Here is a 56,566-nt window from a genome sequence, read left to right as displayed (position 1 = left end):
GCCCATCATGCTGGCGCCATTCGCCGAGCAGACGCTGAAGTTGCAACTGCCCGCGGACGCCAGCCAGATGATGCTGGGCAATGTGGATGACTATGGCGGCCTGCGCATGAGCCGATATCGCTGCGCGGCGGGCAAATGCGTGTTCGAGGAGCGGGTGAATGAATAAGGCATGCGGTGGACCCGCGCGACCGTTATCGCCGGTTCGCGCGAAAGCGGACCATCAAAAACCTTCCGAAGCAGAATTTCGCCATGGAATCGGGCAAAGCATGCGCGCCGTCCCACCCTGAGACAAGGCTTCCCTTTTGTTCACGGCTCCTCGCCTTTTTACAGAGGCCAGCTTTCCACCCACGTACGGGAACAAGAGCCGGCCGCCGTCATGGCGGCCTGCAGCGCGAGGAAAACAGCGCGCCAGTGGCGACGCGCTCGGGATGACAGGCGGGCCAGGCCAGGACCTAATCGACGCATGGATTTCCTCGCGCGAGCCACGGCATGAGCGTCAGGCCAACCCGCCCCCCATCATCCGTCCGCCCTGTTGGCCGCGATGGCCAAGCGTTGCTCCATCCTTGCCAGCGCCGACAGCGCCGCCACGATTTCGCGGGGCAGCGCCGAACCGGGCAGGCACATGTCGGCGTCCGCCAACAACAATTTGCTGCGCTCGGCCGAACCGGGCCGGTCGGTCACGATGGCAATGACGCCCGACAATTGCGGACAATGCGGTACCGCGAAAAACCGCTGCAGCCACAACGAACGCCCCTCCACCAGCAAATAGTGCCGGCCCGGCGCGCCGCTGCGCGCATACAGGCTGGCCTGGGTATCGGCATACAGGCTGAGGGAGGCGATCGACTCGCGCAGGTTGTCCGCGAGCCGCGCCGCGCGATCGATGTATTGCGCATGTATGTGCAGATGATGCAGAAAGGCGAAATGGGGCACGGCACGGAATGGATGAACAGGGCGTTGCATTCTAGAAAGCGCCGGCAGGCCAATGAATCAGACAGTTCCTAAAAACGGGCAAGCACCCGAACGCCGCACGTGCCGATCGAGATTCGGAAACGTCTGATACCCAACCCACGGCTGGACTTCTCTAATGGCGGATTGCCTGCCGCCGACGCCGGCCGCCCCGGCGCCGCGCCCGGCCGCGCGCGTGGCGGAAAACTGCGAGCCTTGGAGAATCAACCATGCTGTCCTATCGCGTCTTGATCGTCGATGACCAGCTATTGCAGCGCGAGTACCTGAGAAGCCTGTTTCTCCAGGCCGGCGTCGCGCACGTCGAAACCGCCGAGAACGGCTGTCATGCCCTGCGCCTGCTGGAACAGCAGCGCTACGATCTGGTGTTGAGCGATCTGCTCATGCCCGAGCTGGATGGCGTGCAACTGATCCAGCGCCTGTCCGCCTACGAGGCGCCCCCCCTGCTGGCGGTGATCAGTTCGTCCCCCAAGCGCCTGATCGCGGGCGCCAGCCTGGTGGCCAAGACGCTGGGCATGCGCGTTATCGACCAACTGTCCAAGCCGGCGCAGCCGCAGGCCATCATCGCGCTGGTCGCCAAGCTGAAGGCCGCGTCGCGCCTGAAGGCCGAATCGTTGGTATCGGGGCAATCGTTCGACCGTGCCGCGCTGCAACATGCGTTGCGCTCCGGCGAGGTCCGGGCCTGGTTCCAGCCCAAGATGCGCATCGCCGACGGTTCGGTCACCGCCGCCGAGGCGCTGGTGCGATGGGTCCGGCCCGATGGCAGTGTGTTGCTGCCAGGCCAATTCCTGCCCGCGCTGATACTGGACGAGCTGGAAGACGACCTGCTATTGTCGATGCTCGCGCAGACTATCGCGGCGCAGCACGCCTGGCAGCAGCACGACTTCCGGGTGGAGGTGTCCGTGAACCTGCCTACGCACCTGCTGCAGGACGCGGCCCTGCCGGATCGCCTCTACGACCACGTCATGCGCCTGGGCGGCAACCCGCAGGACATCTGCTTTGAACTGACCGAGGGTACGACCACGGATGCGATAAGCGATTATTATGCCGGCGCGTGCCGCCTGCGCATGAAGGGGTTCGGCCTGGCCCAGGACGATTCGGGCCAGGGCTACAGCTCGGTGTTCAACCTGGTGTCCACCCCCTTCACCGAACTAAAGATCGACCGCTCGTTGATCAGCCGCTGCGTGGCCGACGATGGCGCGCAGGCCGCGGTCGAGAGCATCGTGTCGCTGGGGCGGCGGCTCTCGCTCAATGTGGTGGCCGAAGGCGTCGAGACCTGGGAACAACTCGCGCTGCTCAAGAAAATGCAGTGCGATACCGCGCAGGGATTCCTGATCTCGCGCGCTTTGACGCCGGAATTGCTGCTGGCGTTCCTGAAGCGGAATCCGGCGCTTGCGCCGTGACACGCAAGATGCCCCGACACAGCCGCATTGCCTCCATCGGCGACCTGGCCCGCGTATCGCTGCGAGTGCAGGCGCTGTTCATCGTGACGCTGAGCCTGGCCATCGTCATGGTGATTCTGTGCTACTGGGTAGTAACCAGCCTGGTCAGCCTGGCCAGCAATGACGCCCGAGCCCATTTCCGCCAGTTGGCGCTGAACCTGCATGGCCAGGAATCGTTCCTGGCGCGCGCCACGCACAACGAGGCCACGCGGCTCGGCCTGGCGGTGCCCTCCGGCAGCCCGGCTTCGTTCGAACTGATCGACAGCGACGACATCACCAATACCTACGAAGGCCAGCGCGAGAGCCTGGCGATGCCGTACATCATCAAGGTCGGCCGCGCCCAGACGCCGGCGGGCGGCGACCACAGTCGCCGACTGCAGACCGCCGCCGCCGCGCTCTCGTCGCTGTTCGGCACCTATCGCAACGCCTGGCAGCAGCCTGGCATGCAAGCGTTCCTGCTGGACCTGAACAGCGTGACCAGCATTTCAGTGCCCTGCTCCGAAGATTCCATGACCGACGACGTGCACCGCTGGTGGCGCTGTCCGCTGTCGGCGAACCGCATCCGTGAACTGCTCTACACGCAGACGCCGCGCCCCAGCCCGGACGGCGCGCAATGGCTGGAGGTGAATCTGCCGGGCGCCGGCGAGGGCCGTATCGGCTATGTCGTCTATGCGCCGATCGAACTGCCGGACGCTCTGTGGATACCGGAAACGCCAAAGCGCCAACTGGTGCTCGCGACATTCACCGAAATGCGCGATGTGCTGGCCCAGGACTCCGACTACGGCCGGGTCTACTTTCAGCATCTCGCCATCGCGCCGGGCTTGACTCCCCCGCACGCGCCGTCCCAGGAGCATGGCGCCCTGGAGACCGTCCAGAGCGACGTGCGTTTCGCCCTGGATGGCGTCTACATCCAGACCTGGTGCGAGGACGGCTGGCACGGCACCTACCTGGTGCCCTACCAGCAGTTTTTCCAGGCAGCCGGATGGCAATTGACCTCTTTCGGCCTGTTGATCCTGCTGTGCGTGGGCGGCAGCCCGGCGCTGTACCGGCGCCATCGCAACCTGATCGTGCGGCCGGCCCAGGCCAGCCACCAGCGGGTCGTGGAAAGCGAATCCTTCAACCGCGCGGTGATCGACGCCGCGCGCGTGGCGGTGTGCGCCCTGCGCTTGTCCGATCACCAGATCGTCGCCAAGAATCAGCTGGCCGACGCCTGGCTGGGCGACGCCGACACCATCCGGCGGCTGACGCTGGCCGCCCACGACGCGGCCGGCGCGGGCAACGCCGAGGACGTCCAGATCAATGGCCGCCATCTCAGCGTCAGCGCGTCGCGGGTGACGTATCAGGGCGACGAGGTGATCCTGGCCACCTTCAGCGACATCAGCGACCACAAGCGGGTTCAGGAAGCGCTGGCACAGGCCAAGCGCGCCGCCGATGACGCCAACGCCGGCAAGACCGTATTCCTGGCCACCATGAGTCATGAGATCCGCACGCCGCTGTATGGCACGCTGGGCACGGTCGAGCTGCTGGGCCTGACACAGCTGACCAATCTGCAGCGCGCCTACCTGCGCACCATCCAGAGTTCATCGGCCGGCCTGCTCAATGTGATCAACGACATTCTGGACGTGTCCAAGATCGAGTCGCGCCAGATGACGCTCAAAGACAATCGGCTGGATCCGGCGGCGCTGACCGAAGAGACCCTGCAGGCCTACGCCGCCACCGCGGATGCCAAGGGCCTGCAGTTCTTCGCGACCATCGCCACCAACGTGCCGGTATCGGCCCATGGCGATGCCCTGCGCATCCGCCAGGTGCTGAACAATCTCATCAGCAACGCCATCAAGTTCACCGAAGCCGGCTGGGTCCGCGTCGACCTGACGGTGGCGGACCAGGGCGAAGGCCAGGCCATGATGGAATGGCGCATCGCCGATACGGGGCTGGGCATTGCGGCGGACCAGCAGCCCATGCTGTTCCAACCCTTCTACCAGGCCTACGGCACGGGGCACGCCGCGCCCGGCACCGGATTGGGGCTGTATATCTGCCACAGCCTGTGCGAACTGATGCAAGGCAGCATCACACTGGACAGCAGCCCGGGGCGCGGCAGCACCTTCATCTTCCGCCTGCCCTTGCGCATCGACGCTGATGCGACGCGCCTGGCCGGCGTCGAGATAGCCCCCGCCCCGCCCGTGTGGGTGCGCGCGCCAATGGCCGACCTGGCGCAGGACACCTGCGCCTGGCTGGCCCTGGCCGGCGCCAGCGCCCGGGCCATCCAGGGCGGCGCCCTGCCCGCCAAGCGCGATGGCATCCTGGTGGAACTGCTGCCGGAGCGGCTGCCGCCGATCGAATGGAATGGCGCGCGCGTGTCCTGCATCCCGGACGGTCCGGACAAGCCGCAATGGAGTCTGTCGGAAATCCACGTAACCAGCCATATGCGCCACAGCATCGTCGAAGCGGTCGCCATGGCGCAACACGGCCGGTCGCTTGCTTCCGACGACGCCGATGCCGATGCCGACGACGCCGACGGCACTGACACCCGGGCCGCGGCGGAATACCGGCCTGACGCCGGCCTGCGCCGCCTTGGCCTGCGGGTGCTGGTGGCCGAGGACAACCCCGTCAACCGTACCCTGCTGGTGCGGCAGCTGGAGGAATTGGGCTGCGAAGTCACGCTGTGCGTTGACGGCGTCGAAACCCTGGCGCGCTGGAACGCCGACGAATTCGATGTGCTGATCACGGACATGAACATGCCGCTGATGAACGGTTACGAGCTGGTGCGCGCCCTGCGCGCGCGCAGCACCAATGCGCCGATCATCGGCCTGACCGCCAATGCGCTGCAGGCGCAGCGGGAGGCGGGCCTGGCGGCCGGCCTGAATGCCTGGATCGTCAAGCCGGTGGACCTGCGCACATTGCACGATGCGCTCAGCACCGCCTGCGCGCGCATCATCAGCGCCAAGTTCACCGTGCCCCCCCAGGCCAGCCTGGAACGCGAAAAGTCCAAGGAGTTCTACGAAACGCAGTTGCGGGCGGCCTTCAATACCACCATGCGCGAGGACATGGCGTCGATGCGGGAGGCGCTGGCCGCCCGCAACCCGGCCGCCGCCGTATCCACGCTGCACCGCATGCGCGGCTCGCTGGTGGTGGTCAATGCGGACGAGACGGCGCGCTTCTGTGGCGTGCTGGAACAGAAGATCGCCGCGGAAGGCCTGACGCCAGTACTGGAAAACGCCGTCCGGAGCACACTGGCGCAGCTGACCGAAAAGTTCAAGGAGCTATGATCCTCCCGAGCCGGACCAGACCGGCGGCCAGATGGCCGCGCGCCTCAAACAAGGAGCGATAAACAATGACACGAATCCTGCTGGCCGATGATCACCAGGTGGTGATCCTGGGCGTGCGCAATGTCCTGGAACGCGCGCCCCATTATCAGATCGTGGGCGAAGCGACCAACGCCGCCGAGCTGATCCGCAAGACCCGCGAGCTTGCGCCGGACGTCATCGTGACGGACTACAACATGCCTTCCGACGACGGCTATGGCGACGGCCTGGCGTTGGTGCAGTACCTGCGCCGCAACTTTCCGGCGGTGCGCATCCTGATTCATACGATGATCACCTCGCCAGTGATCGTCGCCAGCCTGTACGAAGAAGGCGTCAGCGGCGTGGTGTTCAAAAGCCGGGACCTGGCGGAGATTCTTACCGCGCTGGGCGCGCTGGAGCGCCACCAGGTGTATCGCAGCGGGCCGCAACCCGTGTCCGGCAATGGGCTGCGCGGCGAGGCCCAGGACGCGGCGGCGCGCATTGCGCGCCTGTCGCCCAAGGAGCTGGAGGTGCTGCGGCATTTCCTGGCAGGCACATCGGTGGGCGAGATCGCGCGCATCATGAATCGCAGCGTCAAGACGACCAGCACGCACAAGATCGCGGCCATGCGCAAACTTGAAGTGGAGACCGACCACGAACTGGTCATGTTCGGCGTCAATCACGACCTCTTCAAATGACGCGGCAGTGCTGTCGTCGGGCGCTGACGGTCATTCGCACCGGATGCGCCCGCATCATCACGATGGAGCTTTAGTATGTCTTGTGATTTGCCCCGCCGCGCGTTCCTCGGCCTTGCCCTGGCGGCAACGGCCGCCTCCCTGCCGCTGGCCACGGCCCGCGCCAGCACGCCAGTCCGGCTGACCGTCATGGCCTACGGCGTGGACGCGTTCGACGATAAGTACCAGCGGACCGTCATTCGCCCGTTCCAAGCGCAATATCCCAACATCCAGGTGAGCTACTACGCGGTGCGCGATTCGCGCAACGCCCTGTCGGTTCTGCGGTCGCAGCGCCTTTCGCCGCAGATCGACGTGGTGATCCTGGACCCGCCGAACGCGCGCCTGGCGCAGCGCGAGAAGTTGATCGAACCGATGGATCCAAAGCTGGTGCCCAATGCCGCCGACCTCGGCGCGTTGGGCCGGGAGCTGGGCTTCTGGGCGCTGCCTGCCATGTACGACTCGATGACGCTGGTGTATGCCAAGTCGGCCTTTACCCAACCGCCCAAGAGCTGGCGGGAACTGTGGGATCCGAAGTATGCCGGCAAGGTCGCCATCGCCACCAGCCCGGCCGTCAACGGCAGCATGATCGCCATGACGATGCTGGCCAACCGCCTGGCTGGCGCGCCAGATGGCGGCGGCAACTTCGATGCCGGCTTCGCCTATCTCGAAAAACTCCGCCCCAACGTGGGGACGTGGAACCCCCGGCCCAACCAGTACTGGCTGGTGGGGCAGAACCAGATGCTGCTGGCCGTTGGGTGGAACTCGCGCAGCCAGAGCCAGCTGGATTCACAGCCGGGCTATGCATCCACCGTGCCCGCGGAAGGCACGATCGCGGTGCCGATCCTGATCGCGCGTGTCGCCGACCGCCCCAATGCCCAGGCCGCCCAGGCCTTCATCAATTATTCGCTGGGGCCACAGGCGCAACAGGCTTTCTCGGAAGCGATGTATTACGCGCCGTCTAACCGCAAGGCCAGGATCGGCGAGGCGGCCCGCGCGCGCATTCCTCTGTTGTCCACGGGCACGGCGGCCAAGCTGATTCCGGTGGACTGGGCCGGATTCACGCCGCAGCATTTTGCCGCGATGCGCGAGGCGTGGCTGACGCGCATCATGCAGGCGCCGCGCCCGGGAAATTAGCCCCTCGCGACGCGGTTTCAAGGGATTACCAGAACTGTCTGATAGTGCACTGCGGTATCGGGTTGCTACCTTAGATTCCGTGACGAACGCGCCTGGATATGACGGCCAGCGCAGGCGGACACGACCTTCGACCCGTACCCCATTTTGGCTTTCAGACAGATATGAAACACCACACCAGCAAGCTTTTCGCCGCCCTCGTGGCCTGCGCCGCCAGCACCGGCGCCCTGGCCCAGACCGCGCCCGCCGCCGCGCCCAGCTTCAAGATCAGCGTCACCGGCACGATTGCCCCGGGCAGTTGCACGCCGAGTTCCGGCGACCTGACCTTCGACATGAAAAGCATCAACCCGAAGTCGTTGAACAACGACAAGGTCTCGATGCTCAGCGGCATCACCAACAAGGTCAAGATCACCTGCACCGCCGACACCGCGATCGCGCTGAACGTGACCGGCTACACCAAGGCCTCCAAGGCATACGGCGCCAACATGGAGAACCACCCGGCCGGCACGTCGACCTACGAAGACTCGCTGTATGACCTGGTCAACCCGGCCGACGGCAACAGCCGCGTCGGTGTCTACGCCATGCAGTTCCGCAACTTCGTGTACACCGGCGGCGGCACCGGCGCCGTCGCCAGCAAGGCCGAAATCATCAAGAGCGACGACAAGAACTCGTGGAGCAACAACACTTCCAATCTGAACGGCTGGAACACGGCGCAGCTCAAGAAAGACGGCAGCAATTACGTGTCCTTCGCCGACCCCAAGGCCAATACCACGCCGGTGCTGGCCAGCACCTTCGAAGGCGAGCTGATGCTGGCCCCGCTCATCCTGGCCAAGAAGGACCTGAAGCTGACCGGCGACCTCAAGTTCGAAGGCGGCGCGACCATCACGCTGAACTACCTCTGATCCACGCGTCAGGCGTGACGCACGCTTCGATATACCGAGAGCCACAATGAAACACTCCCACACCCGCAAGATCCTGTTCGCGGTGCTGGCTTGCGCCGGCGGCGCGGCGGCATCGGCGCAGAACGCCCCGACCGCGGCCTCCGCGCCGTCGACACTGAACGTCGCCGTCGGCGGCGTCATCTCTCCGGGAAGCTGCACCCCGACGTCCGGCGCGATCGCCTTCGATATGAAGAAGATCAATCCGGCTTCGCTCAAGGACAAGGCGGAGACGCCGTTGGCGCCTATCGTCCAACCGTTGTCGATCAAGTGCGATGGCGGCGACGCCGCGGTCGCCTTGTCCGTCGCCGGCACGGTCAAAGCGCCCACGCCGTCCGACGCCGCCCTCGAGCACAAGGCCACCGGCATCCAGGCGGAAGCCAAGAAGGGCTACATCTATGACCTGGTCGATGCGGCCACCTCGACCACCCGCATCGGCCGTTACGTGTTCCAGTTCCGCAACTTCCAATACACCACCGCGGCGGCTAATGGGAAGCAAGCCAAGGCGCTGGTGGTGACCAGCAGCGACCGGGCCGCATGGGCCAATGCCGCGGACACCGCCGCCAACGCCGCGCAACTGAAGTCGGATGGCACGACGTACGTGACATTCGCGGACCCCGCCACGCCCACCGTTCCGGTGTCGGCTTCGCTGTTCAACGGCGACATCGTGATCGGCGCCGTCATCCAGCCCAAGTCCGAACTGACGATCAACACCGATCTGACGTTCCGCGGCGAGACCACCATCACGCTCAGCTACCTGTGATCCACGCGCCTGCCGGTACGCCCGGCGCCCCGGCAGGCTGATGGCCAAAACACGATGAAACTCCGATATCTCCTGGCCTGCGCCGCCGCGGCCACGCCCCTGGCCGCCCTGGCGCAGAGCACTGCGCTGAACGTTGCCGTGCAGGGTTCGATCAAGCCCAGCGCGTGTACCTTCCAGATTGCCGAGCAAGGCACCTTCAACTATGGCAAGGTAAAGCTGAAGGACCTGAACAAGGACACCTACACGCAATTGCCGATCATCGACCGGGAACTACGCATCTCGTGCGAATCGCGGACCAAGGTGGCGCTGACCATCAGCGACAGCAATCCCGGCCTGGTGGCGTTCAAGGAGGACATGGTGTTCTTCGGCGGGCGGGGCAAGAGCTGGTCGCCGAGCCGCCAGTACGGGCTGCGCAATGACTCGGGGCGCAGCATCGGCTCCTGGGCGCTGCAACTGGTGCCCGGCTTCAAGGTGGACCAGCAGGACACGCAGTCGATCTACAGCGGCGACGGCGGCAAGTCCTGGGACCCCTCCGTCGGCAATTTCTTCCACGACGACGGCAGCCTTGAAACCTGGAGCATGCCCGGTCCGCGCGAGCCGGCCTTCGGCCGTGAATTCGTGGGCACCGTGCGCATCCAGGTGGCCCTGGATCGTAGCGCCCAGCTGGGCGCGGCGACCGAGGTGCCCTTCACTGGCGGCGCGGTCATAACGCTCGTCTATCTCTAGCGGCCGCGGCCGCCTCGCGCCGGGAGTTCCGGCTGATCATGAAGCCTTACCTGCATTCCCTTAGCGCCCTGCTGGGCGCCCTGCTCAGCGCGGCGAGCCTTGCCGCGCCACCCGCGCCGCAGGCCAATAGCTGCCGCATCCAATTGGGCGGCGGGGCAACGGTGGACTACGGCAAGATCAAGCGCAGCCTGTTGCGCGCCGCCGAAGCCGCGCCATTGCCCGCGCAGCAACGCAGCGTCACGGTGAGTTGTGAGCAGCCGGCGGCACTCGCGCTGCGTCAATCCGCTGTCGACGGCTCGGTCAGCAGCGCGGCGGGCGGCAGGCTCGGCCTGGCGGGCGAGACCGGCCACGGCATCGGCCTGGCATCCGGCAAGCCCCTGGGCGCGTTCGCGCTGCGCTGGCGGCGCGACGCCGCCACCATCGACGGCGCGCCGGCGCGCCTGATCGTCTCGTCCGATGGCGGCGCGACGTGGCGCGAGCTGGAGTCCGACACGGTCATCAGCGCCGCCGACCTGATCGCCTGGGCGAGCGGCGCGCAACGCCGCCCGGCCAGCGGCCGCACCCTGACGGCAGGCGTGCGGATCGAAACGGCCATCGCGCCGACATCCACGTTGTACCTGGGCCGCGAGGTCCAGCTCGACGGCTCGATAAGCCTGTCGGCCGTTTTCCCGTAGGCCCTCTTCCGATGGCCCTTTCCCGCAGGCCGCGACCGGCCGGCGTCAACACGTCTTTTGATTGCTGATATGAAATCCTTCCTGACTTGCGTTCCCCTGGCCTGCGCCCTGCTGGCCAGCCCCGCCGGCGCCGCCGGCGTCGTGCCGGAAAGCTCGGTGCTCATCGTCGATGAAGCCACCGGCGAGGGCACCATGACCGTGCAGAACACCGACGCCGCGCCGGTATTGCTTTACACCACCATCGAGAATACCGCCGAGGATACCGAGGAATTGGTGGTGGCCACCCCGCCCATGGCGCGACTGGAAGCGGGCCAATCGCAACTGGTGCGCTTCATGCTGACCAAGAAGGGCCCGCTGGCCACGCAACGCCTAAAGCGCGTGGCGTTCGAAGGCATCCCGTTCGCGCGGGGCGCCGACAACCAGGTGCAGACCACCTTTCGCCAGAATATCCCGATGATCATCCAGCCGCGCGCGCTGGAAAAACTGAAGGACCCGTGGACGCGCCTGACCAGCAGCGTGGATGGCGACAAGTTGCGCCTGTGCAATGACAGCGGCTATGTGGTACGGCTGGCGCAGCAGGCGCGGCTGGAAAGCGCCAACGTCAACCTGCCTCTGCCCAAGACCTACCTGCTGCCTGGAGAGCGCTTCGAGCTGCCGCTGGCCGGCAAGCACGCGGCCGCCAGCGGCACCGTGACGATCTGGCCCGCCACGGTCTACGGCTATGCCGCGGGCAGCTATGGCATCCCGTTGTCGAACGCCTGCAAATCGACACCTTCAAGATGAATCGGCTCAAGAACGCGGCGGCGGGCCTGGCCGCCTGTATCTGCATGGCGCTCCCGGCCGCCGCGTTCGCGCAGCAATTCGATCCCCAGACCCTGCAACGCTTGGGCATTTCCCCCGAAGCGGCCGCCTACTTCAGCAAAACGGCGCGTTTCCTGCCTGGCACCAGCCGCGTGCGCCTGAGAGTCAACGGCATCGATCAGGGCACGATGGACGTGCGCTTCAATGAAGAAGGCACACTGTGCTTCACGCCCGAGCTGCTGCGACGCGTCGGCCTGAAGGTGCCGGACGGCACGTCCGAGGAAAGCTGCCAGGATTATCGCAAGGCCTATCCCGAAACCGACATCACCCAGTTGCCGAACCAGTCGCAGGTCGACATCGTCACGCCGCTGTCGGCCCGCGCCCCCGCCGAAGAGGCAGTCCAGGGCCAGTATGTCTCAGGCGGCACCGCCGCGTTGATCAATTACAACCTGAGCGGCTCGCGCAGCGGCGGCGGCGATTCCGGTTACCAGTACCTGCGCGCCTATAGCGAAACGGGCCTGAACGTCGCCGACTGGATCCTGCGCAGCCGACAGGACTATTACTCGCAGGGCGGCCGCGCCACGTTCACCCAGGGCGACACGTATGCGCAGCACGCCGTGCCGAACCTGCGCGCCACCTTCCAGGCCGGCCAGATCTCGCCCGCCGGCTCGCTGTTCGCGGTCGGCACGCTGCGCGGCGCGCAGCTGTTTCCCGAATATGCGTTGCGACAGACGCAGGCGTCGGGCGTCGGCTTCAACGGCATCGCCAGCGGCCCGAGCCGGATCGAAGTGCGGCAGATGGGCACACTGATCCTGATGACGCAGGTGCCGGCCGGCGCCTACACCATCAGCGACGTGCCCATCATCAGTGGCAATTCCGATCTGGACGTGCAGGTGATTTCCACCAGCGGCGAGCGACAGCAATTCATCGTGCCGGCGGCATCGTTCGGCGCGGTGCGCAACGCCACGGCACAGGGGCTTTCGGTCGCCATTGGCCGCTACCAGGCCTACCGCAACAGCGATAGCGAAACGCCCCTGGTCGCCACCGCCAGCAACGGCTGGACGCTCGGGCGCCGCGCCAGCCTGAATGCCGGCGCATTGGTGTCCCCCTCCTACCGCGCCCTGGCCGCCACCCTCACCGCTTCGCCCAGTGAAGCCATCAATGGCTCGATCGGCATCCGCGCCTCCAGCGCGACGGCGACCGGACAAAAGCTCCAGGGCCAGCAGATCACATCGACCCTGTCGGTGTCCCCCCTGGATAGACTGTCCACCAATTTCTCGGCGACCTGGCAGACCGAGGGGTACCGAGACCTGGCGCAAGTGCTGCAACGCGTGGAGGACCCGCGCGCCGGGGCCCGCGCGAGCCAGACCTACACCGCTGGCGTCTCCTGGTTCCAGCCCACGCTGGGCGCGCTGTCCGCCACCTATGCCGCGAGCCGGCTGAGCGGGCTGGATGCCACCCGCCAACGCGCCACGTTGTCATGGAACCGCAGCTTCGGGCGCACATCGGTGACGCTGTCGGCGGCGAAGGACCTCAGCGCCGACACCCGGGCGCGCTCGGACAACCAGTACTTTCTGACGCTCAGTTTTCCGCTGGGCAGCGCCAGCGCCGGCGTCTATGTCAGCAAGGCGGGCGATAGCAGCGCGGTCGGCGCCAGCTACTCGGAAACCGTCAATCCGCAGCTCAGCTACAACCTGAGTTCGAGCATGGCCAATCCGGGCCGCGCCGTGAACTCGTCCATCGCCATCGACGCGCTGCCGCGCTATGCCCGCGTCAACCTGTCGGCCAACCGGGATGCACAGGGCAGTCTGTCGACGAACTGGGGCGTCCAGGGGTCAGTGGTGGCGGGCGGCGGCGCGGTCGCGTTCTCGCCATACGAAGTCGGCGACACGTTCGGCATCGCCAAGGTCGGCGATCTGGCTGGGGTGCAGATCCAGACCCCAGCGGGTCCGGCGTGGACCGATGCATGGGGCCACGCCGTGATCCCGGGGCTGCCGGCCTATAGCGAAAGTTCGGTCGAGATCAACACCGCCAGCCTCCCGCGCAACGCCAACCTGCCCAACGGCGTCCAGTCGGTGAAGCCGGCGCGCGGCGCGGTTCAGGTGGTGGACTTCAACCTGCGGCAGGTGCAGCGTTATCTGTTGTCGGCGGTATCGGAGGCCGACCGGCAGCCTCTGGCCGAACGCCTGGCGGTGATGGACGGTCGCGGCAACCTGGTCACGCTGGTCGGCCGGCACGGCCAGATCTTCCTGGACGACGCCTATGCGGCGCCGCTGCAGGTTGCGTTGAAGGACGGCGGCAAGTGTTTCCTGGATTTCCAGCCTAGCGACAAGCCGGATCCGGATCGGCCTTATGAGGATGCGCAGGCAGTGTGCCGCGCGGCGCCGCCTGCGGCATCATAGGCGAGCCCGCCAGCGTCAGGCACGCAGCCACCGGCTCCAGCACCGCCTGCGTGCCGAGCTTGAAGCGCCGCACCTGCTGGGCCAGCCGGCCGGCCTGCTCGCGCATGGTGCGGCCGGCCGCGTCGGCCTGGCGCGAGCCGTCCTCGACGCGGCTGACGGATTCGTTGATCAGCGCGTTGATCTCCTTGGCCGCGACCGCGGAACGTTGCGCCAGCGTACGCACCTCGCCGGCCACCACGGCGAAACCGCGCCCTTGCTCGCCGGCGCGCGCCGCCTCGACGGCGGCATTCAGCGCCAGGATGTTGGTCTGGAAAGCGATGCTGTCTATGACATTGGTGATGTCGGCGATGCGGCGCGAACTGTCAGCGATGGCGTCCATGGTCCGCACTCCCCCATCGACTTCTTCGCCGCCGCGCGTGGCCACGCTGGAGGCGCGGGTGACCAGCAGTTCCGCCTCGCGGGCGTGGTTGGCGTTTTGCTGCACCGTGCTGGTGAGCTGCTCCATGGAGGCCGCGGTCTGCTCCAGCGAGGCGGCCTGCGCCTCGGTGCGTTGCGACAGGTCGGCGTTGCCCTGCGCGATTTCGGAGGACGCCGCGGCGATGCCTTCGCAGCCATCACGCACATCGCGCACGATACGCGCCAGGCCGTCGTTCATGCCCTTGAGGGCGCCCATCAGGTCGCCGGTCTCGTCGCGGGTCGTGATGCGAATGTCGTTCGTGAGATCACCGGCGGCTACCTGGCGCGCGGCGCGCACCGCCTGGCCCAGCGGGCCGACGATGCCACGCGTCATCAACCAACCCAACAGCACGCCAAGCGCCACGCCCGCGATCGACAGCGCGACCATGATGCCGCGGATGCGCGCATACAGTTCCGTGCCTTCCCGCACCGATTGCGCCGTGGCGGTCTCCTTATTGCGGGCCAGCTTGGCCATGAGCTCATCGAGGAGTTCGGAGGACGCGATCACGTTCTTCTCGATCTCGACGGCGCGGGGATCCTTCCGCATCAGGGGCAACGCACGGGCGGCGGCGAAGAAGGCCTCGGCGTCGCGCTGGATATCCATGGCCCGCACCGCCGCGTCGAACTGCTGGCGGATGGCTTCGCGCTCGCGCTCGGTGGACGCCGCCAGATAGCTGTTGCGGGCGCGGCCGGCGTACACCAGTTGCAGGTTGGCGTCCTTCATTTCAGACAACCCGCGCAACTCGACCTCACATGGTAGGACCGCACGAAGATTAGGGATAACCCTAGGAACGAACGATTTTTCCGACTGTTCCCCATGCTGGTTCAAGCAACGGCTGAAACCCCTCATAAATTTCAGTAATCAGCCATCTGCCCGTCACGGTTGGCGCTCGGCTGTCCGGCGGTCCGACAACATGCCCGCACGCCGCCCGCCAGGCATCCGCTAATGCCCGGTTAATGCACGACACCCAACATTCGGCATCGATCAAACCGGGCATGGCCGCCCCTCATCTCGCGCCGGCGCGCTGTCCTCGGGGCCGGAAGCCCCCACCAATATGGAGATTGCCTCGTGCGCCAACGCCGATCCGTGCCGATCGCATTCGGACGCGCCCTGCCGATCCTGACGCTGGCCATCCTGGCCGCGTGCGCCGGAGGAAGCGGCGGCGGCGGCAATGCAGGGGCAGTCCTGCCGGCCCTGGGGAACAGCGGTGGGGCCAGCGGCAAGGACGACCGGGGCGGCATGGCGCTTCCCGATGCCGGGGCTGGCCTGGGGGGCAGCGGACCAGCCGTGGTTCCGGTCGAGCCTGCGGACCCTGTTGTGCCGGCCGATTCCACTGCGCCTGCCGATAGTGCGCGGCCTGGGTATCCCGCGCCGCCTTCCGATACTGCGCGGCCAGCCGATCCAGAGCCGCCTGCCGATCTTGTGCTGCCCGCCGAGCCCTCGCAGCCGGCCGATCCTCCGCAGCCGGCCGATCCTCCGCAGCCGGCCGATCCTCCGCAGCCGGCCGATCCTCCGCAGCCGGCCGATCCTCCGCAGCCGGCCGATTCCACGCAACCTGCCGATCCCGCGCCGCCCGCCGATTCCGCGCCGCCCGCCGATTCCGCGCCGCCCGCCGATCCCGCACCGCCCGCCGATCCCGCGCCGCCCGCCGATCCCGGCGCCGCCATCGAGCCCGTCGGCGACACGGGCGTTCCCGGCTGGCGACCGACCTCGCCCGCGCCGACCCCGCCCGTCGCGGCGGCCTTCGATGGCGCCGGCGTGAACATCGGAGTGATCGACAATGGCTTCGAAGCCGATCCGACCACGGACCACCACAAGCTGGCGGTCCGGGACGTGCTGCGCGAGGTGATCGCTCCTGACGACGCCGAAGCCACCAACGAGGACGGCGATATCGCCACCCATGGCGCCATCGTCAGCCGCATCATCGGCGGCCGGATCGTGGCCGACGACCCCTTTGCCAAGGGCGCGGCCACGGGCATCAACCTGTATCAGGCAAACCAGGCCACCGACTTCTCGAACCAGACCCTGCGCAAGCTGCTGTCGGCCTTGGACACGCGGGGGGTCAAGATCGTCAACAATTCCTGGTCCTTCGCCCCTGGCCCCGATTACGCCTTGCCCGACGGCGATGAAACCCAGCCCGATTCCTCGACCGTCCAGGGCTTCTTCCCGCTCCTGCGCGAAGCGGTGAACGACAACGGCCAACTGCTGATCTGGGCCAACGGCAACGAATCCAGGTCCGATCCCTATCTACTCGCCGGCGCCCCCTCACTGGAGCCCGCGCTGGAACGTGGCTGGCTGACCGTGACCCAACTACTGGCCAACGGCGATCTCGCTACCTGGTCCAACGCTTGCGGCATCGCCGCGAACTGGTGCCTCGGCGCGCGATCGCCGGACGATGACACGCTTAGGGGGACATCGTTCAGCGCTCCCGTGGTGACCGCCGCGGCGGCATTGGTATCACAGGCCTATCCCTGGATGGACAACAGCGCCCTGCGCCAGACCCTGCTGTCGACGGCTGACGACATGGGCGACCGGAGCCGATTCGGCTGGGGCCGCTTGAACAGGGATCGCGCGGTGCGCGGCCCCGCCCTGTTCGACACGCGCCTGACGCTGGGCGGCGATTTCGTGGCGGACTTCGACGGGATGCGCTCGGCGTTCTTCAACGACATCGGTGGCGATGCCGGCCTCGACAAGCGGGGCACCGGGGCGCTGGTGCTATGGGGCAGGAACGACTATGCCGGCGCCACGACAATCACCAGCGGCACGGTGGAGCTGTACGGCAGCGTGGCAAGCGACATCGCGATCCATGCCGATGGCGCGCTGATCGCCGACGGCGGCGTGGCGGGGCGTTCCGTGGCCAACAGCGGCACACTGCTGGCCAACGGCAACGGCCTGCACATCGGCGGCGACTACACGGCCACGCGGCCCGAGGCCCGCATGATGGCGCAGCTCGGCACGGCCGTGACCGTCGACGGCACCGCCGCGCTGGGCGATTCCACGCTGGTGGTCACCAAGCCCGACGATGCCTACGTGGTGATGTCGCGCGAACCCGTGCTCAAGGCCGGCCAGGTGGTCGGCCGCTTCGGCACGGTCGAGACGGACGCGGGCCTGCTGTACACGGTCAGCCCCGACTACTCGGCGACCCGGGTCGACCTGAACGTCACGCGCGGCAACGTGGCGGCCGTGGCGCGCGGCCTGTACGCCGGCCAGACCGCCCGGCTGGACGCCGCGCGGGCGGTCGAGACCGCCTTCCAGGCCGCCGACGCGAAAGTGCTCGGCGCCGGCGCCAATGTCAGCGACGCGTTCGTCGCGGGCGCGGCCAGGCTGCAAGCCGTCGGCAGCGCGCCGGCGCTGGCCGCCGCGCTCGACAGCGTCAGCGGGCAGATCCACGCCTCGTCGCAGGCGCTGGCATTCCAGCAATCCGAGACCGTCAATCGCGCCCTGTCCGACCGCATCGACGGCTTGTCGCCGGCGGGCACGCCAAGCGGCGGCTGGGTCCACATGACCGGCGGCACCGGCCGGTTGCGCCAGTCCGGCTATGCCAGCGCCGACACACGCCAGTACGGCGGTCAGGCCGGCTTCGACCACGCCGTCGCGGACAACGCGATACTGGGGGTGGCGCTGGCGTGGTCCGACGCCAAGGCCGCCTTCGACAGCCATGGCGGCCGCGCCAGGAGCCAGAGCACGGGGCTGTCGCTGTATGGACGCATCGGCGCCGCCGACGGGCCCTATCTGGCGGCGCGCGCTGGTCATGAATGGATCCACGCCGACATCAGGCGCGAGGTCCTGGTCGGCAACGCCGATCATCTGGAAAGTGGCCGCGGCGATGGCCTGACCTCGCTGTACGCCGAAGCCGGCCATGTGTTCGCCAAAGACGGCGGCCGCATCGCGCCGTTCGCGGGCCTGTCACATGACCGTCTGCGGCGCGGCCCGATCGACGAAGGCGACCAGCCCTTCGCTCTCCGGGCCAGCAGGCGTTCCTATCACCAGACAGCCGCCCTGCTCGGCCTGCGCTTGCATGCCGCGCCCCTGGCCTGGGCTGGCGGACTCACCACCTTCAGCGCCTACGGGGCCTATCGCTACGGCAACCCGACACGGCTGGACTTCACGGCGGCCTTCGCTGGCGCCCCCGATGCCAGCTTCAGGGTCGAAGGCATCGGGCTCCCTCGCCATGCGGGTTGGGTCGGCTTGGGCGCCGGCACACACGTGGGCGACGCAATGTCGTGGTTCGTCAACGGCAATGTGCGATTCGGCCATGGCGGGGTGGCCAGCAATGGGGTGTCGGCAGGCTTGCGTTATCGGTTCCCATGATTCCAGGACGGTGTATCGACGCGCCGGCGTCCATGAAGGCCGCCGCGCCTATCAATCTTTGCGCATCACTCATGCGCCATCGTTATGGCCTGCAACCCGCATGGCTGCCTCATGGGAAAAAATCTCCATTCAAAACAGACTCTTAGGGAAACAATGTAGATCCGGCGCAGGCGCCACCACAGGCATCGTCCCTGGGTTCCCCTATCGCCCGCCAGCGGGCAATCTAGGCGGTTTGATTCCAAGAGGCCCGCACGCGAGGCCTCGATCCCCCTACGAGGAGCTTTCCTGTGAGCAAAACTTCCACCCGCCGCAAGCTTGGCCTGGCGGTCGCGCAGATGGGCCCGGTGCACCTGGCCGACGACCGGGCCGCCGTGGTCAAGCGGCTGGTCGCCATGATGCGCGAGGCGGCCTCGCGCGGCAGCGAATTCGTGGTCTTTCCCGAACTGGCGCTGACCACGTTCTTCCCGCGCTACTGGATGAGCGAAGCCGAGGCGGTCGAGCGCTTCTTCGAGCGCAGCATGCCCAACGCCGACGTCCAGCCGCTGTTCGACACCGCGCGCGACCTTGGCATCGGCTTCTATCTGGGTTACGCCGAGATCACGCCGGACGGCCGCCGCTTCAATACGGCCGTGCTGGTCGACCGGACCGCGCGCGTCATCGGCAAGTACCGCAAGATCCACCTGCCCGGCCACGACGACCACAAGATCGACGCGCCCTTCCAGCACCTGGAGAAAAAATTCTTCGAAGTCGGCGACCTGGGTTTCGGCGTGTGGGACATGGAAGGAACCCAAGTCGGCATGTGCCTGTGCAACGATCGTCGCTGGCCGGAGACCTATCGCGTGATGTCGCTGCAGAGCGCCGAACTGATCGTGCTGGGCTACAACACGCCCTCGCTCAACATCCACTGGAACGAGCCGGCGCACTGGCGCACCAGCACGCACGAGATCGTGCTGCAGGCCAGCGCCTACCAGAACGCCGTCTGGATCGGCGCGGCCGGCAAATGCGGCTCGGAAGACGGACACCACATGATCGGCAGCTCGATGATCGTGGCACCTTCCGGCGAGATCGTGGCGCGTTCGACCTACGAGGAAGACGAGGTCATCACGGCCCATATCGACCTGGCCATGGGCCAGACCTTCCGCGAGCACGTGTTCAATTTCGCCAAGCACCGCAGCCCGCACCACTACCGGCTGATCGTGGAGCGCACCGGCGCGGGCGAGCCGCTGCCGACGCGGCAGCCTGACGCGGATTAGCGACCACTGCCCGCCGGGGCGCGTACACTGGTCCATTACAGACCGGACGCGCCCCGAGCCGTCGCGACACACCGGCCGGCTCGCACACGGGAACCCGCCATGACGACGAACTACACGCAGACGTTCATCACCGCCTCGCCCGACAGCACGGCCACGGCGGGAACCGTGCCGCCCAAGGCTGGCTCCATCGCGCAGCTGCAGCACGCGCTGCTGACGCAACGGCCCTACCACTACACCAGCGACGATCTGCTGTTCGAGGTCCATGCCCTGCGGCACGGCATCGCGCCGCGCGACCGGGCGCAGGCTCGCGAAGCGTTCTTCGCCCGCCCGCAGGCCTGCCTGCGCGCCTCGCCGCTGGTCAAGCAATTCGGCTGGGGCATCCATCATGACGCCGATGCCCGCATCGCCGCCTACGGCGTGGAAACGCCGGCCTACCGGAAACTGAGCGCCGCCGCCGGCGTGAAGGTGGTGGTGGGCATGCGCAGCCGCAGGGCATGAGTTCCCGCAGTGCGGCCGACGCGGTCGAGGGCCCGGCGCACGGATCGCGCCAATATCAGACCAACACCACTACTTCAGGCGCGCATCGCGCCAGCGGCCGCCCCTAGAATCTCGGAGGTCTGGATTTCGAAGGGGATTGCTGGACGAACCGGGTCGCGGCCGCTTGGCGGGACGCGACCGGCAACGCCAGGCATGGGTATGCGCATCCTAGTCGTTGAAGATCCGCCCGATTGGGCGGACACGGTATCGCGGCACATCGCCGAACTCGGTCACGCGGTGCGGACATGCGCCGGCCAACGTGAAGCGCTCGACCACATCCGGCGCAGTCCGCCGGAGATCCTGGTCACCGGCGCTTCGCTGCCCGATGGCGACATGCTCGGGCACATCGCCGCGCTGCGCCGCGCCCTGCCCGCCATGGGCATCATCGTCCTGACCGGCAGCGTGCGCATGCACGCGCAGCTGCAGGGCATGAGCGATGGCGCCGACTACTACCTGATCAAGCCGGTGCAGTTGCCCGTGCTGGCCGTCACGCTGACCGCGCTGGAACGCCGCCTGCTCACCGGCGCGCAGGCGCAGGCCGACAAGCCGCGCTGGACGCTGGACGTGGCCTCGCGCGAGCTGCGCTCCACCGAGGGCGACCAGGTCGCGCTGACCGCCAAGGAGTCCATCGTGCTGGCCTCGCTGATCCAAAGCCCGAAATTCCCGGTCAGCCACAAGCGCATGTCGCAGTTGCTGGGCTATCCCGAAGTCATCTACGACCAGCATCGGGTCAATGCCCTGCTCTACCGCGTGCGCAAGAAACTGTCCGCCATCCGCGGCACCCCGATGCTGATCCGCAACATCTATTCCGAAGGCTCCCTGCTGGTCCTGCGCGACGTCACGGTCGGCATCGCCATGCCGGGCTGAAACGCCGGCGATGCGCGCCGGGCATGCGCGCCGGGCATGCGCGTCGGGCATGCGCGCCGGATATGCGTTGCTGGATATGCGTTGCTGGATATGCGTGTTGGATATGCGTGCTGGATACGCGCGCCGGATATGCGTGCCGGATATGCACGCCGCGCAGAGGCGCGACCGCGTGATGCCATGCGGACCGGTCACCCCGCGACACGCACGATCATTTGTGATTTTTCTACCTGGCAGGCTCGCCTACACTGAACAGGTCTTTCAACTTTCCCCAAGAGAGAAAAGACAAGAAAGCCCCGCCAGTTACAAGCCGGCGGGGCTTTCTCTTTGCGCGCGAAAACTACACCATGTTTCATTAATTGCGAATAAAAACTCACAAAAAATCATAAACCCCGGAATTGGGTGCTCTCCAACTAAATATCGTTTCTCCTGCTGTCGTAGTTCTGGCAACGGACGAGCCCGCATCCCGCGTTGCCGGTTCGTCACGTGCATTCCGGGCGGCGTAGCCGCCCTGTTTGATCAAGCCACTCTTTCCAGGAGCAAACACATGGCTGCAGTCATCAATACCAACTACTTGTCGCTGGTTGCGCAGAACAACCTCAACAAGTCCCAATCCGCCCTGGGCAACGCCATCGAGCGCCTGTCGTCGGGCCTGCGCATCAACAGCGCCAAGGACGACGCCGCCGGCATGGCCATCGCCAACCGTTTCACCGCCAACGTCCGGGGCCTGACCCAGGCGGCGCGCAACGCCAACGACGGCATCTCGCTGGCGCAGACGACAGAAGGCGCCGCCTCCGAAATCAACACCCACCTGCAACGCGTGCGCGAACTGGCGGTGCAGGCCGCCAACGGCAGCTACTCGACCGAGCAGCTCAATTCCATCCAGGACGAAATCAACCAGCGCCTGCAGGACATCGACCGCATCTCGCAACAAACCGATTTCAACGGCGTCAAGGTTCTGTCGGACAAGGCCACGCCTCTGACCTTGCAGGTCGGCGCCAACGACAACGAAACCATCACCCTGAACCTGAGCGAAGTCAGCGCCAAGACGCTGGGCCTGGACGGCTTCAACGTCAACGGCACGGGCGAGACCAAGAACCGCACGGCCACCGTGACCGACTTGACAGCCGCCAACGGTACCGCCACCGGCAACGACTGGGTGGTGCGAACCACCCACGCCTCGGCCACTGCCGACCAAGTATTCGCCAAGCTGGAAAATGGCAACAAGGTCACCCTTGGCGCCGCCGTGCCATCGTCCGCCACCGTCTACACCTACGACGCCGCCAACAAGAACTTCTCGTTCACCGACAAGTCGGCCTCGGACGCCGCGACCGTCACGACCCTGGCCAATTCTCTGCGCCCGCCCACTGGCACCGCCACCGGCACCTACATCCACGCCAACGGCACCGCGTCGACCACCTTCGAAGTCGACGCCACGGGCGCCATCACGGTCAACGGCTCAGCGGCCTTCCTCGACGCCGGCGGCAACCTTACCACCAACAGCGCCAGCGGTACGGCCGCCACGCTCAACACGGTGATGACCGCCGTGTCGAACAACACCAACGCCGCCGGCCAATCGTCGCTGTCCATCGGCGGCAAGACGTACCAGAATTTGGGCGGCGGCGCCTCCAGCGCGGCCCATGTGACGTACATCAACACCTCCTCGTCCGATGCATTGCTGGCCACGGCAAAGGCCAACGCCACCGCCAACGACGTAACCGTCACGCTCGGCACGGGCATCACGTCCGCCACCGTGCAATTCACCAGCGGCACGTCGACCAACACCTACGTCGACGACAAGGGCGCATTCACCACCACCGCGAACTTCGAGACGAACTACCACGTCGATCCCACCTCGGGCAAAGCCACCGTGACGGGCGGCACCGGCGGGGGCGACTATGCCCCCAAGACGGGTTCTCTCGTCTACGTCAGCGCATCGGGCAAGCTGACCACGAACGCCACCAGCAAGGGCACGAAGACCGAAGACCCCATGAAGACGCTGGACGCCGCCTTCAGCGTCCTCAATAAGATGACCGGTGAAATGGGCGCGGTGCAGAACCGCCTGGAATCGACCATCAACAACCTGAACAACGTGATCAACAACCTGGCCAATGCGCGTTCGCGCATCCAGGACGCCGACTACGCCACGGAAGTGTCGAACATGTCGAAGGCCCAGATCCTGCAACAGGCCGGCACGTCGGTGCTGGCGCAGGCCAACCAGGTCCCGCAGACGGTGCTGTCGCTGCTGCGTTGATCGTTTCGTAGCTTGACGGCCTCGGCCCCCGGACCTCGCGCAAGCGGGATCCGGGGGCCGATTCGCATGACGGCGGTCCGTTGCACGGCCGTGCGGCCATGGCGTGCGCTCAGGCGCCGGCCAGGGCCAGCGCAGCGGGCGCGTGACGCTGTGGCACCGCGACCGTCCCGGGCGCGGGCGCGGCCTGCAACCGGAACAGCTCCACCGCCCGCAGCAATTGCGCCGCCTGTGCTTGCTGCGAGGTCGAAGCGCTGGCCGCCTGGGCCACCTCGGACGCGGTTTGCCGGACGAGTTCGTCCATATTGGCCACCGCCAGGTTCACCGCATCGATGTCGGCGCTCTGGGTCTGGCCGGCCTCGCCGATCTCTCCCACTACCCGCGCGGCCTGATCGATGCTGGACACCACTTCGCGGATCACGCCGGCCGCGTGATCGGCCTGGCGAAAGCCATCGCTGGTCTTTTGCAGGGAATCGGCAATCAGCGCGCGGATATCGCGCGCCGCGCTGGCGCTGCGTTGCGCCAGGGCGCGGACCTCGGTGGCGACTACGGCAAAGCCACGGCCGCTTTCGCCGGCGCGCGCCGCTTCCACGGCCGCGTTCAGGGCCAGGATGTTGGTCTGGAAGGCAATGCTGTCGATCAGCCCGATGATCTCCGCGATCTTGCGCGCCTGTTGCTGGATCTCGCCCATGACGGTCGCCACGCCGGCCACGGCCGCGCTGCCGGTATCGACCGTCTGGCGCGCCTGCTCGGTCAGTTGCCGCGCCTGCTGCGCGCGCGCCGCGTTGTCGTGGACGTTGGCCGCCAGGTCGCGCATCGACGCGGCGGTCTGCGCCAGCGACTCGGCCTGGGTGCGGGCATGCCCGTCGAGCTGCTGATTGCCTTGCGCCATCTCGCGCGCGGCCGCCGACAATGCCGTTGCCGTGGCGCGCACTTCGCTCATGGTCCGATGCACGGCGTCCATGGTGCGCTGGAAACTCTGGCCCAGCACGCTATCCATGTGCATGCCGCCGAAGCGCAGGTCGAACACGCCGCTCTCGCGCCCGATGTGGGCGCTCAGGCGCGCCAGTTCCTCGGCGGCGATGGCGGCGCGCTCCATCTTCCACGCGAGCCAGCCCAACGCCGCGGCCTGCACCACCACATAGGCAGCGTGCAGCAGCACCATGCCCAGGCCGGGTTCGGTGAAACAGATGGCGCCATAGCCCCACTGTTGCAGGTAATTGAAGGACAGGTGGTGCAGCGCAATGACCACGGCGGCGCACAGAATGACGCGCCAGTCCCGGTAGGCCAGCAACAGCGAGAGCAGCACGAAGATGCCGAAGTGGATCTCGGCCTGCCCGGACAGCAAGTGGATATGGAGCGCGGCCAGCACCATCAGCGCACAGGCCACCGCCAGCCGCGTGACCACGCGCCCGGGCCGCCACAGGATCAACAGCGACGGGATACCCGCCGCCAGCAGTCCCACTACGATGGCCGCGTACCAGCGGCCGTACTGCGGCGCCATGCCCAGGCCAACCAGAAACAACAGCCACAGCAGCGGCAACATCGCACGATCGGTACGTCGATACGAATCCAGCAACAAGCCGCGCGCGGTGGACATGATCGGGTCCTTGAAATGGAAGATGCGCCATGACCGGCGCAGGTCCTATTCTGCGGGGATAATATCAATTTGTGAATATTTATTTCATATCGTTTTCCCTTCTTGGGCGCAAGCCGGTGCGGACTCGCGAGACTCGCGAGACTCGCGCGACTCGCGCGACTCGCGCGATTCACACGATTCGCACCGTTCGCACGATTCACACGGTTCGCACGATTCACATTCGCACCGACTCGCCTGATTCGCCTGATTCGCCTGATTCGCCTGATTCGCCTGATTCGCCTGATTCGCCTGACTCGCCTGACTCGCCTGAATCGCCTGAATCGCCCGACGCGCGCCGCCGCCCCCCGCCCCACGTGAAAACCCTGCCCTCGCCAAGGCGTCGAAGCGCTTTTCGCAATTTAGTTAACATGTTAAAAAACACTCGCTGTCCGGTATCACCTCGCCATACGTAGCGTTCTTCCACGTTCGACAAGCACAGAGAGACAACGAGGTTTCCCATGCATATTCTTGCGAAGCGCCTGCTGGCGCTGGCGGCCCTGTCGCTGGCCGCCGCGGCCCAGGCCCAATCCTGGCCAACCCAACCCATCCGCTGGATCGTGCCCTATCCGGCCGGCGGCGGCACCGACGTGCTGGCCCGCACGGTCGTCAGCGGGCTCGAAAAGCCGCTGGGGCAGACCCTGGTGGTCGAGAACCGCCCCGGCGCGGCCACCATCGTGGGCGCCACCGCGGTGGCCGAATCGGCGCCGTCCGGCTATGTGGTCGGCTCGGTCGACATCGCCACCCTGGCCTTCAACCCGGCCCTGTACGCCAGCCTGAGCTACGACCCCGCGAAGTTCACCTACATCGGCGGCCTGGCCAGGTTTCCGATGATGCTGGCGGTCAGCGCGAATTCGCCCTACAAGACGCTGGACGAGGTATTGCAGGCGGCCAGGAAGCAGCCCGGCAAGCTCACCGCCTCGTCGGCCGGCAGCGGCACGCCGCACCACCTGGCGCTGGAACTGTTCAAGCAACGCACCGGCGCCGACATCCTGCACGTGCCCTACAAGGGCGCGGCGCCGGCCATCCAGGACCTGCTGGGCAATCAGGTGGACCTGATGTTCGTCGACCTCACCAGCGCGCTGCCGAACATCAAGGCGGGCAAGCTGCGCATCCTGGCGACGGCCACGCCGCAGCGGCTCAAGGAACTGCCGGACGTGCCGACCATGGCCGAACAGGGCGTGAACGACTACACCGTCTATTCCTGGCAGGGCGTGGTCGGCCCGCGCGGCCTGCCCGAAGCCGTCACGAAAAAACTGTCCGCCGAACTGCAGGCCGCGATCCGCACGCCCGCCATGTCGCAGAAGATGGCCGATATCGGCGTGCAGCCCATGCCGATGTCCGCGGAGGAATTCAGGGCCTATGCCGAGCAGGAGCGGCGGGACTGGGCCGAAGTGATCCGCAAGGCCGGCATCAAGCGGGAGTAAAGCGCGGGGCGGACCGGCCGCCGCGCGGTTGCCGCCCCATGCGCGGCAACCGCGCGCCCGGCTCGGGCGCATGGAACGATCCCGCCGGCGCCAGCGGCTCTACAATGCCGCTACCTTTTCGGGAGTCTTTCCATGCTCGGTGTCACCGACTATGGCGCCTTCGTGCTCGCCTTCATCATGCTGTTGATCATCCCGGGGCCGGGCAATTTCGCCCTGCTCACCGCCACCGGCAAGGGCGGCATCAAGGCGGGCCTGGCCGCGACCTGCGGGGTGATCCTGGGCGACCAGGTATTGATGTGGCTGGCAGTGGCCGGCGTGTCGGCCCTGCTGGCGGCCTACCCCACGGCGTTCCATATCGTGCAGTGGGCGGGCGCCGCGTACCTGGCGTGGCTGGGGCTGCAGATGATGCGCAGCAAGCCTGGCGCCGCGCCGCGCCCGAGCCGCATGGACAACGGCCATTACCTGCGCCAGACCGCGATGATCACGCTGCTGAACCCCAAGGCGATCATGTTCTACATGGCGTTCTTTCCGCTGTTCATCGATCCGGTCAGGCACCAGGGGCTGGTGACCTTCGCCTTCATGGCCGTCACCGTGGCGGCGCTGACGTTTCTCTATGGCCTGGCGGCGGTGCTGCTGACGCATCACCTGGCCGAGCGCATGCGCGCCAACCCGCGCGTGGCCAATCTGCTGGAGCGATTGGCCGGCGTGTTTTTGCTGGGATTCGCGGTGAAGCTGGCGGCGATACGGTAGGTTGTCACTTTTTTCGGCCGATTCATCAGCCAGCTACGCCGCCTTGCGCCTGTCCTGGGTGAGATGCATATCGATGTGAATATCGGCGAAAGGGCATATGAGCCCCCCCCCCTCGTCTTGTTCCAGGAGCCCAAGGGCAACGAGGGCATGGGCATCCTGGTGAACGCGCTTTACATCGCGGCCCAGGCGGCGAGCTAGTTCTCGCACGCCAACCCGACCCGCGCCCAGCATTTCCCGCACCATGTTCCAACGCAGTTCCGTCAGCTGACCAAAGAAAGCAGCGGCGGACTCAAAGTTAAGCCGCTCCCCCTGATACTCGCCTGACCGCGCCCCGGCAACGGCGCGCTTGCTGACGCCTGCCAGAAAGGCGCGCCAATCTTGATTGATAGTGACAGTCAAGGTTCGCTTCATATGCTGCCTCTCCATTTCGTGACCTCCACAACGAAGTCCTCCAGCAACTGCGCTATGCCCCGGAACTCATAAGGAAGCTCTCGTTCTTCCTGGTGCATGTGATCACCCTTGCCACGTTCGTTATCGAAACCTACGATCCGCTTGCCATCACGGGCATACACCAACCGATACTTGAAACCATGGGTGGTCGGAGGAACTGGCCGCGGCACCTTCCAGATAACGATTTGCAGAATGCCGCCTTCGGCGTCGACGCTCTTTTCGCTGATGATCAGGGTAGCGCGCATGTTGTCAATTGTGCCAACGCAAATTGGTGTTGTCAAAATTGACAACACCATGAAAATCAGGCCGGGAATCGCCAATCCCGCGCAGGTTGGCGGGTGGCGGCAGGCATTGTGGTCTTACTTCCGGGTCTGCCCGGAGGCCGAAGGGCGCACTGGCGCTGCGCTAGAGATAAGGCGTCGCCAGCCAGATCACCTTGTTGCGCAGCCGCTTGGCGAACGGCGCCTGCTGCAATTCGTCGAGCGTCTGCCGGCGGGCATTGGCCACCAGCGCATCGATGCGGGCGCCGATCCAACATGCCACCTGCGGGTCGTAGATTTCGGTATCCAGCTCGAAGTTCAGCCGCAGGCTGCGAGGGTCCAGGTTGGACGAACCGACATAAGCCCAGCCGTCATCCACCGTCATCAGCTTGGAATGGTCGAACGCCCCGCGCGAGCGCCAGACGCGGCAGCCGGTGCGCACCACCTGGTCCAGTTGCGCCGTCATGGCGTAGTCGACCAGCCGCAGGTTGTTCTTGCCCGGGATAACGATGTCGACGATCACGCCACGCCGCGCCGCCGTCGCCAGCGCGCCGATAAGCGGCTGGTCCGGCAGGAAATAGGGAGACTGGATGCGCACGTGGCGCTGCGCCACCGCCAGCGCGCCCAGGATGATGCTGTGCGCGCTGCCCATGGCCCGGTCCGGCCCCGACGGCACGCAGCGCATGGGCACCACGCCATGCGGCGGCTGCGCCTGCGGATCGAACCACGGCTGCGCCGGCAGCGACTCGTGGGTGGTGAAGTTCCAGTCGTGCGCGAACACCGACATCAGCTGCGTCACGATGGGGCCTTCCACCCGGAAATGCGTATCGACGTTGGTCGCCGCGCCCGACAGCGCCGTCACGAAGGCCGCCCGCACGTTCATGCCGCCGGTGAAACCGATGCGCCCGTCCACCACCAGCACCTTGCGGTGGCTGCGCAGATTGGCATAGGGCATGCGCAGCACGCCCAGCGGATTGGTCATGAAGCGCGCCACCGGCACGCCGCCGCGCGCCAGCATGCGCACGATCGGCGGCCGCGAATACTTGGCGCCGATGGCATCGATCAGCACCCGCACCTGCACGCCGCGCCCGTGCGCCTCGATCAGCGCCTGCGCCATCTCGCGGCCGATTGCGTCGTTGTCGAAGATGTAGCTCTGCATCGCCACCGCGTGACGCGCCTCGCGGATCGCCTGCAGCATCGCCGGATAGGCTTCGTCGCCGCCAGCCAGCGGCCGCACCGCGTTGCCGCCCAGCAGCCGGAAGCGGCTGACCTGGTCGCCCAGCACCTTCAGCGACGCGAACTGCGGCCCCGAGATCGGCGCCACGTCCACGCTGGGCGTTTCCACCAGCGCCGCGTCCACCAGCATCGCCTCGTCGCGCTGCTGCGACAGCCGCGTCTTGCGGATCCGGTTGATTCCGGCCACGAAATAGGCCGCGGCCCCGAACAACGGGGAGAACAGCGTCAGGCCGACCCAGCCGATGGCCGAGCGTACGTCCTGCTTGGTCATGGCCGCGTGCACCGCCGCCCCGGCGCCCGCCACCACGCTGACGCCGAACACCATGTGCGGCCAATAAGCGATCAGTAATTCGTGTATGCGATCCATGGCAACGGCGCGACGCTGGCCTCCAGAGCGTGATTCGAGCGCCAAGGATAGCAAGGCCGGCGGGCCTGGCAAGAGGACGGAAATGTCCTGGGTGACCCGGGCATGTCAGCGGTTTTACACGACCCAAAAAAACATGCTAGAATTCGGCCTCTTTGCAGTTGAGCACGAAATGTTGTGTGCCATTTAACAGCAAGGAAACCAGTGGTGGCTGTAGCTCAGTTGGTAGAGTCCCGGATTGTGATTCCGGTTGTCGTGGGTTCGAGTCCCATCAGCCACCCCACCGAATTTTCCAGAAAACAGCCGCTCCTTGAGCGGCTGTTTTTTTTCGCCTGCTTTTTCGGCTGCGTTTTTTGGCGAACCCGGGTTGGCGAACTTGGCCCTTCGCTACTTCACATTGCCATCCAGAAACGCCCGGATCACCCCGCCGATCTCCACCCCATGCGTTTCCAGCGCCAGGTGCCCGGTGTCGTAGAACCGCACCTGCGCGCCAGGGATATCCCGCTTCCAGGCCTGGGCGCCGGCGGGCAGGAAGAACGGATCGTTCTTGCCCCACACGGCCAGCAGCGGCGGCCGATGCTCGCGGAAGTAGGCCTGGAACCGCGGATACCGCGCCACGTTGGAGGCGTAGTCCAGCAGCAGGTCGAGCTGGACCTCGGCGTTGCCGGGCCGGGACACCAGCTGGCTTTCCAGCGCGATCGCATCGGGCGCGACCAGGGTCTTGTCCGGCACGCCTTCAAGGTATTGCCAGGCGATGGAAGCCGGCGTGGCGAATTCGCGCAGCGCGTCGCGATTGGCCTGTGACGGCTCGTTCCAATAGCGCTGGATCGGCGCCCACCCCTGTCCCAATCCCTCTTCGTACGCATTGCCGTTCTGCGAAATGATGGCGGTGATGCGGGACGGCTGCGCCGCCGCGATACGCCAGCCCACCGGCGCGCCGTAGTCGAACACCTGCATGGCGAAGCGTTCCAGCTTCAGTTGGCGGGTGAACTGGTCGATGGTCCTGGCGAGCTGGTCGAACGTGTACGCATACTGGCCGCGGGCGGGCGCCTCGGTGAAGCCGAAGCCGGGCAGGTCCGGGGCGATGACGTGATACTTGTCCGCGAGCATCGGGATGAGATTGCGATACATGAACGACGAGGCCGCATAGCCGTGCAGCAGCAGCACCGCAGGCGAGCCGCGTTGGCCCGCCTCGCGGTAGAACACGTTCACGTCGCCCACCTGTTCGAAACGGTGCCGGACCTGCAGGTCCGCCGCCTGTCCGTCGCCCGTCTGCTCCGCTGCGCCCGACCCGCCCGCGCCCGCCACGTTTTCCGAAGCCATGATGACACTCCTTAGTAACCGTTAAATTGAATTTAAAAGGTTACTTTGATGCAAAGTAACTGGTCAACGAATTTTTTATAGGTTACATTGATCGCATGCCGGAAACTCCAAAATCCCCCAAGGCTCCGCTGTTCGTCGGCGATGACCTCGCGCTCGACTTCATCAATAGTGCGTATGGCGTCGGCGCGGCGCGCCACGACTGCTTTACCGACGATGACGCCGTGTTGGCATGGCTGCAGCTGGCCGGCGCGCAGCCCGCCGACGCCGGCGCGGCGCCTGCCGGCCTGAAGGCATTGGCCGTGAAGTTGCGCGACAACGCGCGATCACTGTTGGATGCGGCGCGCCAGCAAGGCAGCGCGGATGCCTCGGTCGTCAATCATGTGCTGCAGGCCGGCCGCGCCTCGGAGGCGTTGCAGTGGGATGAGGCCACCCAGGCGTTCAAGGTGGTCAGGGTGCGCCGCCGCGACGATGCCGCGAGTTTTCTGGAACCCATCGCGCAAGCGGTGGCCAGGCTGCTGACCGACACGCCGTTGGCGCTTGTCCGGCAATGCGAGGCCCACGACTGCACACTGATGTTCCACGACAAGACGAAGTCTCATCGGCGCCGCTGGTGCAGCATGGCGCTGTGCGGCAATCGGATGAAGGTGGCGGCCTTCCGCTCGCGGCAGAAGGCGGAGTGAACGAGGGGCGGCGCGCCCAGACGATAGGGCCGCCCCCGCCCGCTCAACCGTCCGAAGTCGGCACCGCGGCCTGGCGCACGGCGAAGACGGCGCTGGCCTTGAGCACCAGGCGCTGGTCTACCTTGAGGTGGCAAGTGGCGTAGATCAGGCGCTTGCCGCGCTTGTCGATGGTGACGTGGGCTTCGAGCCAATCGCCGGGCATGACGGCGTTGAGGTATTCGACCGACATCTGCGCGGTGACGACCGACGCCTGGCACTGGTGGGCAATGACATAGCCGAGGGCGCTGTCGGCCAGCGTCGCGAGCAGGCCGCCATGGGCCATGCCGTGCATGTTGCCGTGGGCCGCGCCGACGCGCATGGCCAGCACGTCGTCGGCCTCGCGCCGGTAAAAACCGCCCAGGTCCGCCAGGTGTCGCATGAACTGGCTGCTGGGGTGCCAGGGCGCGAAGCCGGCGGGAATGGTGTCTGTCATGAGGATGGGGGATGTCTGCTGCGCAATGTCCCACGTTAGCGCAAAGCGGGCGGCGCCCGCCAGCGCGAGGCGGCGGCGACCGGTGAGCGGACAATTTCGGCGGCGACTGGCGCCACCGTCGCGCCGGCGCTACATTCTGCCCATGCAATCGTCCGTTTCACCGCCCCGCGCATGAACCGCATCAAGACCTACGGCATGGCCGAGCGCGCGGATTATTTCGACTTCGATATCCGTGCGCAGCAGGTGCGCGAGCCGCTGGAGCAGCCGCACCGGCACGAGTATTTCCAGATCCAGGTGAACCTGGAGGGCGATACGCGCCAGACCATCAGCGGCACCACGCGGCCGTTCCCGCGCGGCGGGCTGAGTTTCGTGCTGCCGTACCGCGTGCACCTGGTGCCGCATCCGCCGGGCGCGCGCTACGTCATCATCAATTTCGCCCAGCGGTTCCTGTGGCCGGAGCTGGCGGTGGATGCGCTGGACCTGGAGGATGTGCCGGTGTCGCAGGCGCCGGCGCTGGCGCCGTTCCTGTTCCAGGAATACCTGGATTTCGAGCTGGACGCGCAGGGACTGACCGAGGCCGAGGGGTTGATCGCGCGCCTGATGGAACAGAACCGGCGGCGCGGCTTCGGCTCGTCCACGGCGATCCGCGGGCTGCTGCTGCAATTGATCGGGCTGGTGTGCGGCCGCTACGAGGCCGACCTGCTGCACCTGGCGCGGCATCACGCCGGCAGCAGCCGGCGCGAAAGCGTGCGGCGGGTGCTGGCGCACATCGGCGCGCACCTGGCCGAGAACCTGACGCTGAACGATGCGGCGGCGGCGGCGTTCCTGTCGCCCAATTACCTGGCGCACCTGCTCAAGAAAGAGACCGGCAAGACCTTCACCGAGCTGGTGGCCGAGCGCCGCATGGCGCTGGCGCGCGACCTGCTGGCGCACACGGCGCGCAGCGTGGCGCAGGTGGCGCATGCGGCGGGGTTCGCGGACGAGGCGTATTTCTCGCGCCGCTTCCGCCAGCTGGAAGGCGTCAGCCCGACCGGCTACCGCGAGCGCCTGCGCGGCGGCGAGGCGCAGGCGCGGTGAGGCGGAGGCGCGGGAGGGCCGATGCACTGTGAGGCCGAGGTACGGTGAAGCCGATGCACTGTGAAGCCGATGCACTGTGAAGCCGAGGCACGGTGAGGCCTAGCCAATGTGAGGCCGAGGTACTGTGAAGCCGATGCACGGTGAAGCCTGGGCACGGTGAGGCCGCCGGCGGTAAGGTCGACCCGCTCTGAAGCCCCCACCCTGGCGACAGCCCGCCACAAGGCGCGGAGAAGGACACGACAAGACGCGCGGCCAAATGCGCGGAATCGTCCACGGATTGCGTAATCGTCTCCAGGCCGAGCGGGCGAGGCGGACCTAAGCTGGCGGCAAACCTCGCAACCTTCAGGAGACCCGCGATGACCCAGGCCGTCCAAACCCCGTTTGCCGTGGCGCAGACCACCGTGCCGATCGCCGGCAGCGCGCTGCGCTTTCCGGTGCGCCGCATCTATTGCATCGGACGCAACTACGCGGCCCACGCCATCGAGATGGGGTCGGACCCGAGCCGCGAACCGCCGTTCTTCTTCCAGAAGCCGACGGACGCGATCCAGGTGGTGCCGCCGGACACGGTGACCGACCATCCCTACCCGCCGCTGACGCAGAATTACCACTACGAGGTGGAGCTGGTGGCGGCGCTGTCCCAGGGCGGCCGCGACATTCCTCTGGACAAGGCACTGGACTGCGTCTACGGCTACGCGCTGGGACTGGACATGACGCGGCGCGACCTGCAACGCGGCATGGGCGACCAGAAGAAGCCGTGGGAGATCGGCAAGAGCTTCGACCACGCGGCGCCGATCGGCCCGATCCATCCGGTGGCCCAGACCGGTCACTACAAGGAAGGCGACATCTGGCTGGCGGTCAACGGCGAGCGCAAGCAGCAGGCCACGCTGTCGCACATGATCTGGTCGGTGGCCGAGCAGATCTCGCGGCTGTCGCAGGCGTTCGAGCTGTTTCCCGGCGATCTGATCTATTCGGGCACGCCGGAGAACGTCGGCCCGGTGGTGCGCGGCGATGTGATCGTGGCGCACGTGGACGGCCTGCCGGAACTGAGCATCCGCATCGTGTGATGCGCGGCGCAGGCTGGCCCTGCCGCCCTCCCCGGCGCCAGCCTGGTCTTGGCGCCTCGCCGCCCGGCATGCGGCGGGGCGCCGTAAGGCCGTCCGGCAAGGGACCGCGGCGCCGCGCCCCACGGCGGTACGGCGTCCGGGTCCTCGCGGATCTGAGAGTAAGATTTATGCCATAACAAACAGCCCGTGTGGCAGGAGCAGTGGAAGATGGCAAAAATCGGTATGGTGGGCATCGGCCTGATGGGCCATGGCATCGCAAGCAATCTGGTCAAGCATGGTCACGCGCTGACGGTGCTGGAACATCCGGGCAACCAGCCGCTGGACGCGCTGAAGGCGGCGGGCGCCACCAGTTGCGCCGACGGCGCGACGCTGGCGGCGCAGTCCGACGTGATCATCCTGTGCGTCACGGGCAGTCCGCAGGTCGAGGCGGTGCTGCTGTCGCCCGGCGGCGTGCTGGAAGGCCTGCGGCCCGGCACGGTGATCATCGACTGCTCGACGGCGATCCCCTCCTCCACCGTCAAGGTGGCCGAGGCCGTCACCGAGAAGGGCGGCCGTTTCCTCGACGCCCCCATGACGCGCACGCCGAAGGAAGCCGCCGAAGGCCGCCTGAACCTGCTGGTGGGCGGCGACAAGTCCCTGTTCGAGGAATGCAAACCGATCCTGGCGTGCTTTGCCGAGAATATCGCGCACGCCGGTCCGGTGGGCGCGGGCCACCGCATGAAGCTGCTGCACAACTACGTGTCGCTGGGCGCGATCGCGCTGCTGTCGGAAGCGGCCGCCTGCGCGCTGCGCGCCGACATCGACCCGGCGGTGTTCGCCGAGGTGCTGACCAAGGGCGGCGGCGGCGGCGTGGCGCTGGAGCGCCTCAAGCCGTATCTGCTGGAACAGGACCCGTCGTCGCTGCGCTTTTTCATGTCGAATGCGCAGAAGGATCTTTCCTACTACAACACCATGGCGGCCGAGACCGGCGCGGTGCGCGAGATCGGCGCGGCCGTGCTGCACACCTATGACCAGGCGGTCAGCCAGGGCGGCGGCGAGCGCTACGTGCCCGAGCTGGTGTCGCTGCTGAAGGACCGCTGAGCCGGATGGCGCGGCGCGGGCTCAGCGCCCGCCCGCCGCCATCGCCGGCACGGCGCGCAAGGCGCCGCGCCGCGGCAGTTGCAGGGAAATGGCCGCGGCCAGCAGCAGCAAGGCGCCGGCCGCGCCGAATGCCACCCAATGGGTATGGAAGGTCTCGAAGGCCCAGCCGCCCAACCATGAACTGATCATGCCGCCGACCTGGTGGCCCAGGTAGGTCAGCCCGTACAGCACGCCCACCAGGCGCACGCCGTAGACGTCGGCCAGGATGGCCGACGACAGCGCGATGCTGCCGGCCCAGACCACGCCGCCGATGGTGGCGGCGGCATACAGTTCCCAATGCGCGCCGACCATCACCAGCGCGAAGAATCCCAGCCCGCGCACCAGATAGATGACGGCCAGGATGTTGCGCCGCTCGACCTGATCCGACATGCGGCCCAGCACCAGCGTGCTGAAGATCGCCACCAGGCCGATCAGGCCGATGCCCAGCGAACTGGTGGTGGCGTCAAAGCCGTGGTCCATCAGCATCGGCATGCCGTGGGTGCCCAGCAGGTTCATGCTGAAGCCACAGGCGAACAGGCCCAGCGCCACCTGCCAGAATGGCAGCGTGCGCACGGCGTCCTTGACGCGCGGCTCGGGGCCCTTGGCGGCGGGCCTGGCGCCGGATTTCTTTTCCACGATCTGGTGCGGCAACAGGTCGGTGTGCTCGGGCGCCTGGTCGCGCATCACGAACAGCGCCATCGGCACGGTCAGCAGCGCGAACAGCACGGCGAATGCCAGCAGGGTTTCTTGCCAGCCGACAGCGCCGATGGCGAAAGTGAGCGTGGGCGTCATCAGGGCGATGCCCGCCATGGACCCGGTGGACAGGAAGAACAGCGCCATGCCGCGCTGGCGCGTGAACCAGCGGCTGATGACGGGAGTGAGCGCCACCGGGCTGGTGAAGGCCAGGCCGATCGACAGGGCCACGCCGAAGGCCAGCAGGAATTCGATGGGGCCGCGCGCGAATACGGTCCAGATCGACGAGGCCACCACGATGGCGGTGCCGGTGAGCAGCACGAAGCGGGTGCCGCGGGTGCTGACCAGGTAGCCGGCCAGCGGCATGCCCAGACCGTAGCAAAGCATGCCGACCGCCACGATGCCCGACAGCAGGCTGCGCGAGAAACCCAGGCCGTCGGCCATGGGCAGGAAAAACGGGCCAATGCCCATGCGCAGGCCCACCGTGAGCAGCGTCAGCACGGTGGCCGCCCCGACAATGTTCCAGCCGAAATACCAGCCGCCCGATGCTTGCTTCTCCACTTGTCTGTCTCCTTGTGTGTTCTTGTCGCGCCGGGGCGCTTCGGTACACGGGCATCGGGGATGCGAGGAGACGGAAGCCGGCCGCCGGACGCGCCATATTACTCCCGGCTATATGCGGGCGGCGCGGCGGCGGTGGGCGAATGCGGCCCGCGCAACCTCGGCGCCAGCCTGGTGGTGGATCCGCTGGGCGTGGCGATCGCGCAGGCGGGCGAACAGGAGGCGCTGGTGTTCGCCGACCTGGATCCGGCGCGCATCGCGCATGCGCGCGACGTGCTGCCGGTGCTGAAGAACCGCCGCTTCGCGCGGCCCGAACTGGCCTGACCCGCCGGTTGGCGTGCCACCGCCCGGCGGCGGGCTATCTCAACACATTGCGCACGAAGCGCAGCGGCGTGTCGGCGTCGTTGCGATAGGAATACGGCTGCGCGCTGCTGTAGATGGCGAAGTCGTTGGCCCGCACCTGCTGCACGGCGCCCGAAAGCTCCAGCAGCAGCGTGCCCTCGATGACGTAGATCATTTCGTGCCAGCCTTGCGGGTCGGGCTCGGCCACGTAGGTCTCGCCCGGTCCCAGCGACCAGATCCAGAGCTGCGCCTCGCAACTGGCGGGCGCGGCGCCCAGCAGCACGGCCTGGCTGCCGGGGCGCTTGCCGCGCCAGGCGCGGGCCTCGATGCGGCGCCGTTCGCGCGCCGGATCGCTGACCAGGTCGACAAACCCCACATCCAGCGCCTGCGCCAGCTTGTCCAGGCTGGACAGGCTGATGTTGGCGTTGCCCGCTTCCAGGCCGGCGATCATGCGGCGGCTGATGCCGGAGGCATCGGCCAGCGCCGACTGGCTCAGGCCGGCCAGCTTGCGCAGCCGTTTCAGATTGGCCCCCACGTGCGTGAGGACATCACTGTCGGAATTGGTAATGTGCAGTATATTGCTCAAATTAGTGACACCTGAAGTCCGCCGTGAAATCCGAATCGATGTTTGCCTTGTCGCGCCAGGAAATCGCCCTGGTGCTGGTCACCATGCTGTGGGGAAGCACTTTCCTCATTATCCATATCGCCATGCAGCATAGCGGACCGCTGTTCTTCGTGGGCGTGCGGTTCACCCTGGCGGGGGTGGGGTCGATGCTGCTGTTCCGCCGGCACATGGCGGGGCTGACGCGGCGCGAGACCGGGGCGGGGGTGGCGATCGGCTGCGCCCTGTTCCTGGGGTATTACCTGCAGACCTACGGCCTGCGCACCATCACCAGCAGCCAGTCGGCCTTCATCACCGCGCTGTATGTGCCGATCGTGCCGTTGCTGCAATGGGCGGTGCTCAAGCGCCCGCCGGGCCTGATGAGCTGGGTCGGCGTGGCGCTGGCGTTCACCGGGCTGGTGCTGTTGGCCGGGCCCGAGGCGGGCACGCTGCATTTCAGTCCGGGCGAAGTCGCGACGCTGGCGGGCGCGGCGGCGATTGCCGCCGAGATCATTCTGATCGGCCATTTCGCCAGCTCGGTGGACAGCCGCCGTGTCACGGCGGTGCAGTTGCTGACCGCGGGGCTGGTGTCGTTCGCGCTGATGCCGCTGCTGGGCGAGGCCGTGCCGGCGTTCTCGTGGCGATGGGCCGGCGGGGCGATCGGGCTGGGCCTGGCCAGCGCGGTGATCCAGTTGACCATGAATTGGGCGCAGAAGTCGGTGTCGCCGACCCGCGCCACGGTGATCTATGCCGGCGAGCCGGTGTGGGGCGGCATCGTCGGCCGGCTGGCCGGGGAACGCCTGCCGGGCGTGGCGCTGGTGGGCGCGGCGCTGATCGTGGCCGGGGTCCTGGCCAGCGAGATCAAGTTCAAGCGCAAACCGAAGCCGCTGCCGCGCGAGGCCTGACCGCCGGACCTCAGTTTGCCCGTTCGAGGAAGGCCTGCAACGCCGGCACTGTGTTCAGCACGTGCTGGCGCATCGCCGCCTCGCAGCGGTCGGCGTCGCCGGTGAGCAGCGCGTCGATCAGTTCCTGGTGCGATTCGCGCACCCGCAGCACGCGTCCCGGCTGGGCGGCCCACAGGCGCATGTAGGGCTCGACCACCGAGTGCAGTTCGGAGATCTGCCGCAACAGGCGCGGCTGCTGGCAGAAACTGCAAAGGTATTCGTGGAAGTCGCGATGGGCGCTGGTCCAGTCCAGGTAATCGCCGGAGCCCTGTTCGAGCTGGTCCAGCATGTTGGCCAGGCGGCGGATGTGTTCGGCGCTCATGTGACGCACGGCGTTGCGCACGGCCAGCCCTTCGAGCACCGAGCGCATTTCGAAGACTTCGCGCATTTCCTGCTGGTTCAGGCCGCGCACCACGGCGCCGCGATTGGCGCGGATCTCGACCAGGCCCTCGGAGGCGAGCCGGCGCAGCGCGCCGCGCACCGGCATGCGGCTGGTGCCGATCTCGCTGGCGATGACCTCGGGCACCAGGCGATGGCCGGGCGGGTAGTTGCCCAGCCGGATTTCGCGCTGCAGGTGCTGGTAGGCCTCTTCTTCGGCGCTGACGGCTGTCTTCTGAAACTGCAGCATTCTCGTCCCCGGGGTTTTCAAAGCCGCCATGATAGATAAACGCAAAAATAACACAAATTGGATCCAGTGATCCATGGATGCAAATACCTATATTCGGATCGCCGGCGCTCGCGTCAAATCCGTGACTGGCGCGCCGACCTTGCGCGTCCGCCGGGACCGCAACGGGCGACAGACCCGCCTGGCGCTCCATCGATACAACGCATTCAAGGGGAATCCATGCCTTTCCGTCTCATCCGCGCCCTGGCGGGCGCCGCCGCCGTGGCCTTCGCCGCGCAAGCCGGCGCCCAGGCCACCGATTGGCCGCAGCATCCGGTGCGCATCGTGGTGCCGTTCCAGGCTGGTTCGGCCACCGACCTGATTTCGCGCCAGCTGGGCGCGGCGCTGTCGACCGAACTGGGCCAGCCCTTCGTGGTGGAGGCCCGCCCGGGCGCCGCCGCCGCGATCGGCAGCGCCTCGGTGGCGCGCTCGGCGCCCGATGGCTACACACTGCTGATGGGCGGCCCGGCCGCCGTCGTCACCAACCGCTTCCTGCAAAAGCGCCTGGCCTACGATCCGGACAAGTTCGAGCTGGTGTCGATGGTGGCGTACACGCCCAACATCCTGCTGGCCAATCCGCAGCAGCCGTTCAAGACCCTGCCCGAGATGATCGCGTACGCCCGCGCCAACCCCGGCAAGCTGACCTACGCCTCGTTCGGCACCGGCACCACCTCGCACATGGCGGGCGAAATGCTCAAGTCGGTGGCCGGCATCGACATCCTGCACGTGCCCTACAAGGGCGCCGGCGAAGCCATTCCGGCGCTGCTGAGCGGCCAGGTGACGATGTACTTCGACACCATCATGACCGGCCTGCCGCAGGTCAAGAGCGGCGCGCTGCTGGCGCTGGGCATGTCCAATTCGCAGCGCTCGTCGCTGGCGCCGGACATCCCCACCATCGCCGAGCAGGGCTATGCCGGCTACGACATCGCCCCCTGGTACGGGCTGGTGGCGCCGGAAGGCACGCCCGCGCCGATCCTGGACAAGCTCAACCGCGCCGTCAACAAGGTGCTGGCCGATCCCGCCTTGCGCGGTAAGCTGGCCGAAGCCGGCGCCGAGCCGCGCGGCGGCAGCCGCGAGGAATTCGCCGCCTTCATCAAGGCCGAGATTCCGCGCACCAAGCAGCTGATCGACCAGGCCGGCATCACCCCGCAGTAATTTTCCACAGAGTCTCCACGCCACCATGTCTTCTTCCTTCGATTGGTCTTTTCCGTACGCTTCCCGAAAAATGCCGGTGCTGGCCGCCAACGCGGTCGCGACCAGCCAGCCGCTGGCGGCGCAGGCCGGGCTGCGCATGCTGCTGGCCGGCGGCAACGCCGTGGACAGCGCCATCGCCACCGCCATCGCGCTGACCGTGGTCGAGCCCGTGATGAACGGCATCGGCGGCGACATGTTCGCGCTGGTGTGGCACGAAGGAAGACTGCATGGCCTGAACTCCAGCGGCTGCTCGCCGGCGGCGTGGACGCCGGCGTACTTCGCCGGCCGCGAGGCGATGCCGGGCACCGGCTGGGGCACGGTCACCGTGCCCGGCCAGGTGGCGGGCTGGAAGGCGCTGTCGGACCGCTTCGGCAAGCTGCCGTTCGCGCAGTTGTTCGAGCCCGCCATCGCCTACGCCGAGAACGGCTTCGCGGTCAGCCCGACGATCGCGCGCCAATGGGCCAACCAGGCGTCCAAGCTGGCGCAGGAGCCGGGCTTCGCGCAGGCCTTCCTGCCGCAAGGCCGCGCGCCGCAGGCGGGTGAATGGTGGCGCTTTCCGGACCAGGCGCGCACCCTGCGCGAGATCGCCGAGAGCGGCGGCGACAGCTTCTACCGCGGCGCGCTGGCCAACAGGATCGCCGATTTCGCCGCCCGCACCGGCGGCGCGCTGAGCGCGGCCGACCTGGACCAGCATCGCCCCGAGTGGGTCGAGCCGATCTCGCAATCGTTCCGCGGCTACCAGCTGCATGAAATCCCGCCCAGCGGCCAGGGCATCTCGGCGCTGATGGCGCTGGGCATGCTGGAGCAGTTCGACCTGGAATCGATGGGCCGCGACAGCGCCGATTACTACCACGTCAGCATCGAGGCCATGAAGCTGGCCTTCGCCGACCTGCATCACCACGTGGCCGATCCGCGCCACATGCGCACCGACGCCCGCGCCCTGCTCGACCCGGCCTACCTGGCCGAGCGCGCGCGGCTGATCTCGATGGATCGCGCCGCCGTGCCGGTGGCCGGCACGCCCGCCACCGGCGGCACGGTCTACCTGACCGCCGCCGACGCGGCCGGCACCATGGTGTCGTTCATCCAGTCCAACTACCACGGCTTCGGTTCGGGCGTGGTGGTGCCGGGCACCGGCATCAGCCTGCACAACCGCGGCCTGAACTTCGTGCTGACGCCCGGCCACGTCAATCAGGTGGCGCCGCGCAAGAAGCCGATGCACACCATCATCCCGGCCTTCGTCACCCGCGGCGGCGAGCCGGTGATGTCGTTCGGCGTGATGGGCGGCTCGATGCAGGCGCAGGGTCACCTGCAGATGATGACGCGGCTGGCGGCTTTCGGCCAGAATCCCCAGGCCATGAGCGACGCGCCGCGTTTCCGCGTGGAAAAGGGTCCGGTGGTGAACGTCGAATCGCACCTGCCCGCCGACGTGGTCGACGCGCTGCGCCAGCGCGGCCACAACGTGGCGGTGGCGCCGGTCGACAGCCTGGAGTTCGGTTCGGCGCAACTGATCCGCCGGCTGCCCCAGGGCGGCTATGTGGCGGCGTCCGATTCCCGCCGCGACGGTCAGGCGGTCGGTTTCTAGGCGCGCCGGGCGCGGCGGCGGAACACGCCGCCGGAAAGGGGCTTGATCGGTCATATGGCCGACGCCGGGCGCGGCGATACTGCCGTGCAGACTCAGCAAGGCCCCCCCATGAACCGAATCCTGTCCGCCGCGGCCCTGGCCGCCTCCCTGGCAATCCCGTCCGCCCTGCCCTGCCGCGCGCTGGCCGCGTTGCCGATGGCCGTGGACGGCCAGCCGTTGCCCTCGCTGGCGCCGATGCTCGAACGCGTGACGCCGGCGGTGGTCAACATTTCCGCCCAGGGCGACGGCGGGCAGGCGCCCGCCTTCGGCCCGGCCCGCGCCGGCGGACGCCAGAGCATCGGCTCGGGCGTGATCGTCGACGCGGCCCAGGGCAACATCCTGACCAATCACCATGTGGTGCGCGGCGCCACCTCCATCCGCGTGTCGCTGCAGGACGGCCGCAGCTTCACCGCGACGGTGGTCGGCAGCGATCCGGACACCGACCTGGCGGTGCTGCGCATTCCGCCCGACCGGCTGCAGGCCCTGACCCTGTCCGATTCCAGCGACTTGCGGGTGGGCGATTTCGTGGTCGCCATCGGCGACCCCTACGGCCTGGGGCAATCGGCCTCGTCGGGCATTGTGTCGGCGCTGGAGCGTTCCAGCCTGCGCGCGGCCGGCTACCAGAACTTCATCCAGACCGACGCCTCCATCAATCCGGGCAACTCGGGCGGCGCGCTGGTCAACCTGAACGGCGAGCTGGTCGGCATCAACACCATGATCTACACGCCCTCGGGCGGCAACGTCGGCATCGGTTTCGCGATTCCGTCGAACTTGGCGGGCGAGGTCATGCGCCAGCTGCTGCAGCACGGCCAGGTGCAACGCGGCGGCCTGGGACTGGACACCATCGACGTCACGCCGCGCAACGCGCGCCAGCTGGGCATGGCGCCCAACGCCACGGGGGTGGTGGTGGCGCGCGTGGCGGACGGCTCGCCGGCGCAACAGGCGGGGGTGCAGGCGCGCGACCTGATCGTGGCGCTGGATGGCAAGCCGATCGGCAGCAGCGCGCAACTGCGCAACGCCGAGGGCCTGCTGCCGGTGGGCAAGCAGGTGCGGCTGACGCTGTCGCGCGGCGGCCAGCGCTCGGAGGTGACGCTGCGCATCGAACCCGAGAAGAACGAGCGGCTGCACGGCGGTTCGCTGGATGCGCGCCTGAACGGCGTGGAATTCGCCGAGATCGGCCGCGAACAGCGCCTGAAGGGCAACGATGGCGTGGCGGTCAGCGCCACCTATCCCGAGCGCGGCGCGGTGGCGGCGCGGATGCAGCGCGGCGACGTCATCATCGGCGTCAACCAGCGCCCGGTCAGCCGGCTGGCCGACCTGCGCGGCCTGCTGGCCGGCGCCGCGCCGGGGCAGCCGCTGCTGCTGACGCTGGTGCGCGGCCGGGCGATGTATACCTTGCAGATCCAGTAGGCGCGTCGAACCGGTCGCCCGGAAGGCGGCGGCACGGGCGCCTGACGGCTCGCCCTGCCGGGCCCGCGGCGCGCCGAACCGGCGATAATGCTTGCCGCCCTGGATTCTCGCCGTCGCCGCCCATGTCCTTTCCCGCTCCCTCCCTCGCCCTCTGGGGCATTTCCGCCCTGGCGATCGTCGGCATCCTGCTGCGCCCGTGGAAGCTGCCCGAATACGTCTGGGCCGGCGGCGCCGCGCTGCTGCTGACGGCGACCGGGCTGATCCCGTGGCAGGCGGCGCTGGGCGCGGTCGGCAAGGGGCTGGACGTGTACCTGTTCCTGATCGGCATGATGGTGCTGGCCGAGCTGGCGCGCCAGCAGGGGCTGTTCGACTGGCTGGCGATGGTGGCGGCGCGCCATGCGCGCGGGTCGGCGCGGCGGCTGTTCGACCTGGTGTTCCTGGTGGGTATCCTGGTCACCGTCTTCCTGTCGAACGACGCCACCGCCGTGGTGCTGACACCGGCGGTGTACGCCGCGGCGCGGGCCGCCGGCGCGCGGCCGCTGCCCTACCTGTTCATCTGCGCATTCATCGCCAACGCCGCCAGCTTCGTGCTGCCGATCTCCAACCCCGCCAACCTGGTGGTGTACGGCAGCCAGATGCCGCCGCTGCTGGACTGGCTGCAACGCTTCACGCTGCCGTCGCTGGCGGCCATCGGCCTGACCTATCTGGCCCTGCGCTTCAGCCAGCGCGAGGCGCTGCGCCAGCCGCTGCGCACCGACATCGTGCCGCAACCGCTGGCCGCGGGCGCGCGCCTGACCGGCATCGGCATCCTGCTGACGGCGGCGGTGCTGATGCTGGCCTCGGCGCTGCACGCCGACCTGGGCCTGCCGACCTTCATCGCCGGGCTGGCCACCGCCGGCCTGATCCACCTGAAGCAGCGGCTCAGTCCGCTGCCGGTGCTGCGCCACGTGGCCTGGGGCGTGCTGCCGATGGTGGCCGGCCTGTTCGTGCTGGTCGAGGGCCTGGCGCTCAGCGGCGCCATCGACGCGCTGGCGCGGGCATTGCTGCGGCTGGCAGGCGACTCGGCCGGCGGCGCGCTGTGGGGCGCGGGCATCGTGGCGGCATTGGCCAGCAATGTCATCAACAACCTGCCGGCCGGGCTGATCGCCGGCTCGGTCGGCCAGATCGCCGACCTGCCGGCGCAGACCGCCGGCGCGCTGCTGATCGGCGTGGACCTGGGCCCCAACCTGTCGATCACCGGTTCGCTGGCGACGCTGCTGTGGCTGATCGCCGTGCGGCGCGAGGGCCAGCACGTCGGCGCGCTGCGCTTTCTCAAGCTGGGCGCGTGGGTGATGCCGCCGGCGCTGTTGGGCGCGCTGCTGATGCTGGCGCTGGCCGGCGGCTGACAGCGCGCGGCGGCGCCGCGCGCCGCTCCCGCGTGCCCTCGCCCGCCCTCTGGCGTACCCAGCGGCGCTCCGTCGCGACGGCGGCCCCGCGCGATGGCGGCGCCGCGCACAGGGGTCAAGACTGGGGCTGGGCCAGCAGCCGCTGGATCTCGGCCTCGGTCTCGGCATAGCGCCCCTCGCCGAAGTGGCGGTAGACGATGTTGCCGCCCTTGTCGATCAGGTAGAACGCGGGCCAGTACTGGTTGCGGTAGGCGTCCCAGGTCTTGTACTGGTTGTCCTGCGCCACCGGATATTCGATGCCGAAACGCTTGATGGCGTCCGCCACGTTCCGGGTGGTGCGCTCGAACGGGAATTCCGGCGTGTGCACGCCGACCACGACCAGGCCCTGGTCCTTGTACTTCTGGTTCCACTGCTTCACGTACGGCAGGGTATTGATGCAATTGATGCAGGTGTAGGTCCAGAAATCGACCAACACGACCTTGCCGCGCAGGCCGGCCAGGGTCAGCGGCTCGCTGTTGAGCCAGGTCTGGATGCCGGTGAATTCCGGCGCGGGCGCCGGCGCGGGCGCGGCGGCGTGCGCGGCGGCGCCGACCAGCAGGCCGGCCAGGACCAGTTTGGCGGAGATGAGGGCCCGGCGGGCCGGCAGACGGATGGATGGCATGGTGCGCTCCTTCAGGTTGCGTGTAAGCGGGTCACGGAAAGCGGTTACGGAAAGCGGTTACGGAAAGCGGTTACGGAAAGGCGGTAGCGGAAAGGCGGTTACGGAAAGGCGGTTACGGAAAAGCGAGTCAGGCAAGGCCGGTCAGGCAAGCCCGGGTGGGAACGACGGCTCAGGAAAACAGGCGGCTGATCCAGGCATAGGCCAGCACGTCGTACTGGAAATGGATGGCGACGGCCGAAGCCACCAGCAGCACGCCGAAGGCGCGCTGCAGGCGCACGGCGTGGCGGGCGATGGCGCCGACCCGGCGCGCGGCAAAGCCGCCGCCGTAGGCGATGGCCAGCATCGGGATGCCCGCGCCCAGCCCGTAGACGAGCAGCAGCAGGCTGGAATGGGCCAGGTTGTCGGCGCGCGCGGCCAGGATCAGGATCGAGGCCAGCACCGGGCCGGCACAGGGGGTCCAGACGGCGCCCAGCGACATGCCCAGCAGGAAGCCGCCGGCATTGCCCGAACCGCCTTTGTCGCCCAGGCCGATCACGCCTTGCAGCGGACCGCTCAAGCGCGCCGCGAGCCAGTCGTAGGGCCGCGGCCAGATGCGCGCCAGGCCGAACAGCGCCAGCGCCGCCACCGACACCAAACGCACCGCCTCGTGGGCCGACTCGACCGCGCCCGACAACAGGCTGAGCGCGATGCCCAGCCCGGAAAACGCCGCCACGAAGCCCAGCACAATGAACAGGGGACGCAGCCGGCCGCCGCGCTCGACCGCGCTGCCCAGCAGGATGGGCAGCAGCGGCAGCACGCAGGGCGAGGCCACCGTCAGCATGCCGGCGGCCAGGGCAAGGGGGGTGTCGATGAAGGTGGTCATGGCGCGGCGGTCCGTTTGTGTCTCGATGACCGCATTGGACGCGCGCCGGGTATCCGTCCTGTGCCCGGAAAGCGGGTTTTTACCCGGCTTTTGTATCGTGTCCGGCCCCGCATACACTACGACACACTTGGCGGCGCGAGCGGCGCTATAACCTGCCGGACACCCGTTGCCGGAGCCCGCGCATGAACACCGTTCCCCTTCCCCGCCCCCGCCCTTCCTGGCGGCGCCTGCTGGCCGTGCTGGCGCTGCTGGCCGGCGGCCTGGGCGCCGAAGCCGTCCAGCCCGGCCCCTGCCAGCTGATCGTCAAAAGCCAGGCGCGCCGCCGCGCGCAGCCCGCTGAGTAGAATGCGCCATGGACAATCCAGACCACATCCTGATCGTCGACGACGACCGCGAAATCCGCGAACTGGCCGGCAACTTCCTCAAGAAGAACGGCCTGAATGTCACCCTGGCCGCCGACGGCCGGCAGATGCGCACGCTGCTCGAAACGCTGACCGTCGACCTGATCGTGCTGGACATCATGATGCCCGGCGACGACGGCCTGGTGCTGTGCCGCGAACTGCGCGCCGGCAAGCACCGGCGCACCCCGATCCTGCTGCTGACCGCGCGCGACGAGGACATGGACCGCGTGCTGGGACTGGAGATGGGCGCCGACGACTACCTGGTCAAGCCGTTCGTGGCGCGCGAGCTGCTGGCGCGGATCAAGGCGATCCTGCGCCGCACCCGCATGCTGCCGCCCAACTTCCAGGTCACCGAGCCGGGCCGCGCCGTGCGTTTCGGCGACTGGACGCTGGACACGACCGCGCGCCACCTGGTCGACGCCGAAGGCACCATCGTGTCGCTCAGCGGCGCCGAGTACCGGCTGCTGCGCGTGTTCCTGGACCACCCGCAGCGGGTGCTGAACCGCGACCAGCTGCTGAACCTGACGCAGGGCCGCGACGCCGATTTCTTCGGCCGCTCGATCGACCTGCTGGTCAGCCGACTGCGCCAGCGGCTGCGCGAGGACGCGCGCGAGCCGATGTACATCAAGACCGTGCGCAGCGAAGGCTACGTGTTCGCCGCGCAGGTCGACGTGTCCGAGGCGACGTAGATGGCCACGCTGGTTCCGGCGCTGCGCCGCTGGCCGCGCACCCTGGCGAGCCGGCTGTTCCTGATCTTCCTGGTGGGCCTGGTGCTGGCGCACGGGCTGTCGTTCGGGCTGCAGTTCTACGAACGCTACCAGTCCGCCAAGAGCGTCATGCTCGACAACCTGGAGCGCGACGTGGTGGTGGCGCTGGCGATCCTGAACCGCCTGCCGGCCGACGAACGCGCGGCCTGGCTGCCGCGCCTGAGCGGCAACAACCGTCAATACCTGCTCGGCCCCGGCGACATCGACCGCCCGCTGCAGACGCCCGCCGCCGAGGCGGTGCGCGACTCGATCCAGGCGGCGCTGGGCAACGCCTACCCGCTGGCGTTCGGCACCGTCGGCGACGATCCCAAGCACATCCAGGCGCGCGCCACGCTGGCCGATGGCCAGGCGGTCACGCTCGACATCCACATGACCGTGATGCCGCTGGCGATGTGGCTGCCGGTGGTGCTGCTGGCGCAACTGGCGCTGCTGATCCTGTGCGCCTGGCTGGCGGTGCGGCTGGCGATCCGCCCGCTGACGCGGCTGGCCAGCGCGGCCGACGCGATGAGCCCCGACCGCCGCAGCCCGCGCCTGGCCGAGGACGGGCCGGCCGAAGTGGCGCAGGCCTCGGCCGCCTTCAACGCCATGCAGGACCGCATCGCCGCGCACCTGGCCGAGCGCATGCAGATCCTGGGCGCGATTTCGCACGACCTGCAGACGCCGATCACGCGCATGAAGCTGCGCTCGGAATTCATGGACGATTCGGCCGACCGCGACAAGCTGGCGCATGACCTGCAAGAAGTCGAACAATTGGTGCGCGACGGCCTGGCCTACGCGCGCAGCGCTGGCGCGGCCACCGAGCCGCCGGCGCGCATCGACCTGGACGCGTTCCTGGACAGCCTGGTGTGCGACTACACCGACATCGGCAAGCCGGTGACGCTGCAAGGACACTGCCCCGGCCCCTGGCAGACACGCCCGCGCGCGCTGCGGCGCATCCTCGGCAACCTGATCGACAACGCGCTGAAATTCGGCGGCGCCGCCGAGGTCGAGGTCGGCGCCGCCGACGATGGCCGCGGCGTGTCGATCCGCGTACTGGACCGCGGCCCCGGCATTCCCGAGCAGGAATTGCAGGCGGTGCTGCAGCCGTTCTACCGGCTGGAAGGCTCGCGCAACCGCGACAGCGGCGGCACCGGCCTGGGGCTGGCGATCGCGCGGCAACTGGCCGATGTGATCGACGGCGAACTGCGGCTGCGCAACCGCGAGGGCGGCGGGCTGGAGGCGCAAGTGCTGTTGCGGCCCGGCGCCTGAGCCCGGGCGCCGGACGGCGCATCGACGCGCCCTGCGCCCGCCCGCCCCAATTCCCGGCTGCACGAAAAACGCCCCGCGAAGTGTCATCGCGGGGCGTTGCGCTTGGCGTTGGGGGGATTCAGACGATCGCCAGTTCCACATCGATGTTGCCCCGGATCGCCCCCGAGTAGGGGCAGGTCTGGTGCGCGGTGTCGACCAGTTGGCGCCGCTGTTCGTCCGACAGTCCCGGCAGCGAAATGTTCAGCCTGACCGCCAGCGCGTAGCGCGCGCCGCCGTCGGTCTTGCCCAGCGACACCTCGGCATCGACCGCCACGTCGCGCGGCACGGCGATGCCGAGCTTGGCGCCGGCCAGTTGCATGGCGCCGATGAAGCAGGCGGAATAGCCGATGCCGAACAGTTGCTCGGGGTTGGTGCCGGGCCGGCCCGAGCCCGGCGGGCTGAGCGGCAGCAGCAGCGCGCCGTCGTCGCTGCGGCCGGCGCCGTCGCGGCCCCCGGTGGTGTGGGTATGGGCGGTGTACAGCACGGTTTCCAGCGCTTGGGACATGATGGCTCCTGGTGTCGGAATTGAGGAACCCGCATTGCACCAAGGCGCTGTATCCCGCCTGTGTCGCAAGACCGCCGCTTTTGCGTCGTACTGTATCCCGCGCCCGTGCCGGCGGCGGCGCGCGCCTCAGGCCGGCGCGGCAGGCGCGGCGGCGTCGTCCGGCGCCAGCAGCGTGAAGGCGTCCGGTCCCGCCCGCCGCGCCATCGCGTCGAGGATGCGCTGGACCAGTTCTGGCACCAGCGGGTGCGGCGGCTGGCCGGCCAGCGTGGCCATGCCCACGCAGTAGTCGATGCGCGGCCGGAACGGCCGGCAGGCGATGCCCATGTCCAGGCACAGGCGCGCGAACAGGCCGTTGACGATCGACACGCCGATGCCCTGCGCGGCCAGGCGGCAGGCCATTTCCACCGAATGCACCTCGGCCTTGATCTGCGGCATCATGCGGCCCTGTCGGAACGCCTGGTCGATCTGCAGGCGCAGCGATCGCTGCCGGCCCAGCAGCACCAGGTCGACGCCGATCAGGTCGGCCGGGCCGATCTCGTCCAGCGCCTCCAACGGATGGCCGGGCGGCATGATGCAGACCGCCTCGGTCGCCAGCCGCCGCATCATCGACAGACCCGAATTCATGGGCGGCGAACGCACCAGCGCCAGGTCGGCCTCGCGCCCCAGCACCGCCACTTCGCTGGTTTCATAGGTGCCCACCAGCACTTCCAGCGCGACGTCGGGGTGATCGACCAGGAACGACTCGACCACGGCGGGCATGACCGACTGCGCCACCGTGCTGGGCAACTGCACGCGGATCAGCGTGCGCCGCTGTCCGCCCAGCCGCAACTGGTTGACGTGGCGCTGCAGCGACTCGGCGTCCGAGATCATGTTCTGCACGTCGGGCAGCAGCGATTCGGCCTCGGCGGTGGGATGCAGGCGGCCCTTGCGGCGCACGAACAGCGGCACGCCCAGGTCGGTCTCGAACTGGCTCAGCAGGCGGCTGACGGCCGGCTGCGACGAGCCCAGCCGCTGCGCGGCCTCGATGGTCGAGCCGGTGGTCATGAAGGCGAGAAACGCCTCTAGCTGCTTGAAGTTCATCCTGTCCCGCAAGGTCCGAAATGCCAGCCCCGCGCGGCGAATCGACGCGCGGGGCCTAGGGTTAACACCAAATTTCTCGTCATTCACATAGCCATATGCCGCCTTCGCATACGGTTGCCAGCCGGGCGCGATGGATCGAACATTCCGCCCATCCGGATTCTCGCCATTCACGAATCCGCAATCAATACGCGATATCGCCGATATTGTCCGGCAAGGAGCCCCATCAATGCGCGCCGTTCCGTTCCCCGCTTCCTGTCGCCGCGAGGCGCCATGACCGCGTTCATTATCCGCCGGCTGTGCCAGAGCCTGGTGATCCTGGCGCTGACCTCGCTGATCGTGTTCGCCGGCGTCTACGCCATCGGCGACCCGATCGAGATCCTGGTGCCGGCCGACGCCACGCAGGCCGAGATCGCGCAGGCGGTGCAGTCGCTGGGCCTGGACCTGCCGCTGTACCAGCAGTACCTGAAGTTCGTCGGCAACGCGCTGCACGGCGACCTGGGCAACTCGTTCGTCTTCAACCAGCCCGCCATCCAGTTGATCCTGCAACGCCTGCCGGCCACGCTGGAGCTGGCCTGCGTGGCGCTGCCGAACAAGAAGACCGCGGGCAACCTGCAGTTGGCGGGCTCGTACGATTTCGAGTGGATCAAGCTGCACGGCACCTACGGCAACCTGCGCAACGCCAACACCGGCCCGTCCGCGGGCTACGACCGCGTCAATTCGTACATCGCCGGCGTCAGCGTGCCGACCGGCAAGGTGGGCACGCTGATGGCGTCGTACCAGCGCGCCACGGGGTCTGACATCACCGGCTGGGCCCTGGGCTACCAGTATGACCTGTCCCGGCGCACCAACCTGTACGCCTACGTCAACCGCCTGGATATCCGCGAATCGCACACGCTGCAGACGTCGGTCGGCATCCGTCACATGTTCTGACGCGGCGGCGCGGGCCCCCCCGCGCTTGGCCGCCGGGCGCGCGCCCTCGGGGCTCACAGGAAAGCGCGCGTGCCCCACCAGCCGGGCAACAGCAGCGCGGCCGCCCACAGGAAGGCCGAAGCCCAATTGGCAATCTGGAATGCGGCGGGGCGCATGCCGCAGATGCCGGCGATCATCGGCACGGTGGCGCGCAGCGGACCGAAGAAGCGGCACAGCACGATGCTGAGCACGCCCCACTTCTGGATGAACAGGGTGCTGCGATGCAGGAGCGCGGGGCGTTTGCGCAGGGGCCTGGACCGCATCAGGCCGGGTCCGAACCACACTCCGCACGCGTACTGCACCCAGTCGCCGAGCGCGGCGCCCACCGCGATCGCCAGCCAGACCGGCACGAAAGCGCTGTCGCCCAGCCCCAGGATCGCGCCGATCGACAGCAGCAGCGCCGTGCCGGGAATCACCAGCGCCACCAGCGGCAGCGACTTCAGGAACGCGAACGCGAAGCCCAGCGGCGCCAGCCAATCGGCGTGGGTCCGGGCGAAATCGACCAGGGTTTCCTGCAGCGAGTGGAAAGTCTCGAACAACATGCGGCGTCAGCACCAGGCAGGCATCAGGGCCATATTACGGCCTGGGGCTCAGACGATCACATCGCGCAGGCCGCGCGGGCGCCGGCGCAACAGGCCAGCCAGCCGCTCCAGCGCCTGCGCCAGGGCGGCGCGCTCGGGAATGCTGCCCAGCGAGATGCGGATGGCGTTGGGCGCGCCCATGCCCAGGTGGAAGGCTTCCGAGGAAGTCACGCTCAGGCCTTCGTCGCGCGCGACCCGCTCCAGGTCGACGGCGGTCCAGCGGTCGGGCAGGGGCTGCCACAGATGGATGCCCGCCTCCGCTTCGGGAAACGGCCCCGGCAGCAACCGGCGCGCCAGTTGCTGGCGCGCCTGGGCCTCGGCGCGTACGCCGTCCAGGATCTGCCGCGCCGTGCCGCTGGCGATCCATTGCGTGGTCAGCACCCCCATCAGCGGCGCGGCCATCACGGCGAACGAACGCATCGCCGCCAGCACGTTGCGGCGGCTGTCCTGGTCGGGACTCAGCACGAACGCGGTGCGCAGTCCCGGCGTCAGCGTCTTGGCCAGCGTGGCGATGTAGAACACCGAGGCCGGCGCCAGGCTGGCCAGCGCCGGCGGCGCGCCGTCCAGGAACAGCGAATAGGGATCATCCTCGATGATGCGGGCGCCACAGGCCACGGCCGCGCGCACCAGGTCGCGGCGGCGCGCCGCGCTCATGGTGTGGGCGGTGGGGTTCTGCAACGTGGGATTCAGGTAGACCAGCCGGCCGCCCTCGCGGCAGGCGCGCTCCAGGCCGGCGGGGGTCATGCCGTCGGCATCGGTCTCGGCCACCAGCACGCGGCGGCCCAGTTGCCGCGCGGCGGTCAGGAGACCCGGGTACACCAGCGGCTCGGCGACGATGCCGTCGCCCGGCTGGCTGTAGGCCAGCATCACCGCGGCCAGCGCGGCCTGCGCGCCGGGACACACCAGCACGCGGTCCGGATCGACCCGCTCGACCGACTGCGACAGCCATTGCGCGCCGGCCTCGCGCTCGGCGGGACCGCCGCCGGCCTGGTGGTAGGTCATCATCACGCCGACGTCATGACGCTCCATGGCCTTGGCCAAACCGCGCCGCAGCAGGTCCTGCAGATCGCAGCCCAGCGGCAGCGGCGGCATGTTCATGCCCAGGTCCAGCATCTGTTGCAGCGGCTGTTCCGCCGGCCGCGCGATGAAGGTGCCCAGCGGCCCGCGCGCCTCGATCAGGCCGCGTTCGCCGGCCTCGGCGTAGGCGCGCGTCACCGTGGTCAGGTCCACGCCCAGGTGCTGGGCCAGCCGCCGCTGCGGCGGCAGGCGATCGCCCGGCTGCATGCGGTTGGCGGCCACGGCGCCTTCGATGAAATCGGCGATCTGGCGATAGCGCGGGCCACCGCCACGCACGAAGCGCAAGGGCCAGGACGCAGACATGTCGTCGTGATGCATGGAGTTTATGGCGGCAACATGCCGCAATGCATGGGTCGGGTGAATCGAGCAGTATGGCAACAAACTCGATTTCAGTCCATACATCAAGGATCTTGTACGGGCTTTCGCGGGCCGTCCCGCTCGTCGCGACGCCGTCGGCGAACTGGCGCCACCCATCCCTGCCGCGGGCGGAGATTGCGGCAAGGCCTGCGCCGGCCACACGCCAGCCCTGCGCCGGCCGCACGCCCGGCGCGGGTGGCCGGCCGGCTTGCGCGGCATAATCGGGCTGAACAAGATCATGCGCCCGCTCTTCTCCATCCCATGCGACCCGACCTGAACCTGCTGTACGCGCTGCAAGCCCTGCTGGAGGAAGGCAGCGTGGTCGGCGCCGCGCGCCGCATGAACCTGAGCGCGCCAGCCATGAGCCGCACCCTGGCCCGCATCCGCGAAACCACCGGCGACCCGATCTTCGTGCAGTCCGGCCGCACGCTGGTGCCGACGCCGCGCGCCATGCAATTGCGCGACCAGATCCGCGACGCGATCGAGCAGGCCTGCGGCGCGCTCGCGCCCGGCGAGCAGGTCGACCTGAAGCGTCTGGACACGCGCTTCAATGTGCGCGCCAACGACATCTTCATCGGCATCTACGCGGGCCGCCTGCTGGATGCGCTGCAGAACGACATGCCGCGCGCCACGCTGCGCTTCATGCCCGAGGAAGACGATATCGACGACGAGTCGCTGCGCGCCGGCCGCGTCGACCTGTTCATCAGCGCCGCGCGTCCGCTGGGCCACGAGATCCGCGTGCAGCCGCTGTTCACGACCCGCATGGTCGGCGTGGCCTGTGAAGACCATCCCTTGTTCAAGGACGAGATCAGCGCGCGGCGCGTGGCGCGCTGGGGCCACATCAGCGTCTCGCGCCGCGGCAAGACGCAAGGCCCGATCGACGACGCGCTGGCGCAACAGGGCCTGGACCGGCAGGTCACCCTGACCGTGCCCACGCCCAGCGCGGCGCTGCTGGCCCTGCACGGCTCCGACCTGATCCTGCCGCTGCCCGAACAACTGGCGCGCGCCGCCGCCCGCATGGGCATGCGGATCCGCCTGTTCGATCTGCCGCTGGCGCTGGAACCGGTGCTCATCACGCAGGCCTGGCACCCGCGCTACCAGCACGCTCCCGCGCACCAGTGGCTGCGCCGCACCATCCGCGCCCTGACCGAGGACGCGCGCGACGCCGACGAATTGCCGCGCTGACCGCGCCGCGCGCCGACCGTGCGCGCCACGCACGCCTGACGTGCGAACTCTCGACTTCTCCGCGCCCGGAGCCGCTCCTAGACTGGCTTATCGCAAGCATTCCGGAGCGCACCGTCCATGTCCCAAGCCCCGTCCGTCGTCGCGGACGCCCCGTCCTCCCGGCACGGTCGCGCGCTGGCCCTGCTGGCGCGGCTGGACCTGATCACTCCCCGCGGCGCCTACATCGCCCGCTCGACCGCCGCCGCCCTGCTGGCGCTGGGCGTGGCCTACCTGCTGGAACTGGAGATGCCGTTCTCGGCCGCCTCCACCGTGCTGCTGGTGATCAATCCGGTGCAGGGCGCCGTCATCGGCAAGGGCGCCTGGCGCATCATCGGCACACTGGTCGGCATGCTGGCGGCCGTGGCATTGATGGCCGTGGCCGGCCAGATGCCGCTGCTGTTCATCCTGGGCTTCGGCGCCTGGCTCGGGCTGTGCGTCGGCGCCATGACGCTGCTGCGCCATTTCCGCGCGTCGGGCGCGGTGGTGGCCGGCTACACCATCGGCCTGGCCACCTACGGCGCCATGGGCCACCCCGAGCACACCTTCGAGCACGTCATGGGACGCGGCGCCACCGTGATGGTCGGCGCCGTCTGCCTGGGCCTGGTCAGCAGCCTGTTCAGCGCCCGCACCCTGCGCGCCCGGCTGCATGCGCAATACCAGCGGCTTGCCGCCGGCGTGGCCGGCGCGATCGCGCGCCAGCAGCACGCCGCGCCCGTCGAGGCGCAATCCGCACGGCAGGACGTGATCGCCGAGGTATACGGCGTGGACGACGTGCTGGCCGCCGGCAAGGCCGAGTCCGAAGACCTGGCGCAACGCGCCGCCGCCATCCGCAACGGCATGGCGGCGCTGTTCGGGGCTTTGGTGGGCGGCGCCGCGCCGACCGGCGACCACGCGCGCTGCCCGGCCCTGGCGGCGTTGCGGACGCCGTTGCAACAGGCCTGGGACGGGGCGGCCCAGGCGTTGCGGCAGGGCGACGCGGCGCGCGCGGCGGGCCTGCTGCGCCAGGCCCGCCGGCAATTGGCGGAACCGCTGCCCATCCCCGATCGCGCGGACGCGCGGCACAAGGCCGCGCTGCTGATCGCCGCCGACCGGCTGCGCGAACAAGTGGACGCCTACCTGGTGGCGCTGGACGGCCTGGCGGCCCTGTCGACGCCGCGGCCGCCGGCGGCGGGCGCGCCCGTACGCTTCCATCGTGACTATGCCGGCGCGCTGCGCAACGGCCTGCGCTCGATGAGCGCCATCGTGCTTGCCGGCCTGTTCTGGCTGTACACCGGCTGGCCGCAAGGCGACATGATGCTGCTGGTGCTGGGGCCCTACTGCGCGCTGCTGGCCACCGCCGGCGACCCGCCGGCCGGCGCCCGCGCCTTTCTCCGCGGCACACTGTACGCGGTGCCGGCCGCCTGGCTCTGCGCCTTCGGCGTGCTGCCGCGCCTGGACGGCTTCCCGCTGCTGGCGCTGACGCTGGCGCTGTTCTGGCTGCCGGGCATCTATGCCACCAGCGCCCCCGCGACGGCGTTGACGGGACTGGCCTACCTGGTGGCCTTCAACACGCTGGCCGCGGCCGACAACCCCATGCACTACGCGCTGCAAGACTTTGCCAATTACGCCGTGGCGTGGGTGCTGGCGACCGCCTTCGCGTTGCTGTGCTTCCGCCTGATCCTGCCGCGCGATGCCCATCGCGACGCGCTGCGCCTGCGCCACGCCATCCGCGACGACGCGCTGGCGCTGCTGCGCGGCAAACGGCCCGGCCAGCGCGGCTGGCAGCAACGCCAGCAACATCGCCTGGCGCAGTTGGGCGCCATGCTCAAGGGCCGGCCCGAGACCCTGACCGTCGCCCTGGCGCAAAGCCTGGCGGCGATCCATCTCGGCCGAGAAGTGCTGCGCGTCCAGCGGCTGCTGGCGAGCCGCGCGCTGCCCGCCGACGGCGCCCGCCTGGCGCAGCGGGCGCTGGAGCGCCTGGCCCAAGGCGACGCGCCGGCCACGCGGCGGGCCTTGCA

The 56,566-nt window shown here is 68.1% G+C and carries 49 protein-coding genes, 1 tRNA gene and 2 pseudogenes (1 of these 52 cut by a window edge); 35 read left to right on the top strand and 17 right to left on the bottom strand.

What is annotated here, in order from left to right; all coding sequences use genetic code 11:
• Positions 1–166, top strand: partial view of a fimbria/pilus periplasmic chaperone gene (locus HV742_RS18605; protein ID WP_175146100.1) — the 3' end only. 563 nt of this gene lie to the left of the window's left edge; only the last 166 of its 729 coding nucleotides appear in the window; its start codon lies off the left edge, out of view; the stop codon is at positions 164–166.
• Between the two features lie 350 nt (positions 167–516).
• On the opposite strand, the gene HV742_RS18600 is transcribed toward HV742_RS18605, so the two are convergent.
• Complete coding sequence (locus HV742_RS18600; protein ID WP_156515875.1) at positions 517–960, bottom strand: hypothetical protein; 444 nt, start codon at positions 958–960, stop codon at positions 517–519.
• 215 nt (positions 961–1,175) lie between these two features.
• On the opposite strand from HV742_RS18600, the gene HV742_RS18595 reads away from it, so the two are divergent.
• The 10 genes from HV742_RS18595 to HV742_RS18550 all read left to right on the top strand — a co-directional run bounded on the left by HV742_RS18595 (position 1,176) and on the right by HV742_RS18550 (position 13,855).
• Complete coding sequence (locus HV742_RS18595) at positions 1,176–2,366, top strand: EAL domain-containing response regulator (RefSeq protein WP_049072857.1); 1,191 nt, start codon at positions 1,176–1,178, stop codon at positions 2,364–2,366.
• A gap of 8 nt (positions 2,367–2,374) precedes the next feature.
• Positions 2,375–5,671, top strand: a complete 3,297-nt coding sequence (locus HV742_RS18590; protein WP_175146099.1) for an ATP-binding protein — start codon at positions 2,375–2,377, stop codon at positions 5,669–5,671.
• A gap of 65 nt (positions 5,672–5,736) precedes the next feature.
• Complete coding sequence (locus HV742_RS18585; RefSeq protein WP_175146098.1) at positions 5,737–6,384, top strand: response regulator; 648 nt, start codon at positions 5,737–5,739, stop codon at positions 6,382–6,384.
• 75 nt (positions 6,385–6,459) lie between these two features.
• Positions 6,460–7,554, top strand: coding sequence for an extracellular solute-binding protein (locus tag HV742_RS18580; protein WP_169536106.1), 1,095 nt, complete (start codon positions 6,460–6,462; stop codon positions 7,552–7,554).
• A gap of 161 nt (positions 7,555–7,715) precedes the next feature.
• A complete protein-coding gene (locus HV742_RS18575; RefSeq protein WP_175146097.1) occupies positions 7,716–8,453 on the top strand; it encodes a DUF1120 domain-containing protein in 738 nt (245 codons plus the stop codon).
• A 46-nt stretch (positions 8,454–8,499) separates the two neighbouring features.
• Entirely contained in the window at positions 8,500–9,252 is a 753-nt protein-coding gene (locus tag HV742_RS18570; protein WP_175146096.1) for a hypothetical protein, read from the top strand.
• A gap of 54 nt (positions 9,253–9,306) precedes the next feature.
• Entirely contained in the window at positions 9,307–9,978 is a 672-nt protein-coding gene (locus HV742_RS18565) for a DUF1120 domain-containing protein (protein ID WP_175146095.1), read from the top strand.
• A gap of 38 nt (positions 9,979–10,016) precedes the next feature.
• Positions 10,017–10,652, top strand: a complete 636-nt coding sequence (locus HV742_RS18560; RefSeq protein WP_175146094.1) for a DUF1120 domain-containing protein — start codon at positions 10,017–10,019, stop codon at positions 10,650–10,652.
• A gap of 69 nt (positions 10,653–10,721) precedes the next feature.
• Positions 10,722–11,435, top strand: a complete 714-nt coding sequence (locus HV742_RS18555) for a fimbria/pilus chaperone family protein (protein WP_049072849.1) — start codon at positions 10,722–10,724, stop codon at positions 11,433–11,435.
• Entirely contained in the window at positions 11,432–13,855 is a 2,424-nt protein-coding gene (locus HV742_RS18550) for a fimbria/pilus outer membrane usher protein (protein ID WP_175146093.1), read from the top strand. The genes HV742_RS18555 and HV742_RS18550 overlap by 4 nt, the downstream gene beginning before the upstream one ends.
• On the opposite strand, the pseudogene HV742_RS32465 reads toward HV742_RS18550, so the two are convergent.
• A pseudogene (locus tag HV742_RS32465) lies at positions 13,776–15,062 on the bottom strand (methyl-accepting chemotaxis protein); the annotation flags it as partial. The gene HV742_RS18550 and the pseudogene HV742_RS32465 overlap by 80 nt on opposite strands.
• Positions 15,063–15,734: 672 nt before the next feature.
• On the opposite strand from HV742_RS32465, the gene HV742_RS18540 reads away from it, so the two are divergent.
• From HV742_RS18540 to HV742_RS18520, 5 genes are all read left to right on the top strand, one after another.
• On the top strand, positions 15,735–18,623 hold the full coding sequence (locus HV742_RS18540) for an autotransporter domain-containing protein (RefSeq protein WP_254601178.1): 2,889 nt from the start codon (positions 15,735–15,737) through the stop codon (positions 18,621–18,623).
• Between the two features lie 287 nt (positions 18,624–18,910).
• A complete protein-coding gene (locus HV742_RS18535) occupies positions 18,911–19,876 on the top strand; it encodes an N-carbamoyl-D-amino-acid hydrolase (RefSeq protein ID WP_302478799.1) in 966 nt (321 codons plus the stop codon).
• A 99-nt stretch (positions 19,877–19,975) separates the two neighbouring features.
• A complete protein-coding gene (locus HV742_RS18530; protein ID WP_175146091.1) occupies positions 19,976–20,374 on the top strand; it encodes a DUF6157 family protein in 399 nt (132 codons plus the stop codon).
• A gap of 198 nt (positions 20,375–20,572) precedes the next feature.
• Complete coding sequence (locus HV742_RS18525) at positions 20,573–21,280, top strand: response regulator transcription factor (RefSeq protein ID WP_175146090.1); 708 nt, start codon at positions 20,573–20,575, stop codon at positions 21,278–21,280.
• A 544-nt stretch (positions 21,281–21,824) separates the two neighbouring features.
• On the top strand, positions 21,825–23,531 hold the full coding sequence (locus tag HV742_RS18520) for a flagellin N-terminal helical domain-containing protein (RefSeq protein ID WP_175146089.1): 1,707 nt from the start codon (positions 21,825–21,827) through the stop codon (positions 23,529–23,531).
• Positions 23,532–23,640: 109 nt separating this feature from the next.
• Here the strand turns inward: HV742_RS18520 and HV742_RS18515 are convergent, their stop codons facing one another.
• Positions 23,641–25,128, bottom strand: a complete 1,488-nt coding sequence (locus tag HV742_RS18515; protein WP_175146088.1) for a methyl-accepting chemotaxis protein — start codon at positions 25,126–25,128, stop codon at positions 23,641–23,643.
• Positions 25,129–25,625: 497 nt separating this feature from the next.
• On the opposite strand from HV742_RS18515, the gene HV742_RS18510 reads away from it, so the two are divergent.
• Together HV742_RS18510 and HV742_RS18505 are read left to right on the top strand one after the other, a co-directional pair.
• On the top strand, positions 25,626–26,591 hold the full coding sequence (locus HV742_RS18510; RefSeq protein WP_100504640.1) for a Bug family tripartite tricarboxylate transporter substrate binding protein: 966 nt from the start codon (positions 25,626–25,628) through the stop codon (positions 26,589–26,591).
• 132 nt (positions 26,592–26,723) lie between these two features.
• Positions 26,724–27,341: a LysE family transporter gene (locus tag HV742_RS18505; RefSeq protein ID WP_054417714.1), complete on the top strand. Its 618-nt coding sequence runs from the start codon at positions 26,724–26,726 to the stop codon at positions 27,339–27,341.
• A gap of 33 nt (positions 27,342–27,374) precedes the next feature.
• Here the strand turns inward: HV742_RS18505 and HV742_RS18500 are convergent, their stop codons facing one another.
• The 3 genes from HV742_RS18500 to HV742_RS18490 form a co-directional block, all read right to left on the bottom strand.
• Positions 27,375–27,752 carry an HVO_A0114 family putative DNA-binding protein gene (locus HV742_RS18500; RefSeq protein WP_175146087.1) on the bottom strand — a complete coding sequence of 126 codons (378 nt, stop codon included), beginning with the start codon at positions 27,750–27,752 and terminating at the stop codon, positions 27,375–27,377.
• Positions 27,749–28,036: a toxin-antitoxin system TumE family protein gene (locus HV742_RS18495; protein ID WP_175146086.1), complete on the bottom strand. Its 288-nt coding sequence runs from the start codon at positions 28,034–28,036 to the stop codon at positions 27,749–27,751. The genes HV742_RS18500 and HV742_RS18495 overlap by 4 nt, the downstream gene beginning before the upstream one ends.
• Positions 28,037–28,196: 160 nt before the next feature.
• Positions 28,197–29,654, bottom strand: coding sequence for a phospholipase D-like domain-containing protein (locus HV742_RS18490; protein WP_063584372.1), 1,458 nt, complete (start codon positions 29,652–29,654; stop codon positions 28,197–28,199).
• 204 nt (positions 29,655–29,858) lie between these two features.
• Between HV742_RS18490 and HV742_RS18485 the strand changes: the two genes are divergently transcribed.
• A tRNA-His gene (locus HV742_RS18485) sits at positions 29,859–29,934 on the top strand.
• Positions 29,935–30,038: 104 nt separating this feature from the next.
• Here the strand turns inward: HV742_RS18485 and HV742_RS18480 are convergent.
• Positions 30,039–30,974: an alpha/beta fold hydrolase gene (locus HV742_RS18480; RefSeq protein WP_175146085.1), complete on the bottom strand. Its 936-nt coding sequence runs from the start codon at positions 30,972–30,974 to the stop codon at positions 30,039–30,041.
• Positions 30,975–31,069: 95 nt separating this feature from the next.
• Here HV742_RS18480 and HV742_RS18475 point away from each other — a divergent pair, with 95 nt between their 5' ends.
• The gene (locus HV742_RS18475) at positions 31,070–31,654 is read left to right on the top strand and encodes a CGNR zinc finger domain-containing protein (protein ID WP_169537394.1); all 585 of its coding nucleotides are present in this window, start codon (positions 31,070–31,072) and stop codon (positions 31,652–31,654) included.
• Between the two features lie 43 nt (positions 31,655–31,697).
• Here the strand turns inward: HV742_RS18475 and HV742_RS18470 are convergent, their stop codons facing one another.
• Positions 31,698–32,126 (bottom strand): PaaI family thioesterase, encoded by a 429-nt coding sequence (locus HV742_RS18470; RefSeq protein WP_049072835.1) that lies wholly within the window; start codon positions 32,124–32,126, stop codon positions 31,698–31,700.
• A 171-nt stretch (positions 32,127–32,297) separates the two neighbouring features.
• Between HV742_RS18470 and HV742_RS18465 the strand changes: the two genes are divergently transcribed.
• The 3 genes from HV742_RS18465 to HV742_RS18455 all read left to right on the top strand — a co-directional run bounded on the left by HV742_RS18465 (position 32,298) and on the right by HV742_RS18455 (position 35,347).
• On the top strand, positions 32,298–33,203 hold the full coding sequence (locus HV742_RS18465; RefSeq protein WP_175146084.1) for a helix-turn-helix transcriptional regulator: 906 nt from the start codon (positions 32,298–32,300) through the stop codon (positions 33,201–33,203).
• A 356-nt stretch (positions 33,204–33,559) separates the two neighbouring features.
• Positions 33,560–34,267: a fumarylacetoacetate hydrolase family protein gene (locus tag HV742_RS18460; RefSeq protein ID WP_172802774.1), complete on the top strand. Its 708-nt coding sequence runs from the start codon at positions 33,560–33,562 to the stop codon at positions 34,265–34,267.
• A gap of 207 nt (positions 34,268–34,474) precedes the next feature.
• On the top strand, positions 34,475–35,347 hold the full coding sequence (locus tag HV742_RS18455) for an NAD(P)-dependent oxidoreductase (RefSeq protein WP_049072832.1): 873 nt from the start codon (positions 34,475–34,477) through the stop codon (positions 35,345–35,347).
• Positions 35,348–35,368: 21 nt separating this feature from the next.
• Here HV742_RS18455 and HV742_RS18450 read toward each other — a convergent pair whose 3' ends face one another.
• A complete protein-coding gene (locus tag HV742_RS18450; protein ID WP_054417706.1) occupies positions 35,369–36,640 on the bottom strand; it encodes an MFS transporter in 1,272 nt (423 codons plus the stop codon).
• Between the two features lie 126 nt (positions 36,641–36,766).
• Between HV742_RS18450 and HV742_RS18445 the strand changes: the two are divergent.
• Positions 36,767–36,961 (top strand): annotated as a pseudogene (locus HV742_RS18445) (hydrolase); the annotation flags it as partial.
• 34 nt (positions 36,962–36,995) lie between these two features.
• Here HV742_RS18445 and HV742_RS18440 read toward each other — a convergent pair.
• Positions 36,996–37,565: a helix-turn-helix domain-containing protein gene (locus HV742_RS18440; protein WP_063580397.1), complete on the bottom strand. Its 570-nt coding sequence runs from the start codon at positions 37,563–37,565 to the stop codon at positions 36,996–36,998.
• A gap of 38 nt (positions 37,566–37,603) precedes the next feature.
• On the opposite strand from HV742_RS18440, the gene HV742_RS18435 reads away from it, so the two are divergent.
• Positions 37,604–38,485 carry a DMT family transporter gene (locus HV742_RS18435; RefSeq protein ID WP_175146128.1) on the top strand — a complete coding sequence of 294 codons (882 nt, stop codon included), beginning with the start codon at positions 37,604–37,606 and terminating at the stop codon, positions 38,483–38,485.
• 10 nt (positions 38,486–38,495) lie between these two features.
• Here the strand turns inward: HV742_RS18435 and HV742_RS18430 are convergent, their stop codons facing one another.
• Positions 38,496–39,152, bottom strand: coding sequence for a GntR family transcriptional regulator (locus HV742_RS18430; protein WP_049072824.1), 657 nt, complete (start codon positions 39,150–39,152; stop codon positions 38,496–38,498).
• A 216-nt stretch (positions 39,153–39,368) separates the two neighbouring features.
• On the opposite strand from HV742_RS18430, the gene HV742_RS18425 reads away from it, so the two are divergent.
• From HV742_RS18425 to HV742_RS18410, 4 genes are all read left to right on the top strand, one after another.
• Positions 39,369–40,343: a Bug family tripartite tricarboxylate transporter substrate binding protein gene (locus HV742_RS18425; protein ID WP_049072823.1), complete on the top strand. Its 975-nt coding sequence runs from the start codon at positions 39,369–39,371 to the stop codon at positions 40,341–40,343.
• Positions 40,344–40,368: 25 nt separating this feature from the next.
• The gene (gene ggt / locus HV742_RS18420; RefSeq protein ID WP_054417703.1) at positions 40,369–41,964 is read left to right on the top strand and encodes a gamma-glutamyltransferase; all 1,596 of its coding nucleotides are present in this window, start codon (positions 40,369–40,371) and stop codon (positions 41,962–41,964) included.
• A 108-nt stretch (positions 41,965–42,072) separates the two neighbouring features.
• Positions 42,073–43,413 carry a trypsin-like peptidase domain-containing protein gene (locus HV742_RS18415; RefSeq protein WP_064527300.1) on the top strand — a complete coding sequence of 447 codons (1,341 nt, stop codon included), beginning with the start codon at positions 42,073–42,075 and terminating at the stop codon, positions 43,411–43,413.
• A 122-nt stretch (positions 43,414–43,535) separates the two neighbouring features.
• Positions 43,536–44,798 (top strand): arsenic transporter, encoded by a 1,263-nt coding sequence (locus tag HV742_RS18410; protein WP_049072821.1) that lies wholly within the window; start codon positions 43,536–43,538, stop codon positions 44,796–44,798.
• 115 nt (positions 44,799–44,913) lie between these two features.
• On the opposite strand, the gene HV742_RS18405 is transcribed toward HV742_RS18410, so the two are convergent.
• Together HV742_RS18405 and HV742_RS18400 are read right to left on the bottom strand one after the other, a co-directional pair.
• Positions 44,914–45,459: a thioredoxin family protein gene (locus HV742_RS18405; protein ID WP_100508524.1), complete on the bottom strand. Its 546-nt coding sequence runs from the start codon at positions 45,457–45,459 to the stop codon at positions 44,914–44,916.
• A 169-nt stretch (positions 45,460–45,628) separates the two neighbouring features.
• Positions 45,629–46,321, bottom strand: coding sequence for a cytochrome c biogenesis CcdA family protein (locus HV742_RS18400; RefSeq protein ID WP_175146083.1), 693 nt, complete (start codon positions 46,319–46,321; stop codon positions 45,629–45,631).
• Between the two features lie 182 nt (positions 46,322–46,503).
• Between HV742_RS18400 and HV742_RS18395 the strand changes: the two genes are divergently transcribed.
• The 3 genes from HV742_RS18395 to HV742_RS18385 are packed head-to-tail and all read left to right on the top strand — an operon-like array spanning position 46,504 to position 48,737.
• Positions 46,504–46,665, top strand: coding sequence for a hypothetical protein (locus tag HV742_RS18395; RefSeq protein ID WP_175146082.1), 162 nt, complete (start codon positions 46,504–46,506; stop codon positions 46,663–46,665).
• 8 nt (positions 46,666–46,673) lie between these two features.
• Positions 46,674–47,411 (top strand): response regulator, encoded by a 738-nt coding sequence (locus tag HV742_RS18390; RefSeq protein WP_049072819.1) that lies wholly within the window; start codon positions 46,674–46,676, stop codon positions 47,409–47,411.
• Positions 47,412–48,737, top strand: a complete 1,326-nt coding sequence (locus HV742_RS18385; protein WP_175146081.1) for an ATP-binding protein — start codon at positions 47,412–47,414, stop codon at positions 48,735–48,737. It begins immediately after the preceding gene.
• 118 nt (positions 48,738–48,855) lie between these two features.
• Here the strand turns inward: HV742_RS18385 and HV742_RS18380 are convergent, their stop codons facing one another.
• Entirely contained in the window at positions 48,856–49,281 is a 426-nt protein-coding gene (locus HV742_RS18380; RefSeq protein ID WP_049072817.1) for an organic hydroperoxide resistance protein, read from the bottom strand.
• A 126-nt stretch (positions 49,282–49,407) separates the two neighbouring features.
• On the bottom strand, positions 49,408–50,361 hold the full coding sequence (locus HV742_RS18375; RefSeq protein WP_175146080.1) for a LysR family transcriptional regulator: 954 nt from the start codon (positions 50,359–50,361) through the stop codon (positions 49,408–49,410).
• A gap of 270 nt (positions 50,362–50,631) precedes the next feature.
• Here HV742_RS18375 and HV742_RS32295 point away from each other — a divergent pair, with 270 nt between their 5' ends.
• Complete coding sequence (locus HV742_RS32295) at positions 50,632–51,291, top strand: porin (protein ID WP_254601176.1); 660 nt, start codon at positions 50,632–50,634, stop codon at positions 51,289–51,291.
• 53 nt (positions 51,292–51,344) lie between these two features.
• On the opposite strand, the gene HV742_RS18360 is transcribed toward HV742_RS32295, so the two are convergent.
• Positions 51,345–51,872, bottom strand: a complete 528-nt coding sequence (locus HV742_RS18360; RefSeq protein WP_063569071.1) for a DedA family protein — start codon at positions 51,870–51,872, stop codon at positions 51,345–51,347.
• A gap of 48 nt (positions 51,873–51,920) precedes the next feature.
• The gene (locus HV742_RS18355; protein ID WP_254601174.1) at positions 51,921–53,291 is read right to left on the bottom strand and encodes an aminotransferase-like domain-containing protein; all 1,371 of its coding nucleotides are present in this window, start codon (positions 53,289–53,291) and stop codon (positions 51,921–51,923) included.
• Between the two features lie 315 nt (positions 53,292–53,606).
• Between HV742_RS18355 and HV742_RS18350 the strand changes: the two genes are divergently transcribed.
• Together HV742_RS18350 and HV742_RS18345 are read left to right on the top strand one after the other, a co-directional pair.
• Positions 53,607–54,530: a LysR family transcriptional regulator gene (locus HV742_RS18350; RefSeq protein ID WP_049072807.1), complete on the top strand. Its 924-nt coding sequence runs from the start codon at positions 53,607–53,609 to the stop codon at positions 54,528–54,530.
• Between the two features lie 117 nt (positions 54,531–54,647).
• Positions 54,648–56,566 (top strand): FUSC family protein (locus HV742_RS18345; protein WP_175146078.1); only part of this gene is annotated, 1,919 nt, incomplete at its 3' end.

Source organism: Achromobacter ruhlandii (assembly GCF_902859695.1).
In the GTDB taxonomy this organism is placed as follows: Bacteria; Pseudomonadota; Gammaproteobacteria; order Burkholderiales; family Burkholderiaceae_B; genus Achromobacter; species Achromobacter ruhlandii.
Note: the sequence above shows the minus strand (reverse complement) of the source record. Positions and strands in the feature narration are given on the sequence as shown.

What these genes read in the sequence shown, in the direction of transcription:
- HV742_RS18600 (WP_156515875.1), bottom strand. Translation starts at nt 960, where the DNA reads ATGCAACGCCCTGTTCATCCATTCCGTGCCGTGCCCCATTTCGCCTTT.
- HV742_RS18595 (WP_049072857.1), top strand. Translation starts at nt 1,176, where the DNA reads ATGCTGTCCTATCGCGTCTTGATCGTCGATGACCAGCTATTGCAGCGC.
- HV742_RS18590 (WP_175146099.1), top strand. Translation starts at nt 2,375, where the DNA reads ATGCCCCGACACAGCCGCATTGCCTCCATCGGCGACCTGGCCCGCGTA.
- HV742_RS18585 (WP_175146098.1), top strand. Translation starts at nt 5,737, where the DNA reads ATGACACGAATCCTGCTGGCCGATGATCACCAGGTGGTGATCCTGGGC.
- HV742_RS18580 (WP_169536106.1), top strand. Translation starts at nt 6,460, where the DNA reads ATGTCTTGTGATTTGCCCCGCCGCGCGTTCCTCGGCCTTGCCCTGGCG.
- HV742_RS18575 (WP_175146097.1), top strand. Translation starts at nt 7,716, where the DNA reads ATGAAACACCACACCAGCAAGCTTTTCGCCGCCCTCGTGGCCTGCGCC.
- HV742_RS18570 (WP_175146096.1), top strand. Translation starts at nt 8,500, where the DNA reads ATGAAACACTCCCACACCCGCAAGATCCTGTTCGCGGTGCTGGCTTGC.
- HV742_RS18565 (WP_175146095.1), top strand. Translation starts at nt 9,307, where the DNA reads ATGAAACTCCGATATCTCCTGGCCTGCGCCGCCGCGGCCACGCCCCTG.
- HV742_RS18560 (WP_175146094.1), top strand. Translation starts at nt 10,017, where the DNA reads ATGAAGCCTTACCTGCATTCCCTTAGCGCCCTGCTGGGCGCCCTGCTC.
- HV742_RS18555 (WP_049072849.1), top strand. Translation starts at nt 10,722, where the DNA reads ATGAAATCCTTCCTGACTTGCGTTCCCCTGGCCTGCGCCCTGCTGGCC.
- HV742_RS18550 (WP_175146093.1), top strand. Translation starts at nt 11,432, where the DNA reads ATGAATCGGCTCAAGAACGCGGCGGCGGGCCTGGCCGCCTGTATCTGC.
- HV742_RS18530 (WP_175146091.1), top strand. Translation starts at nt 19,976, where the DNA reads ATGACGACGAACTACACGCAGACGTTCATCACCGCCTCGCCCGACAGC.
- HV742_RS18525 (WP_175146090.1), top strand. Translation starts at nt 20,573, where the DNA reads ATGCGCATCCTAGTCGTTGAAGATCCGCCCGATTGGGCGGACACGGTA.
- HV742_RS18520 (WP_175146089.1), top strand. Translation starts at nt 21,825, where the DNA reads ATGGCTGCAGTCATCAATACCAACTACTTGTCGCTGGTTGCGCAGAAC.
- HV742_RS18515 (WP_175146088.1), bottom strand. Translation starts at nt 25,128, where the DNA reads ATGTCCACCGCGCGCGGCTTGTTGCTGGATTCGTATCGACGTACCGAT.
- HV742_RS18510 (WP_100504640.1), top strand. Translation starts at nt 25,626, where the DNA reads ATGCATATTCTTGCGAAGCGCCTGCTGGCGCTGGCGGCCCTGTCGCTG.
- HV742_RS18505 (WP_054417714.1), top strand. Translation starts at nt 26,724, where the DNA reads ATGCTCGGTGTCACCGACTATGGCGCCTTCGTGCTCGCCTTCATCATG.
- HV742_RS18500 (WP_175146087.1), bottom strand. Translation starts at nt 27,752, where the DNA reads ATGAAGCGAACCTTGACTGTCACTATCAATCAAGATTGGCGCGCCTTT.
- HV742_RS18495 (WP_175146086.1), bottom strand. Translation starts at nt 28,036, where the DNA reads ATGCGCGCTACCCTGATCATCAGCGAAAAGAGCGTCGACGCCGAAGGC.
- HV742_RS18490 (WP_063584372.1), bottom strand. Translation starts at nt 29,654, where the DNA reads ATGGATCGCATACACGAATTACTGATCGCTTATTGGCCGCACATGGTG.
- HV742_RS18480 (WP_175146085.1), bottom strand. Translation starts at nt 30,974, where the DNA reads ATGGCTTCGGAAAACGTGGCGGGCGCGGGCGGGTCGGGCGCAGCGGAG.
- HV742_RS18475 (WP_169537394.1), top strand. Translation starts at nt 31,070, where the DNA reads ATGCCGGAAACTCCAAAATCCCCCAAGGCTCCGCTGTTCGTCGGCGAT.
- HV742_RS18470 (WP_049072835.1), bottom strand. Translation starts at nt 32,126, where the DNA reads ATGACAGACACCATTCCCGCCGGCTTCGCGCCCTGGCACCCCAGCAGC.
- HV742_RS18465 (WP_175146084.1), top strand. Translation starts at nt 32,298, where the DNA reads ATGAACCGCATCAAGACCTACGGCATGGCCGAGCGCGCGGATTATTTC.
- HV742_RS18460 (WP_172802774.1), top strand. Translation starts at nt 33,560, where the DNA reads ATGACCCAGGCCGTCCAAACCCCGTTTGCCGTGGCGCAGACCACCGTG.
- HV742_RS18455 (WP_049072832.1), top strand. Translation starts at nt 34,475, where the DNA reads ATGGCAAAAATCGGTATGGTGGGCATCGGCCTGATGGGCCATGGCATC.
- HV742_RS18435 (WP_175146128.1), top strand. Translation starts at nt 37,604, where the DNA reads ATGTTTGCCTTGTCGCGCCAGGAAATCGCCCTGGTGCTGGTCACCATG.
- HV742_RS18430 (WP_049072824.1), bottom strand. Translation starts at nt 39,152, where the DNA reads ATGCTGCAGTTTCAGAAGACAGCCGTCAGCGCCGAAGAAGAGGCCTAC.
- HV742_RS18425 (WP_049072823.1), top strand. Translation starts at nt 39,369, where the DNA reads ATGCCTTTCCGTCTCATCCGCGCCCTGGCGGGCGCCGCCGCCGTGGCC.
- ggt (WP_054417703.1), top strand. Translation starts at nt 40,369, where the DNA reads ATGTCTTCTTCCTTCGATTGGTCTTTTCCGTACGCTTCCCGAAAAATG.
- HV742_RS18415 (WP_064527300.1), top strand. Translation starts at nt 42,073, where the DNA reads ATGAACCGAATCCTGTCCGCCGCGGCCCTGGCCGCCTCCCTGGCAATC.
- HV742_RS18410 (WP_049072821.1), top strand. Translation starts at nt 43,536, where the DNA reads ATGTCCTTTCCCGCTCCCTCCCTCGCCCTCTGGGGCATTTCCGCCCTG.
- HV742_RS18405 (WP_100508524.1), bottom strand. Translation starts at nt 45,459, where the DNA reads ATGCCATCCATCCGTCTGCCGGCCCGCCGGGCCCTCATCTCCGCCAAA.
- HV742_RS18400 (WP_175146083.1), bottom strand. Translation starts at nt 46,321, where the DNA reads ATGACCACCTTCATCGACACCCCCCTTGCCCTGGCCGCCGGCATGCTG.
- HV742_RS18395 (WP_175146082.1), top strand. Translation starts at nt 46,504, where the DNA reads ATGAACACCGTTCCCCTTCCCCGCCCCCGCCCTTCCTGGCGGCGCCTG.
- HV742_RS18390 (WP_049072819.1), top strand. Translation starts at nt 46,674, where the DNA reads ATGGACAATCCAGACCACATCCTGATCGTCGACGACGACCGCGAAATC.
- HV742_RS18385 (WP_175146081.1), top strand. Translation starts at nt 47,412, where the DNA reads ATGGCCACGCTGGTTCCGGCGCTGCGCCGCTGGCCGCGCACCCTGGCG.
- HV742_RS18380 (WP_049072817.1), bottom strand. Translation starts at nt 49,281, where the DNA reads ATGTCCCAAGCGCTGGAAACCGTGCTGTACACCGCCCATACCCACACC.
- HV742_RS18375 (WP_175146080.1), bottom strand. Translation starts at nt 50,361, where the DNA reads ATGAACTTCAAGCAGCTAGAGGCGTTTCTCGCCTTCATGACCACCGGC.
- HV742_RS32295 (WP_254601176.1), top strand. Translation starts at nt 50,632, where the DNA reads ATGACCGCGTTCATTATCCGCCGGCTGTGCCAGAGCCTGGTGATCCTG.
- HV742_RS18360 (WP_063569071.1), bottom strand. Translation starts at nt 51,872, where the DNA reads ATGTTGTTCGAGACTTTCCACTCGCTGCAGGAAACCCTGGTCGATTTC.
- HV742_RS18355 (WP_254601174.1), bottom strand. Translation starts at nt 53,291, where the DNA reads ATGTCTGCGTCCTGGCCCTTGCGCTTCGTGCGTGGCGGTGGCCCGCGC.
- HV742_RS18350 (WP_049072807.1), top strand. Translation starts at nt 53,607, where the DNA reads ATGCGACCCGACCTGAACCTGCTGTACGCGCTGCAAGCCCTGCTGGAG.